Origin of the sequence: Chthonomonas sp., from assembly GCA_016788425.1 — a bacterium.
In the GTDB taxonomy this organism is placed as follows: domain Bacteria; phylum Armatimonadota; class Fimbriimonadia; order Fimbriimonadales; family Fimbriimonadaceae; genus JAEURQ01.
The window spans coordinates 1-54,057 of record JAEURQ010000004.1 but is presented as its reverse complement, the minus strand read 5'-3'; the positions used below and the strand labels follow the sequence as shown (position 1 = coordinate 54,057).

At 58.5% G+C, this 54,057-nt stretch carries 64 protein-coding genes, 2 tRNA genes and 2 riboswitches (1 of these 68 only partly in view); of the genes, 18 read left to right on the top strand and 48 right to left on the bottom strand.

Features of this window, described 5'->3' with window-relative positions:
- Both JNJ45_10080 and JNJ45_10075 read right to left on the bottom strand, forming a co-directional pair.
- A protein-coding gene (locus JNJ45_10080; protein ID MBL8049015.1) for a hypothetical protein crosses the window boundary here: on the bottom strand, positions 1–70 show its 5' portion. Its footprint begins 611 nt before the window's first position; only the first 70 of its 681 coding nucleotides appear in the window; the start codon lies at positions 68–70; its stop codon lies beyond the left edge, outside the window.
- A gap of 447 nt (positions 71–517) precedes the next feature.
- Entirely contained in the window at positions 518–778 is a 261-nt protein-coding gene (locus JNJ45_10075; protein ID MBL8049014.1) for a hypothetical protein, read from the bottom strand.
- Positions 779–1,432: 654 nt separating this feature from the next.
- Here JNJ45_10075 and JNJ45_10070 point away from each other — a divergent pair.
- Positions 1,433–2,050, top strand: coding sequence for a DUF1287 domain-containing protein (locus JNJ45_10070; protein MBL8049013.1), 618 nt, complete (start codon positions 1,433–1,435; stop codon positions 2,048–2,050).
- Here JNJ45_10070 and JNJ45_10065 read toward each other — a convergent pair.
- The 24 genes from JNJ45_10065 to JNJ45_09950 form a co-directional block, all read right to left on the bottom strand.
- The gene (locus tag JNJ45_10065; GenBank protein ID MBL8049012.1) at positions 2,047–2,562 is read right to left on the bottom strand and encodes a DinB family protein; all 516 of its coding nucleotides are present in this window, start codon (positions 2,560–2,562) and stop codon (positions 2,047–2,049) included. The genes JNJ45_10070 and JNJ45_10065 overlap by 4 nt on opposite strands.
- A 7-nt stretch (positions 2,563–2,569) precedes the next feature.
- On the bottom strand, positions 2,570–3,292 hold the full coding sequence (locus JNJ45_10060) for a hypothetical protein (protein MBL8049011.1): 723 nt from the start codon (positions 3,290–3,292) through the stop codon (positions 2,570–2,572).
- Positions 3,289–3,474, bottom strand: a complete 186-nt coding sequence (locus JNJ45_10055) for a ubiquitin-like protein UBact (GenBank protein MBL8049010.1) — start codon at positions 3,472–3,474, stop codon at positions 3,289–3,291. Before JNJ45_10055 ends, JNJ45_10060 begins: the two co-directional genes overlap by 4 nt.
- Positions 3,458–4,855 carry a proteasome accessory factor PafA2 family protein gene (locus JNJ45_10050; protein ID MBL8049009.1) on the bottom strand — a complete coding sequence of 466 codons (1,398 nt, stop codon included), beginning with the start codon at positions 4,853–4,855 and terminating at the stop codon, positions 3,458–3,460. The genes JNJ45_10055 and JNJ45_10050 overlap by 17 nt, the downstream gene beginning before the upstream one ends.
- A gap of 73 nt (positions 4,856–4,928) precedes the next feature.
- Complete coding sequence (gene rpsI, locus JNJ45_10045) at positions 4,929–5,321, bottom strand: 30S ribosomal protein S9 (GenBank protein ID MBL8049008.1); 393 nt, start codon at positions 5,319–5,321, stop codon at positions 4,929–4,931.
- Positions 5,321–5,755, bottom strand: coding sequence for a 50S ribosomal protein L13 (gene rplM, locus JNJ45_10040; protein MBL8049007.1), 435 nt, complete (start codon positions 5,753–5,755; stop codon positions 5,321–5,323). The genes rpsI and rplM overlap by 1 nt, the downstream gene beginning before the upstream one ends.
- The gene (truA, locus tag JNJ45_10035) at positions 5,748–6,575 is read right to left on the bottom strand and encodes a tRNA pseudouridine(38-40) synthase TruA (GenBank protein ID MBL8049006.1); all 828 of its coding nucleotides are present in this window, start codon (positions 6,573–6,575) and stop codon (positions 5,748–5,750) included. Before truA ends, rplM begins: the two co-directional genes overlap by 8 nt.
- Positions 6,559–7,008, bottom strand: a complete 450-nt coding sequence (rplQ, locus tag JNJ45_10030; protein MBL8049005.1) for a 50S ribosomal protein L17 — start codon at positions 7,006–7,008, stop codon at positions 6,559–6,561. Before rplQ ends, truA begins: the two co-directional genes overlap by 17 nt.
- A 22-nt stretch (positions 7,009–7,030) precedes the next feature.
- A complete protein-coding gene (locus tag JNJ45_10025) occupies positions 7,031–8,023 on the bottom strand; it encodes a DNA-directed RNA polymerase subunit alpha (protein MBL8049004.1) in 993 nt (330 codons plus the stop codon).
- Between the two features lie 66 nt (positions 8,024–8,089).
- On the bottom strand, positions 8,090–8,485 hold the full coding sequence (gene rpsK / locus JNJ45_10020; protein ID MBL8049003.1) for a 30S ribosomal protein S11: 396 nt from the start codon (positions 8,483–8,485) through the stop codon (positions 8,090–8,092).
- 9 nt (positions 8,486–8,494) lie between these two features.
- Positions 8,495–8,872: a 30S ribosomal protein S13 gene (gene rpsM, locus JNJ45_10015; GenBank protein ID MBL8049002.1), complete on the bottom strand. Its 378-nt coding sequence runs from the start codon at positions 8,870–8,872 to the stop codon at positions 8,495–8,497.
- Between the two features lie 27 nt (positions 8,873–8,899).
- Positions 8,900–9,013: a 50S ribosomal protein L36 gene (gene rpmJ, locus JNJ45_10010; protein MBL8049001.1), complete on the bottom strand. Its 114-nt coding sequence runs from the start codon at positions 9,011–9,013 to the stop codon at positions 8,900–8,902.
- A gap of 128 nt (positions 9,014–9,141) precedes the next feature.
- Positions 9,142–9,411 carry a translation initiation factor IF-1 gene (gene infA, locus JNJ45_10005; protein MBL8049000.1) on the bottom strand — a complete coding sequence of 90 codons (270 nt, stop codon included), beginning with the start codon at positions 9,409–9,411 and terminating at the stop codon, positions 9,142–9,144.
- A gap of 42 nt (positions 9,412–9,453) precedes the next feature.
- Positions 9,454–10,200, bottom strand: a complete 747-nt coding sequence (gene map, locus JNJ45_10000) for a type I methionyl aminopeptidase (GenBank protein MBL8048999.1) — start codon at positions 10,198–10,200, stop codon at positions 9,454–9,456.
- A complete protein-coding gene (locus tag JNJ45_09995; GenBank protein MBL8048998.1) occupies positions 10,197–10,850 on the bottom strand; it encodes an adenylate kinase in 654 nt (217 codons plus the stop codon). The genes map and JNJ45_09995 overlap by 4 nt, the downstream gene beginning before the upstream one ends.
- 69 nt (positions 10,851–10,919) lie before the next feature.
- Entirely contained in the window at positions 10,920–12,266 is a 1,347-nt protein-coding gene (secY, locus tag JNJ45_09990) for a preprotein translocase subunit SecY (GenBank protein ID MBL8048997.1), read from the bottom strand.
- A gap of 39 nt (positions 12,267–12,305) precedes the next feature.
- Entirely contained in the window at positions 12,306–12,905 is a 600-nt protein-coding gene (gene rplO, locus JNJ45_09985) for a 50S ribosomal protein L15 (GenBank protein ID MBL8048996.1), read from the bottom strand.
- 3 nt (positions 12,906–12,908) lie between these two features.
- Entirely contained in the window at positions 12,909–13,133 is a 225-nt protein-coding gene (gene rpmD, locus JNJ45_09980; GenBank protein MBL8048995.1) for a 50S ribosomal protein L30, read from the bottom strand.
- The gene (gene rpsE / locus JNJ45_09975; protein ID MBL8048994.1) at positions 13,120–13,692 is read right to left on the bottom strand and encodes a 30S ribosomal protein S5; all 573 of its coding nucleotides are present in this window, start codon (positions 13,690–13,692) and stop codon (positions 13,120–13,122) included. Before rpsE ends, rpmD begins: the two co-directional genes overlap by 14 nt.
- A gap of 5 nt (positions 13,693–13,697) precedes the next feature.
- A complete protein-coding gene (rplR, locus tag JNJ45_09970; protein ID MBL8048993.1) occupies positions 13,698–14,051 on the bottom strand; it encodes a 50S ribosomal protein L18 in 354 nt (117 codons plus the stop codon).
- A 9-nt stretch (positions 14,052–14,060) separates the two neighbouring features.
- On the bottom strand, positions 14,061–14,624 hold the full coding sequence (gene rplF, locus JNJ45_09965; GenBank protein MBL8048992.1) for a 50S ribosomal protein L6: 564 nt from the start codon (positions 14,622–14,624) through the stop codon (positions 14,061–14,063).
- An 11-nt stretch (positions 14,625–14,635) separates the two neighbouring features.
- The gene (rpsH, locus tag JNJ45_09960) at positions 14,636–15,031 is read right to left on the bottom strand and encodes a 30S ribosomal protein S8 (GenBank protein MBL8048991.1); all 396 of its coding nucleotides are present in this window, start codon (positions 15,029–15,031) and stop codon (positions 14,636–14,638) included.
- A gap of 27 nt (positions 15,032–15,058) precedes the next feature.
- Positions 15,059–15,352 (bottom strand): 30S ribosomal protein S14, encoded by a 294-nt coding sequence (rpsN, locus tag JNJ45_09955; protein MBL8048990.1) that lies wholly within the window; start codon positions 15,350–15,352, stop codon positions 15,059–15,061.
- Between the two features lie 123 nt (positions 15,353–15,475).
- Entirely contained in the window at positions 15,476–15,901 is a 426-nt protein-coding gene (locus JNJ45_09950) for an antibiotic biosynthesis monooxygenase (GenBank protein ID MBL8048989.1), read from the bottom strand.
- An 85-nt stretch (positions 15,902–15,986) separates the two neighbouring features.
- Here JNJ45_09950 and JNJ45_09945 point away from each other — a divergent pair, with 85 nt between their 5' ends.
- Genes JNJ45_09945 through JNJ45_09920 form a run of 6 tightly spaced genes read left to right on the top strand, consistent with a single transcriptional unit; the run spans position 15,987 to position 22,112 of the window.
- Positions 15,987–16,991: a thiamine pyrophosphate-dependent dehydrogenase E1 component subunit alpha gene (locus tag JNJ45_09945; GenBank protein ID MBL8048988.1), complete on the top strand. Its 1,005-nt coding sequence runs from the start codon at positions 15,987–15,989 to the stop codon at positions 16,989–16,991.
- Positions 16,988–18,007, top strand: a complete 1,020-nt coding sequence (locus tag JNJ45_09940; GenBank protein ID MBL8048987.1) for an alpha-ketoacid dehydrogenase subunit beta — start codon at positions 16,988–16,990, stop codon at positions 18,005–18,007. Before JNJ45_09945 ends, JNJ45_09940 begins: the two co-directional genes overlap by 4 nt.
- 15 nt (positions 18,008–18,022) lie before the next feature.
- A complete protein-coding gene (locus tag JNJ45_09935) occupies positions 18,023–19,765 on the top strand; it encodes an ABC transporter ATP-binding protein (GenBank protein ID MBL8048986.1) in 1,743 nt (580 codons plus the stop codon).
- Positions 19,765–20,475 carry an ABC transporter ATP-binding protein gene (locus tag JNJ45_09930; GenBank protein ID MBL8048985.1) on the top strand — a complete coding sequence of 237 codons (711 nt, stop codon included), beginning with the start codon at positions 19,765–19,767 and terminating at the stop codon, positions 20,473–20,475. The genes JNJ45_09935 and JNJ45_09930 overlap by 1 nt, the downstream gene beginning before the upstream one ends.
- Before the next feature lie 10 nt (positions 20,476–20,485).
- On the top strand, positions 20,486–21,607 hold the full coding sequence (locus JNJ45_09925) for an aminopeptidase (protein MBL8048984.1): 1,122 nt from the start codon (positions 20,486–20,488) through the stop codon (positions 21,605–21,607).
- 40 nt (positions 21,608–21,647) lie between these two features.
- Entirely contained in the window at positions 21,648–22,112 is a 465-nt protein-coding gene (locus JNJ45_09920) for a DUF1003 domain-containing protein (protein MBL8048983.1), read from the top strand.
- 52 nt (positions 22,113–22,164) lie between these two features.
- Here the strand turns inward: JNJ45_09920 and JNJ45_09915 are convergent, their stop codons facing one another.
- The 4 genes from JNJ45_09915 to JNJ45_09900 all read right to left on the bottom strand — a co-directional run bounded on the left by JNJ45_09915 (position 22,165) and on the right by JNJ45_09900 (position 26,489).
- Positions 22,165–23,976: an S-layer homology domain-containing protein gene (locus JNJ45_09915; GenBank protein ID MBL8048982.1), complete on the bottom strand. Its 1,812-nt coding sequence runs from the start codon at positions 23,974–23,976 to the stop codon at positions 22,165–22,167.
- A 248-nt stretch (positions 23,977–24,224) separates the two neighbouring features.
- Positions 24,225–24,899 (bottom strand): prepilin-type N-terminal cleavage/methylation domain-containing protein, encoded by a 675-nt coding sequence (locus tag JNJ45_09910; GenBank protein MBL8048981.1) that lies wholly within the window; start codon positions 24,897–24,899, stop codon positions 24,225–24,227.
- 9 nt (positions 24,900–24,908) lie between these two features.
- Positions 24,909–25,023, bottom strand: a riboswitch (cobalamin riboswitch).
- Complete coding sequence (gene purE, locus JNJ45_09905) at positions 25,012–25,503, bottom strand: 5-(carboxyamino)imidazole ribonucleotide mutase (GenBank protein MBL8048980.1); 492 nt, start codon at positions 25,501–25,503, stop codon at positions 25,012–25,014. (Overlaps the previous riboswitch by 12 nt.)
- Positions 25,500–26,489 (bottom strand): KpsF/GutQ family sugar-phosphate isomerase, encoded by a 990-nt coding sequence (locus JNJ45_09900; protein MBL8048979.1) that lies wholly within the window; start codon positions 26,487–26,489, stop codon positions 25,500–25,502. Before JNJ45_09900 ends, purE begins: the two co-directional genes overlap by 4 nt.
- Positions 26,490–26,583: 94 nt before the next feature.
- Here JNJ45_09900 and JNJ45_09895 point away from each other — a divergent pair, with 94 nt between their 5' ends.
- From JNJ45_09895 to JNJ45_09885, 3 genes are all read left to right on the top strand, one after another.
- Entirely contained in the window at positions 26,584–27,153 is a 570-nt protein-coding gene (locus tag JNJ45_09895; GenBank protein ID MBL8048978.1) for a sigma-70 family RNA polymerase sigma factor, read from the top strand.
- Complete coding sequence (locus JNJ45_09890; protein MBL8048977.1) at positions 27,150–27,881, top strand: hypothetical protein; 732 nt, start codon at positions 27,150–27,152, stop codon at positions 27,879–27,881. Before JNJ45_09895 ends, JNJ45_09890 begins: the two co-directional genes overlap by 4 nt.
- Before the next feature lie 36 nt (positions 27,882–27,917).
- Positions 27,918–27,992 (top strand) — tRNA-Val (locus JNJ45_09885).
- Between the two features lie 13 nt (positions 27,993–28,005).
- Here JNJ45_09885 and JNJ45_09880 read toward each other — a convergent pair.
- The 6 genes from JNJ45_09880 to JNJ45_09855 are packed head-to-tail and all read right to left on the bottom strand — an operon-like array spanning position 28,006 to position 33,087.
- On the bottom strand, positions 28,006–28,323 hold the full coding sequence (locus tag JNJ45_09880; protein MBL8048976.1) for a DNA-binding transcriptional regulator: 318 nt from the start codon (positions 28,321–28,323) through the stop codon (positions 28,006–28,008).
- Between the two features lie 30 nt (positions 28,324–28,353).
- Positions 28,354–29,520 carry a DUF1343 domain-containing protein gene (locus tag JNJ45_09875; protein MBL8048975.1) on the bottom strand — a complete coding sequence of 389 codons (1,167 nt, stop codon included), beginning with the start codon at positions 29,518–29,520 and terminating at the stop codon, positions 28,354–28,356.
- Entirely contained in the window at positions 29,517–30,284 is a 768-nt protein-coding gene (locus tag JNJ45_09870) for an ABC transporter permease subunit (protein MBL8048974.1), read from the bottom strand. The genes JNJ45_09875 and JNJ45_09870 overlap by 4 nt, the downstream gene beginning before the upstream one ends.
- Positions 30,281–31,192 (bottom strand): ABC transporter ATP-binding protein, encoded by a 912-nt coding sequence (locus JNJ45_09865; GenBank protein MBL8048973.1) that lies wholly within the window; start codon positions 31,190–31,192, stop codon positions 30,281–30,283. Before JNJ45_09865 ends, JNJ45_09870 begins: the two co-directional genes overlap by 4 nt.
- Positions 31,193–32,173 carry an ABC transporter permease subunit gene (locus JNJ45_09860; GenBank protein MBL8048972.1) on the bottom strand — a complete coding sequence of 327 codons (981 nt, stop codon included), beginning with the start codon at positions 32,171–32,173 and terminating at the stop codon, positions 31,193–31,195.
- Complete coding sequence (locus tag JNJ45_09855; protein MBL8048971.1) at positions 32,173–33,087, bottom strand: ABC transporter ATP-binding protein; 915 nt, start codon at positions 33,085–33,087, stop codon at positions 32,173–32,175. Before JNJ45_09855 ends, JNJ45_09860 begins: the two co-directional genes overlap by 1 nt.
- 74 nt (positions 33,088–33,161) lie before the next feature.
- On the opposite strand from JNJ45_09855, the gene JNJ45_09850 reads away from it, so the two are divergent.
- Both JNJ45_09850 and JNJ45_09845 read left to right on the top strand, forming a co-directional pair.
- A complete protein-coding gene (locus JNJ45_09850; GenBank protein ID MBL8048970.1) occupies positions 33,162–34,151 on the top strand; it encodes a Gfo/Idh/MocA family oxidoreductase in 990 nt (329 codons plus the stop codon).
- Positions 34,148–34,999 (top strand): sugar phosphate isomerase/epimerase, encoded by an 852-nt coding sequence (locus tag JNJ45_09845; protein MBL8048969.1) that lies wholly within the window; start codon positions 34,148–34,150, stop codon positions 34,997–34,999. Before JNJ45_09850 ends, JNJ45_09845 begins: the two co-directional genes overlap by 4 nt.
- Here the strand turns inward: JNJ45_09845 and JNJ45_09840 are convergent.
- The 5 genes from JNJ45_09840 to JNJ45_09820 all read right to left on the bottom strand — a co-directional run bounded on the left by JNJ45_09840 (position 34,996) and on the right by JNJ45_09820 (position 41,006).
- Positions 34,996–35,424, bottom strand: coding sequence for a hypothetical protein (locus tag JNJ45_09840; protein MBL8048968.1), 429 nt, complete (start codon positions 35,422–35,424; stop codon positions 34,996–34,998). The genes JNJ45_09845 and JNJ45_09840 overlap by 4 nt on opposite strands.
- Positions 35,425–35,521: 97 nt before the next feature.
- Entirely contained in the window at positions 35,522–36,463 is a 942-nt protein-coding gene (locus JNJ45_09835; protein ID MBL8048967.1) for a prepilin-type N-terminal cleavage/methylation domain-containing protein, read from the bottom strand.
- Between the two features lie 58 nt (positions 36,464–36,521).
- Positions 36,522–38,006 (bottom strand): hypothetical protein, encoded by a 1,485-nt coding sequence (locus tag JNJ45_09830; GenBank protein ID MBL8048966.1) that lies wholly within the window; start codon positions 38,004–38,006, stop codon positions 36,522–36,524.
- Positions 38,007–38,233: 227 nt separating this feature from the next.
- Positions 38,234–40,024: a hypothetical protein gene (locus JNJ45_09825; GenBank protein ID MBL8048965.1), complete on the bottom strand. Its 1,791-nt coding sequence runs from the start codon at positions 40,022–40,024 to the stop codon at positions 38,234–38,236.
- 736 nt (positions 40,025–40,760) lie between these two features.
- Positions 40,761–41,006: a flagellar biosynthesis anti-sigma factor FlgM gene (locus JNJ45_09820; protein MBL8048964.1), complete on the bottom strand. Its 246-nt coding sequence runs from the start codon at positions 41,004–41,006 to the stop codon at positions 40,761–40,763.
- Between the two features lie 41 nt (positions 41,007–41,047).
- Positions 41,048–41,129, bottom strand: a riboswitch (cyclic di-GMP riboswitch).
- A 70-nt stretch (positions 41,130–41,199) separates the two neighbouring features.
- Here JNJ45_09820 and JNJ45_09815 point away from each other — a divergent pair.
- Complete coding sequence (locus tag JNJ45_09815) at positions 41,200–41,610, top strand: VOC family protein (GenBank protein MBL8048963.1); 411 nt, start codon at positions 41,200–41,202, stop codon at positions 41,608–41,610.
- Here the strand turns inward: JNJ45_09815 and JNJ45_09810 are convergent.
- Together JNJ45_09810 and JNJ45_09805 are read right to left on the bottom strand one after the other, a co-directional pair.
- Positions 41,584–42,285 carry a hypothetical protein gene (locus JNJ45_09810; GenBank protein MBL8048962.1) on the bottom strand — a complete coding sequence of 234 codons (702 nt, stop codon included), beginning with the start codon at positions 42,283–42,285 and terminating at the stop codon, positions 41,584–41,586. The genes JNJ45_09815 and JNJ45_09810 overlap by 27 nt on opposite strands.
- Positions 42,273–42,788, bottom strand: coding sequence for a hypothetical protein (locus JNJ45_09805; protein ID MBL8048961.1), 516 nt, complete (start codon positions 42,786–42,788; stop codon positions 42,273–42,275). Before JNJ45_09805 ends, JNJ45_09810 begins: the two co-directional genes overlap by 13 nt.
- A gap of 114 nt (positions 42,789–42,902) precedes the next feature.
- Here JNJ45_09805 and JNJ45_09800 point away from each other — a divergent pair, with 114 nt between their 5' ends.
- Both JNJ45_09800 and JNJ45_09795 read left to right on the top strand, forming a co-directional pair.
- A complete protein-coding gene (locus JNJ45_09800; GenBank protein ID MBL8048960.1) occupies positions 42,903–43,454 on the top strand; it encodes a hypothetical protein in 552 nt (183 codons plus the stop codon).
- Positions 43,447–44,259, top strand: a complete 813-nt coding sequence (locus JNJ45_09795; GenBank protein MBL8048959.1) for a hypothetical protein — start codon at positions 43,447–43,449, stop codon at positions 44,257–44,259. The genes JNJ45_09800 and JNJ45_09795 overlap by 8 nt, the downstream gene beginning before the upstream one ends.
- Here JNJ45_09795 and JNJ45_09790 read toward each other — a convergent pair.
- A complete protein-coding gene (locus tag JNJ45_09790) occupies positions 44,256–45,050 on the bottom strand; it encodes a carbohydrate-binding family 9-like protein (GenBank protein MBL8048958.1) in 795 nt (264 codons plus the stop codon). The genes JNJ45_09795 and JNJ45_09790 overlap by 4 nt on opposite strands.
- A 31-nt stretch (positions 45,051–45,081) precedes the next feature.
- Between JNJ45_09790 and JNJ45_09785 the strand changes: the two genes are divergently transcribed.
- Positions 45,082–45,157 (top strand) — tRNA-Lys (locus JNJ45_09785).
- A gap of 116 nt (positions 45,158–45,273) precedes the next feature.
- Here JNJ45_09785 and JNJ45_09780 read toward each other — a convergent pair.
- The gene (locus JNJ45_09780) at positions 45,274–47,526 is read right to left on the bottom strand and encodes a bifunctional DNA primase/polymerase (GenBank protein ID MBL8048957.1); all 2,253 of its coding nucleotides are present in this window, start codon (positions 47,524–47,526) and stop codon (positions 45,274–45,276) included.
- Between the two features lie 26 nt (positions 47,527–47,552).
- Positions 47,553–47,759, bottom strand: coding sequence for a helix-turn-helix domain-containing protein (locus JNJ45_09775; GenBank protein MBL8048956.1), 207 nt, complete (start codon positions 47,757–47,759; stop codon positions 47,553–47,555).
- Between the two features lie 74 nt (positions 47,760–47,833).
- Between JNJ45_09775 and JNJ45_09770 the strand changes: the two genes are divergently transcribed.
- Both JNJ45_09770 and JNJ45_09765 read left to right on the top strand, forming a co-directional pair.
- Positions 47,834–48,808 (top strand): hypothetical protein, encoded by a 975-nt coding sequence (locus tag JNJ45_09770; GenBank protein MBL8048955.1) that lies wholly within the window; start codon positions 47,834–47,836, stop codon positions 48,806–48,808.
- A complete protein-coding gene (locus tag JNJ45_09765; protein ID MBL8048954.1) occupies positions 48,808–49,947 on the top strand; it encodes a site-specific integrase in 1,140 nt (379 codons plus the stop codon). The genes JNJ45_09770 and JNJ45_09765 overlap by 1 nt, the downstream gene beginning before the upstream one ends.
- Here the strand turns inward: JNJ45_09765 and JNJ45_09760 are convergent.
- The gene (locus JNJ45_09760; protein MBL8048953.1) at positions 49,931–53,323 is read right to left on the bottom strand and encodes a DEAD/DEAH box helicase family protein; all 3,393 of its coding nucleotides are present in this window, start codon (positions 53,321–53,323) and stop codon (positions 49,931–49,933) included. The genes JNJ45_09765 and JNJ45_09760 overlap by 17 nt on opposite strands.
- A partial coding sequence (locus JNJ45_09755) for a hypothetical protein (GenBank protein MBL8048952.1) occupies positions 53,320–54,057 on the bottom strand: 738 nt, incomplete at its 5' end. The genes JNJ45_09760 and JNJ45_09755, both read right to left, overlap by 4 nt.

Here is a 54,057-nt window from a genome sequence, read left to right as displayed (position 1 = left end):
GCTGTTCGGGCGTTTTCGCCAAAGCGAACGACGCACAACTGCAAGCAACAAGCAGGGCAAACCTTCTCATGTTTAACTACCTCCGTCCGGACCAGGCTGTTGAGCGCGCAATGTCAACACCTCCAATTTCGTTCTGCAACGCGCTCCACAAATGTCAGTATAGCAACTGAGTTGTGGCGAAACAACTTTCTGGAGGACTTTTTGTGCGCCGCCCCCGTCTGCCCACTTGCCACGCCCGCGCGACCACGCTTCGCTCGTCGCTTTGCCCAGACGGGGGCTGAGGCTGCGGCGCTTGGAGAGCGCACCCTACTCGTTACTCGCTTTGCCTCGGTACTAGCTCGGGCTTTCGCGAGTGAAGTGTTCGTATCATGCCCAATCGATCAGCGCTCCGAATGCATTCGCCAAGAGAGTGGCGACACAAACCGCCCGGTCCTCGTAGGTGCAGCAGCGAGGATCGCGGATGGGCCAGTACTGTACGACACACGAATCTGAGGAAACGGTTGTACTTCAACAATCCCTAGACCTTGCTCTGCTTGGACGATTTCTTAAACCAGTTGGTCGTTTTCGAGATGTACGTGTAAGCCAGTATGGTTCCTAAGTAGAGGAGCAAGATATTTGGCAGGAGGAACGACGGGTCTTGAGGGACAAACGGCTGAAGCCAACTAAAGAAGATGAACACCGCGAGCAGCCATTCGGACCAGCGAGTGCCTTTCTTGCGCAGAGCCTTCCACGTCACCAGAATCAATGGCAGTATAGATGCACTGAGGAGAATAATCACTAGGTACATCATCCCTGGCCCTAAGACAAAGCATAGGATAAAGGCGCTGTAGAGCAGCACCTCGTAGTTCGGCAAAATTCCACTTAACCACCACATGTAATTGCTAGTCGTTCAGGCAATCTGGCACTTGCCAAACCTTGTCCCCATGAATAATCGCAAGGTCGATATGTTGTAGGCTTGGAAAGCTAGCGTAGAGTTCAGTCACGGTAACGTCAGCATCCTCAATATCTTCAGTCGTAGGTGCGTATCGGAACACAAGCACCAGCTGAAGTCCGTTCTTGCCATCCTCAATTTCAACTGATGATACCAATTCCGCAAGCTCGCTGTGACCAATGATGGCCCTATAGTAGAGGAGAAGTTGGTCCCGTTCAGGCTGTGGAGAGCACACTTTCAAAACCTCAGGTTTCGCACTGCGACGTGCTCCACCTATAGCCAGTATAGCAATAGAGTTGTGACGGAGCAAGTTCCTGAGCGACTTTTTACAACTCTCTTATCTTATCTGGCCCGCCCCCGTCTGCCCACTTGCCACGCCCGCGCGACTACGCTCACGCTAGTCGCTTTGCCCAGACGGGGGCTCGGGCTGCCGCAAGGAAGCAAGGAAGGTATGGCCAATGCGCGTTTGGCAACCTCAAGTATCCTATCATCAGGACCCTCATGAAACTCGGAACCCTTTGCCTCGGAGCGGCGGCACTCGTCCTCGTTGCCTGCCAGCAAACGAAGACGACGACGACGCGCCAAACCCCGATGACCGAGCGCGAGTCGGCGGTGATGATCAGTGCGAAGGAGCAGGCGCGGCTGACCAAGTTCTACGACCCGGCTTACGTGCAGCTCAAGTACCCCGGCGGCGATGTGCCGATGGAGCGCGGGGTGTGCGCGGATGTGATTGTGCGCGCGCTGCGCGCGGCCAATATCGATCTGCAAAAGGAACTCCATGAGGACATGGCGAAACACTTTAACAAGTATCCGCAAAACTGGGGTTTGCGCAAGCCCGATCGCAACATCGATCATCGCCGCGTGCTTAACCTCGAAGTGTGGTTTTCGCGCAAAGGCTATAGCCTTCCACTATCCAACAAGCCGAGCGATTTTCGCGCGGGAGATATCGTGACTTGGCGGCTGAAGGATGGCCGCGCTCACACCGGAATGGTCACCAACCAGTTTGCGAACGATGGCGTGACGCCGCTGATGGTACACAACATCGGGCGTGGCACGCAGTTTGAGGACGTGCTATTCGCTTGGCGCATGATCGGCCATTATCGCGTTGTTAAAGCCTAACCGCGCTTTTTCCACATTTCGTGGAGCATCACGCACTGCCCACCGTGATACGAATCGTGTTGCACAAGGCGTGCCACAATCCAGCGAAACGTAAACGAGTTTCCGCTTGGGCGGACATGCACCGAGTCCGGATCGTTGTGCTCCGTGATGAGAGCAATCGTCTTCTCGCGTTGCGCGGAAAGAATGTCAAAGTACCACTCCGGACTTTCGGCGGGCGGAGTCGGCCACACGTGGTTATCTTGGTCCAGCGCTGCATCATAAGCGATCGCCGGATTCGACGCGTCGAGTTCCTCGCCGCGCACCACCGCCTGAAGCCACCAGGCCTCGCAACCCGCCATGTGCAAGATGCAGCCGCCGATGCTCGGCCCGTCCGGATAGGGCTGCCAGGTCAGTTCTTCGGGCGACATGGACTCGAATTCGCCGCGCCATTCGCGCGTTCCGTCTTGCAGGGTCGCGATCTTGGCCGCGAGCTGAACATCTACGTCCCCAATCGGCACGAGGTCAAAGTGCATAACCGCCCTATCTCCGCGCCGCGTCCGCGGCTTTTCGCAGAACCGCATCTTCCACCTTTGCCGCGCCCTCGCGGGTGAGCACATAAGCCGAAGGGAGCACCTTGTTCCAGCCGCCGGTCGCCGAATCCAAATCCGCGGCGATGTCCAGCATGGTCAGGCCATCGCCCAACACATCGGCCAAAGGCCGCTTTTCCCAAGCCGGTTTGGTGCGCGTGATATAGTCAAACATCCCGCGAATCCGCTCCGAGCCGCTCCCCGCCGCGGCGTAGTGAGGGTGCGGAAACCGCGCCCCGGCGCCATCGAAGAAGTAGATCAAAAACTCGTCTTTTGGCTTGTCGTAGGTGGCCACAATGGGGATGTAGATGCCCACGCCCTCCATGCTGGCGGCCATATTGGCAGCCACACTGCGGCCAATTTCCTGCAGCTTGCCCTCCACCGACATCTCGACCATCTGCGCGCGGCGATAATACTTAAAGCTGTGCTTCAGCATACGAATCGCCTCGATGGCGCGGGCAAACGACCCGCTGATGGCGAGCAAGGTGGAGTTGTCAATCGCGCCGATTTTCTCGGCCTGATCGTACATGATGAGGTTGCCCATGGTGGCGCGGCGGTCGGCCAAAATCACCACACCCTCGGCATAGCGCAAGGCGATAACCGTGGTGCCATGCGTATCCGGAACCTCCGGCGAGAGCGGCGAGGGCCGCCACTTGACGAGCTGTTGAAACGTCATTCGCCCGATCGCTGGCGGTACTTCTTCGCCTGGTCGGGGTCAACATTCTTCATGCGGCGCAGCAGTTCGTTGGGCAGCGCCGGCTTTTTCAGGTCGGGTTTGCTCGGGCCACTCTCGTCGCCCAGCTTGCGCTCGGGCTCCGGCATTCCCGGCATTGTTCGTCGATCAGCTTGAATTCCCATGGGCTTGTTCCGTTAAGGATATACACGATTCTACGTCAGATGTCGCCAAGATGGACGCGGGGTAATCGGTTTCGATCCGCAATTCAATCGTGCGGCCGCCGCGCAACCGTATCGCCGACCACGTGACCGCCTCCACGGCCTCCGCAAACTGGCTGACGAAGTGTCCGCGAACCTGGCCGCGGGTGATGACCTTTGGCTCATTGGGCAAGGCGGGGTTGGCAACCCAGCCGCTCCCCTCCAGACCCGCGTACAGGCTGGTTTCCGGGTCCAGCGAGTGATACGCCAGGTCGAGCGAGCGCTGCTCGGCCAACGAATCCGTGCCTGCGTGCTCAATAAGGAAGCGCTTCGCCGCCCAATCAATCTCGGGCGCGGCCAGACGCCAATCTTCGGCGAGCAAGTCCAGCAGTCGGCGACAATGGTGCGCGATCGGGGCCTCGCCCGCGGCGTCCAAGTATCGCCACAGCAGCCCATCGGCGGTTTCGAAGCTTCCATCCGCGAGCCGGAAACATTCCTCGCGGCTGACCTGCTGAAACGCGGCCACCGGATTCTCCAGGCGTGGCGGCTTCCACCCTTGCGCGGCCAGATCCAGCGCGAGCTGCGCCAACGCGACCTTGCGGGCGGTGCAACCGGGCATCATGTTGGCGTCGCCGGTAATCACGTGCACCCGAATCCAGTCGTTCTCCGGCGCGTGCGGCTCGTCGCGCGTGTTCATCAAGGGTCGCTTGAAGAGCGTGTCCACGCTCGCGGTCTCGGAGAAAAAGTCGGCCCGCGCACTGAGCTGGAAGTCGCATTCCGGGCCCGCCTCGCGCCCAACCTTTCCCGCGCCGCAGAGCACAGTGCGCGCGATGAGCATGGGGATGAGCACCGGCGCGAGGCCATCGAATCCGAGGTGGCGCGGCGCCAAGTAGTTCTCGTGGGTGCCGTAGCTTGCGCCGTGAAAGTCGGTGTTGTTCTTGTAGACCTCAACTCGTCGCCCGCTCTGTTGCGCGTAGAGCGCGCACACCTGCCGCACGAATTCCTCTCCGGCGCGGTCTTGGGCCACGAGTTCGGCGAGGGTCGCGCATTCGCGCGTGGCGAACTCCGGGTGGCCGTGATCGTTGTAGAACCGGGCCCCGCTCGACAGCACGCGGTCGGCGCGAGTATCGGCGCTGCTTTGGCGGGCGCGGGAGCCTTCCTCAAACTTCCAGTCGGTGGGATCCACCTGCAGCGCCTCGACCGAGAACCCGCGCAGATCGCGGCGCGGATGCTCGCGCGAGTAATCCCAGCGGTCGGCAAAGCCGGGGGCGAGGCGCACGGCGTCGCGCGCCAGCTCCACTTGGTCGGCGGCGCCATGGCCCTCCACCAAAAAGCCGTATTCCGTTTCGATTCCGTAGCGACGCACTCCTTAAGTTACGCACAAAAAAGAGCCCTGTTGCTGGGCAACGGGGCTCTGGGTCGTGAGTTCGAAAAAACGCTTAGCGTTTGACGAACTGGAAGCCGCGGCGGGCTTTCTTGCGACCGTACTTTTTGCGTTCCTTGATGCGAGCATCGCGGGTGACAAAACCGGCGCGCTTGAGCGACGGGCGGAGGTTGGCATCCATCTCCATCAGCGCACGGCTAATGCCGAGTCGAATGGCCCCGGCTTGACCGGAGATGCCGCCACCCTTGACCAAGCAAGTGATGTCGTAGCGACCGTCGATGTCGAGAAGAGCGATTGGGCTCTTCACGAGGATTTCCAGAACCGGGCGACCGAGGTACTCGGCGCAATCGCGACCGTTGATGAGGATCTTGCCTTCGCCGGCCTTCACCCAAACACGGGCGACGGCGCACTTGCGGCGGCCGGTGCCATAAAATCGATCTGCTGCCATTACTTAGTCACCTTCAGGGGGGTCGGTTGTTGGGCTTCGTGCGGGTGTTCGCTGCCGGTGTAAACCTTGAGCTTCTTGAACATCGCGCGACCCAGCTTGGTCTTGGGCATCATGCCCCAAACGGCCTTGGCGACCAACTGGTCGGCCTTTTCGTCGAGCATCTTACCGCGGCTAACGCTGCGGAGTCCGCCCGGCCACATGGTGTGCCAGTAGATCAGTTCATCGCGCTTACTGCCCGTAAGGACGGCACGATCGGCATTGATAATGACGACAAAGTCCCCACAATCTTGGTTGTAAGTAAAGGTTGGCTTGTGTTTGCCTCGCAGGACTTGAGCGACTTGGGCGGCAATGCGACCAACGGGAAGTCCCGTTGCGTCTACGATATGCCACTTGCGGTCGATCTCCGCCGGCTTAGCTGAGAATGTTCTATTCATCGCTTTCCTGTATCGAGTTTTTTTGTTTCCCAAGTCCTCCGTCTTCACGGAGATCTCGAAATTGTCGGTGGTAACTGACCCGTAGGAGGGTCAGTCCGCGCGCGGGCAGCACAACCGGGGGCATGTGCGATTCGCGTTCGCGCGGGTGGAGCATCTCGGCCAAATCGCGGGCGGGGCGTCGGTTCAGTCCGACTTCCAGTAGCCCTCCGGCGATCCTCCTCATCATGCCGCGGACAAACGCGTTGCCTCGGATCTCGATCCAAGTTTGGTCAGCGTGGCGCGTCACATGGAGGTAGGCAAGTTTGCGCACGGTGTTCTCCACGTCCTGGCACTGCTCGCTATACCAGCGAAAGTCATGTTCGCCGACAAGGTGAGCGGCGGCCTGTTGCATCCTCGCCAAGTTCAGTTCGCGGGGTTCCCAGTGGGCCGTTCGTAGGGCCAGCGGGTCTTTGTCGCGGGCGATACGGTAACGGTAGGTGCGCCAGCGAGCGCTGAATCGAGCGTGGAAGTGCTCCGGAACCTCGCGCGCTCGAACCACCGCGATATCGGGCGGCAGTTGGCGGTTGAGAACGCGGGCCCATCGCTCGGTGGGCAAGTTGACCTTACAGTCGAAATGGCAACTTTGTCCCCGGGCGTGAGCTCCGCTATCGGTGCGGCTTGCTCCAATGATCTCGCAATCTTCGCCCGAGATCTGGCGCACGGCTTCTATTAATGTGCATTGGACCGTCCGTTGGTCCGGTTGTGCGGCCCAGCCGCAAAAGTCAGTGCCGTCGTAAGCGACGACGAGTTGTATGCGGCGTGGCTTAGTCGACGAGTTCAAGAACCGCAGTGATGGCCGCGTCGCCGCGTCGCATCCCGGTCTTGGTCAATCGGGTGTAGCCGCCCTTGCGATCCTTAAAGCGCGGAGCCACGTGATCGAAGAGGTGCTTGACCAGGTCTTCGCCATTGATGAGGCTCCGTTGCTTGAGGATTTCGAGCTTCTCGATATCGCTTTTCCCGGCCAGCAGGCGAGCGGGCTTCGGCGTGCTCGCCGAGTGACCGACGAGAATCTTGCGCGCCGCTCGGCGCGAAGCCAGCGTATCGGCCTTGGCCAGCGTAATCAGCTTTTCGGCCATGCGTTGCAGTTCCTTGGCGCGACCAAACGTGGTGTGCACGTAGCCCACGCGCACGAATTGGCGGCACAGGTTGTGGAGGAGCGCCATCCGCTGATCGTGCGGAAGACCCAACTTACGGTGATCAATCTTGTGATACATAGTCTTTGTCCTTAGTTAAATCTCAGTCGAAGTCTTCTTCTTCGTCGTCGTCAAAATCAATCGGTCGGTAGCCGCCCTTGGGAGGCTTAATGGCCAGACCGTGCTCTTCGAGCTTATCGCGGACCTCGTTGAGCGACTTCTTGCCGAAACCGCGAATGCCGATGAGGTCGCTTTCGGTGACCGTGGCGAGGTGGCGAAGAGTGAGGAGCCCGGCGCGGCGCAAGCAGTTGAACGTGCGCTGACTGAAGTCCATTTCTTCAATCTTGATTTCCGGAACGTTGCTGAGTTCCGGTTCTTCCGCTTCGGCTTCGTCGAAGCCCATGTCGATGCTGGCCTTGCCGAGGTCGAAGAACATCTTGAAGTACTTGTCAAGAATCTGCGCGCTCTGCGTCACCGAGTCGTTCGGCGGCACGCTGCCGTTGGTGGTGACTTCGAGCACCAGGCGCTCGTAGTCGGTGCGGTTGCCCACGCGTGTTTGTTCGACAATGTAGTTGACCTTGCGGACCGGGGTGAATTGCGTGCCCATGGCGAGCGTGCCAATGAGGCCCTTCCAGCGCTCGTGGCGATCCGGAAGCACGTAGCCCGAACCCCATTCGGCGAGCAGTTCGCAGTTGAAGGTGACCTTCGCGTCGCTCACGTAGCAAAGATAAACTTCAGGATTGGCGATCGAATAGCCTTCGGGGCAGACGACGTCGGCGCCGGTGACCTTGCCCGGACCCTTAACGCTGATGGTGAAGCTGACCGGTTCGGTCGGCGGGAACTCCATGTCGCTGGTGATGGCGAGGTTGGCGACGTTCAGAATGAACATGGTCGCATCTTCCTTCACGCCGGGGATCTGAGCGAACTCATGGAAAACCTTATCAATACGAATGCCGGTGACGGCCATCCCATTGATCGAGCTGAGCAACACACGGCGAAGTGCGTTACCAATCGTTTGCCCGTAACCGCGCTCTAGCGGCTCGAGGACAAACTTCCCGTAAGTGGAGTTGAGTTCAAGTGTCTGAATGTACGGCATGTGATGGTTGTTCAGGTCAGAGCCGGAGCATTGCTACTCCGGCCTTGAAAAATTCAATGCGAGCGATTAGACGCGGCGCTTCTTGGGCGGGCGGCAACCGTTGTGGGGAATCGTGGTGATGTCCTTAATGGCGATTACTTCAAGGCCGGCGGCAGCCAGCGATCGGATCGCGGTTTCGCGTCCCGCACCAGGGCCGCTCACGTTCACTTCCACCTTCTTAAGGCCGTGACCTTCGATCGCGTTCTTGGCGGCTCGTTCGGCGGCGACTTGAGCGGCGAACGGCGTACCCTTGCGGCTACCCTTAAAGTTCACTGCCCCAGCGCTGGACCAAACCAGAACCGCGCCTTGCGGATCGGTGATCGAAATGATCGTGTTGTTGAAGGAGCTGTGAATGTAAGCACACCCACTGGCCACCTGACGCTTTTCCTTTTGCTTTCCTCGCGTAGTTGTCTTTCGTGCCATATCCGTTCCTTACTTGCGGGCCTTCTTCTTGCCGGCGACGGTCTTTGCCTTACCCTTGCGAGTTCGAGCGTTAGTGCGCGTGCGTTGACCACGAGTCGGCAGACCACGGCGATGGCGCAGGCCGCGGAAGCAGCCAATTTCCATCAGGCGACGAATGTTCTGGTGCACTTCGCGACGCAGATCGCCTTCGACTTGGTAGTCCGAATCAATCGCTTCGCGGAGCTTCGAAATCTCAGCGTCCGTCAGGTCCTTCACCTTCTTGCGCGGGTCCAAGCCCGTCTTCTCAAGCAGGTCGGCCGTCGTCTTTGGGCCAAGCCCATAAATCAACGGCAGGGCGTAAAGAACCGCCTTTTCTCGTGGTAAGTCAATCCCGGCAATACGAGCCATAAGTTTGTTTCTTCAGTTCTCCTCAGATCAACCTTGACGTTGCTTGTGTTTAGGATTCACGCAGATGACTCGCACGACTCCCTCGCGCTTAATCACCTTGCACTTGTCGCAAATTTTCTTTACACTGGCCCTAACTTTCATGGCTTTGTTACGTCTGGTCTTATGATGGCGCCCCGAAACCGGAGCAAACGCGCCGACAAAGATTCGTCAACGCAATGGGGGAGTATACCCACGCCTGATTGACGATGGGTACTCCATTCGCGGGTTTTTTAGACACGCATACGGTAAGTGATCCGACCTTTAGTGGGATCGTACGGCGAAACTTCAACTTTCACCTTGTCCCCCGGCAAAATCTTGATCCAGTTCATGCGCATTTTTCCGCTGACGTGGGCCAAAATTTCGGTTTGAAGGTCAGGAATCTCCACGCGAAAGCGCGCGTTGGGCAAGTTTTCCAGCACAACGCCTTCTAACTCAATCCCCTCCTCCTTGTGATCGTCGGGGTGTTTGTCCTTCTTAGGGTGAAATTTTCTTTTCGCCATTCAATGCGGAGTGTACCAGCCACCCCTTGCCTCAGGGCAACTTTACTCCTGCGTGAGGATGAGCGGGCCGTCTTTGGTCACCGCAATCGTGTGCTCAAAGTGCACACTCGCCTTGCGGTCGGCGGTCACGATGGTCCAGTTGTCGGGCAGCGTCTTCACCTTGTGCGTGCCGAGATTGATCATCGGCTCAATGCAAATGGTCGTGCCGTGCTTGAGCACCGGCCCTTTACCGGCGATGCCGTAGTTCGGCACGCTCGGCTCCTCGTGGAGGCTCCGTCCGATGCCGTGACCGACAAGCTCGCGCACGTTGCCGTAGCCCGCCTTGGTGATCATCTTCTCGATAACGCTGGAGATATCGCCCACCTTGTTGCCCACCTTCGCCTGCGCGATGCCGGCGTAGAGACTCGCCTCGGTGACCTCCATGAGCTTGACGTGGGCCGGGCTGATCTTCCCGACCGCGAACGTCCACGCCGCGTCGGTATGAAATCCGTTGATATACACGCCGAGATCGAGCCCGATGAGGTCGCCTTCGACCAGGGGCACGTCGGTCGGAATCCCGTGCACCACCACCTCGTTCACCGAGATGCAGGCGCTGTTGGGAAAGCCGTTGTAGCCCAAAAACGAGGGCTGGCCACCGGCTTCGGTGATCATGCGGTGGATCTCGCCGTCGATTTGCAGCGGAGTGACGCCGGGGGCGACCATTTCACCCGCGGTGCGCAGCACCCGGGCGAGGATGCGGCCGCTCTCGCGCATGATGTCGAGCTCTTCCGGCGACTTCAGGTGGATCATGCCGGAGCCTTAAACTTCTCGATGATCTCTGCGTACACATCTTCCGGCTCACGGCTCGCGTCCACCCGGGTGAGCATGCCTTTGCCCTCGTAGTAGGCAATCACGGGCATCGTGGATTCGTGGAAAATGCGGAGTCGCTCGGAGATCGCGTCCGGCTTGTCGTCCGCGCGGATGAACAGCGGCGAATTGCAGTTGTCGCAAATGTCCGGGCGCTTGGGTGGCTTGTTGGTTAAGTGGTAAATCGCCCCACACTTGGTGCAGCCCTGGCGACCGCTCAGGCGACCCACGATCACATCGTCGGGCACTTCGAGCGAGACCGCGCCATCAATGTCAATGTCGTTTTCTTCGCCGATTTCGGTGAGGGCCACGGCTTGATCAATGGTCCGCGGGAAGCCGTCCAGAATAAATCCCTTGTGGCGCACGTCGGAGTTGCGAAGACGTTTCGCGATCATCTCAATGGTGACGCCGTTGGGAACCAGGCGACCCTGGTCAATGTAGCGCTTGGCGAGACGACCGAGATCGGTTTGCGCCTCGATTTCCTGACGGAAGATAACGCCAGTGGAGAGCGGCAACAGCCCAAGACGCTGTTGCAACAGTTCCGATTGCGTGCCCTTACCCACGCCGGGCGGTCCAATGAGGATGATGTTCATGTTTTTCGAGTGCGCACGCCGTTGTGCGCACAGGTTTCAGATGGAGGGGAGACCCCTCCGATCCAAATCTTAGTTGCCGTACTGCTTCATGATCAAGTTCGCCTCGATCTGCCGCATGGTTTCCAGCGCGACGCTCACCATAATGAGCAGCGACGTCCCGAAAATCTGGCTCAGGCCACGAACCGGCACCACGAGCGGCACCAGGAACTGCGACAACGAAACGATCGAGAGGAACAACGCTCCAATGACGGTGATCCGGGAGATGATCGTGTCCAGGAAGTCGCGCGTTTGCTTACCCGGACGGACGCCCGGAATGAACGATCCGTGGCGTTTGAGGTTGTCCGAGATGTCGTCGACACTAAATTGAATGGCCGTGTAGAAGTAGGTGAAGAAGAAGATCAGCACCATGTACACGAAGGCGCCCACATACCCTTGCCACCTTGAAAAGTCCGGGTAGGTGAAGAGCTGCACTGACTGAAAGAAGTCATACGTCGGTGTTCCCGCCTTGAAGGCACCCGCCAACTGCGATGGTAACGCGAGCAGTGCCGAGGCAAAGATGATGGGAATGACGCCGACCATGTTCACGCTGAACGGCAGGTAGTTGGTTCCGCCGCCCATGGCCTTGGTGCCCATCTGACGCCGCATATGCTGAATCGGAATTCGGCGCTGTGCGACGGTGAAGTGAACAACAAACCAGGTGCTCGCAAAGAACATCGCGATGAGCACGATCGGCTGCCAAAACGCGAGGTTGCCGGTGCGGATACCGCTGATGATCACCTCAATCTGCGAGGGGAACGCAATGACAATCCCGGCGAAGATCAGCAGGCTAGTGCCGTTTCCGATGCCCTTTTCGCTAAGCTGTTCGCCCAGCCAGAGGAGGAAGTAGGAACCCGCCGTCCAAAAGATGATGACCGAGGTCATGACGAACGGCGAGAATGTGCCGCCGCCAGCGCTCGAGATCATCCGCAAAAAGGTGATGCCTTGGAACACACACAGCAAGAGCGTGAGTGCCTTGGTGCGCTTGTTCTGTTGCTGCCGAGCGTACTGTCCGCCTTCCGCCATTTCCTTCTTCCAAGCCGGATTGGCCGAGGTCAGGATCTGCATGATGATGCTGGACGTGATGTACGGGCCAAGGCCCAGAGCGAAAATTGAAATCTTCTTCAGACCGCCACCACCGAGGGTGTTGATCAGGTCGAAGAAGGTGGAAGAGCCCACCGCGCGGGCGAAACTTTCCATGTTGACCCCGGGGATCGGAACCCGAATGTGGATACCGGCCACGTAGATCGCGAACACTTTCAGGATGAACATGATCCGCGTACGGAGGTCCTCATCGGCCCAGGCAAGGCGAATGGTATCCGCAAGATTCATCTTGAGGTTCTTGTCACCGCTGCCTTGGCCGTATGCGTCCATATTCATCCTGTTGTTGTTCCTTTGTTGTGCTGGGGGTTGGGGTCGTTACTCAGCCGATTTCTTGGCTTTCGTCGTCTTCGGAGCAGTCTTGGTGGCGGCGGCCTTCTTGGCTGGCGCCTTGGCTTCCGCCTTCGCGGCCTTTTCGGCCTTCGGCGCGGCTTCGCCCTTCTTGTCCTTCTTCACCGGATTGCTCTTGGCCTTGCTTTCCAGCACGGTCACCGAACCACCCGCCTTTTCGATTGCTTCCTGAGCAGCCTTACTGAACTTGTGCGCCGAAACGCTCAACTTCTTCTTGAGGTCGCCGAAGGCCAGAATCTTGAGGCCGTCCTTAATCCCGCTGATGATGCCGGTTGCCTTGAGGGTTTCCGGGCTCACCGTGTCGCCCGCCTTAAACAGTCGCTCAAGGTCGTCCAGGTTTACAATCGCGAACTCCTTATGGTTCACGTTGCGGAAACCCTTCTTGACCGGCAAGCGGCGTTGAAGCGGCGTTTGTCCACCTTCAAAGTTCGGGTGGACTTGTCGTCGAGCCTTTTGACCCTTCATGCCGCGGCCAGCGGTTTTGCCGAGGCCGGAGCCGATCCCACGAGCGAGTCGTCGCGGGCGCTTGGTCGAGCCCTTGGAGGGGCGGAGATTGTGCAAACTCATGTCTTAGCTTTCCTTCTTAGCCGTCTTCTTTTCGGCCTTCTTCGGGGCTTCGTCAGCGATCTCGGTCACCGTCACCATGTGCTGGATGCGGTGGAGTTGACCACGGACTTGCGGAGTGTCCTTTTGGATCACGAAGCTATTGATTTTGCCGAGGCCCAGGGCCTTGACGTTGTTCTTCGTGACCGGCTTTTGGCCGATCAGGCTCTTCACTAGTTCAATGCGTAGCATTATCCTCTTCCTCCTTACGGGCCTTGGCAAGCCAAGGAATCAGCTCAGACGAGTCGAGCCCACGTCGGGACGCGGCTTGCTCGGGGACTTGAAGTTCCTTAAACGCTTCGATGGTGGCATACGCCATGTTCACCGGATTGCGCGAGCCAAGCGACTTAGCGAGCACGTCGTGGACCCCGGCGCATTCGAGGCATGCTCGGATGGCCGAACCGGCCTTGACGCCGGTACCGGGCGAAGCCGGCTTGAGCATCACGCTGGCCGTTCCGCATCGCGATTCCACGGCGTGGGGGATGGTGGTGCCGATCATCGGAACCTTCATCATGTCCTTGCGCGCCGCTTCTTCACCCTTGCGGATGGCGTCGGGGACACCGCGAGCCTTGCCGAGACCAACCCCGACCTTGCCCTTGTTGTCGCCGACCACGACGAGAACCGACCACGACATGGTCTTACCGCCCTTGTGCGTCTTCGAAACCTTGTTCAACCGGATGACGCGCACGTCGAGCTGAGGTCCATCTTGTTGCTGGTTGCTCGGGCGGCGTTGTCCGCTGCGTTGTTGCATTCTCATTAGAATTCAAGTCCTCCCTTGCGGGCGCCTTCGGCCAAAGCCGACACACGTCCGTGGTAGCGGAACCCACCGCGGTCGAAGACCACGGCCTTGATGCCAGCTTCCGCGGCGCGCTTGGCGATGGCTTGACCGACGAGGGTCGCGCCTTCCACGTTGCCGGTGGCCTTGAGATCCTTTTCCATGGAGCTGGCGGCGACCAGAGTGCGGCCGGTGCTGTCATCAATGACCTGGCACGAGATGTGCTTCAGGCTGCGGAAGACGGCCAGTCGAGGGCGCTCGGCGGCACCCGAAACGGTCTTTCGCACACGAGTGTGGCGAATGACACGAAGTTGAGATCGAGTTTTAGTTGCCATATGAGTTCCTTACTTCTTCGCCCCGGCTCGCTTACCAGCCTTGAGCTTGATGACTTCTCCGGTGTACCGAATCCCCTTCCCCTTGTACGGTTCGGGCTTGCGGACCTTGCGGATGTCGGCGGCGAGTTGACCCACCAGGGCCTTGTCGATGCCGTTTACGACGATATGTTGGGTACGAGCCTTGTCGTCTACCTTGACGTCAAAGTCGATTCCTTCGGTGGCGGGAATGCGCACCGGGTGCGAGTAGCCCATGTTCAGCAACAGGCCCTTGCCTTCGGCGGCCACACGGTAACCAACCCCAATAATTTGGAGCGACTTCGAGTGTCCTTGCGTCACGCCCACAATCATGTTGTTGATCAGGGTGCGAGCGAGGCCGTGCTGAGCGCGGTTTCGCGATTGGTTGTTGGGACGCGCAAGGGTCAATACACCGTCGCTTTGGTCCAGGGTCAGTTCGCGGGCGACCATTTGCTTGAGTTCACCCTTCGGTCCCTTGACCGTGACGAGGTTATCGCCGTCGATGGTGACGGTTACGTTGGCCGGCACCTTGATCGGAAGCTTTCCAATTCTTGACATCGTTGCGCTCCTTAGTAGACTTCGCAGAGGATCTCGCCGCCAATTTTGCGCTTGCGAGCCTCGCGATCGGTCATGACACCCTGGCTCGTGCTCAGGATGCGGGTCGTCAGACCACTGCGAAGCGGCCTCAAATCGTCGCAACTTTTGTAAACGCGAAGACCCGGCCGGCTCACGCGGGTGAGCTTGTGGATCAGCGGCTTGCGCTTGTTGTCGTACGAGAGGTGAACTCGAAGGGTCGGGAATTTGGTTTCGGTCGAAATCTCGTGCGACTTCACGAAGCCTTCGGCCTCGAGAATCTTGACGATATCCACCTTAATCTTGCTGTTCGGCACATCCACGCTCATATGTCGAGCGCTCGCGCCGTTTCGAATACGCGTGAGCAAGTCCGCGATAGGATCACTATGCATACTGGTTCCTCAGAAAAACAGTCGCGCTTACCAGCTCGACTTGGTCACGCCCGGAAGCATGCCCTTGTGAGCAAGTTCGCGGAACGATTGGCGGCAAATCCCGAAGTAGCCGACATAGCCATGGGCGCGGCCCGTGAGCATGCATCGGTTGTACTTGCGAGTCTTGAACTGGCGGTTCTTCACGCGGCGTGCCGTGAGGGCAGCCAGCGCTTCGTCCCGCTTTTCCTTGGGCAGTTGCATGATCTCGCGCTCTTCGGCAGCGAGACGCGCAAACGTTTCCGCTTGACGCTTATGCTTTTCGATTAAACATTTTTTAGCCATAAATAACACCGTTCTCGAGCGGTTTGCCCCCTCTAGCGAGGCGACACTACGCACGCGGTTGCGCCAGGGTCTGACGCGAAAAGAGAGGATACCACAAGGCACCCTCTCCTGACAATCCCGGTCTTAGACGGTGAGGACCGTGTACGTGTGGAACGAAGATTTCATCGGCGGCTCCTCGCCGCGCTCCTTATAAGCCTTGAGGTCGGCGAAGGCGCGCTTGTGGCCCTCGTGGAACTCGGGCGAGCCGGTCCACGCCTCAAATGCCTCGCCATTGACCCAGTGGCTGATGACCAGATACGGGCCGCCTTCCTCGTGCGGAGCCAGAACGTACATCCCCAGAAATCCGGGCATGCGGTCAATGGCTTGGGCGCGGGTCTCAAAGAGGTCGGTAAAGCGGCTGACGTACTCCGGGGCGCAGTGAATCGTGTTCACGGCGACAAATCCGGGGCGACACAGTTGAAGCAACCCGCAACAGCCCGGCGCAATGCGGGTCGGAGAAACAGCGGGAATGGTGGCAGCAGAGGGCGATGCATCCATGACGTTAATCATGACATTTTTGTGAAGATTGCTGCCGCCCGGTTGTCCGCCGAAACTTTCGAGGAGCGGGGTCGTCCCAGGTAAACTAACTGTTCGCATGTCTGATTTGCTCGAAAGGGGTCGCTCGCACGGCGCGGCCACACTCTCCCGACTTCACCGCCAACTGGTCCGCATCCGACTCTTCGAAGAGCGCGCGGCCGAACTGTTGCGCTCGAAAGAAATCCGCACCGCCTGCCACCTCTACATCGGGCAGGAAGCAGTCGCCGCTGGCATTTGCCAGGCGCTCCGCAACGACGACCTGGTACACGGCAACCACCGTTCGCACGGCCACTACCTCGCCAAGGGCGGCGACATGCGATCGCTGATGGCCGAGTTGCTCTGCAAGGAAACCGGTTGCTCAAAGGGGCGCGGCGGCTCGATGCACCTCTTTAACAAAGAAATCGGCATGCTGGGCACGGTGCCCATGGTCGCCGCGACGATTCCGATCGGCGTCGGCGGCGCATTAGCCGCCAAGCTGCAACGCCGCGACTACGTGAGCGTGGCCTTTTTCGGCGACGGCGCGACTGAGGAAGGCATCTTCTTTGAGTCGGTCAACTTTGCCGCTCTGCATCAACTGCCGATGATTTTCGTCTGCGAAAACAACTACATGTCGAGCCACCTTCCGTTGCTCGATCGCCGCACGCAAGAAGCGATTCACGCCTTCGTTAAAATGGAAGGACTCGCTTCGATCCGCGCCGACGGCATGAACGTGCTCGAGATGCACGACATCGGTTTGGAAGCCGTGCGCCGCGCCCGGGCGGGCGAAGGGCCGACCTTTATTGAAGCGGAATGCTATCGCTACCTGGGCCACGTCGGCCCGAGCGACGACCTTGACGTCGGCATCCGCGACCCCGAAGTCTTGCAAAGCTGGAAGGATCGCGACCCGATAACGCAGCTCGAACAAACCATGATTGAACTTGGATTCTCCTCCTCTGCCGAGCTCCAACTCGTGCGCGTTGAGGTCACCGCCGAAGTGGACGACGCGACAGAATTCGCCCGCGCCAGCGAACAACCCGCCAGCAGCGGCGTGCTTGAGCACGTGTTCACCGGGGTGCAAGCATGAGAAAGCTGAGCTACGGCCTCGCGATTAACGAAGGCTTCCACCAATCCATGGAGCGCGACGAGCGCGTGTTTGTCCTCGGCCAAGGCGTGCTCAACCCGTGGTACGTCGGCGAAACCGCCCGCGGCCTCGACACCAAGTACGCCCCCAGCGGACGCGTGATCGATCCGCCGGTCAGCGAAAACGGCATGAACGGCGTCGTGATTGGCGCGGCTCTCGCCGGGATGCGACCGATCACCATTCACCCACGCCTGGACTTCCTGCTCATGGGTTTTGAGCAAGTGGTGAACGAGGCGAGCAACTGGAGCTACGTTTTTGGCGGGCAACAAGCCTGCCCCGTCGTCATCCGCGGCATCATCAATCGCGGCGGCGAACAAGGCGCGCAGCACAGCCAGGCCATCCACGCGATGTTTAACCACGTCCCGGGCCTCAAGGTTGTGATGCCGGCTACTCCCTACGATGCAAAGGGCCTGCTTTGCGCGGCGGTGGAAGACGACAACCCCGTGATCTACATTGACGATCGCTGGCTGTACTCGGAAGAGGGCAACGTCCCGACTGAGTACTACAAGACTCCGCTCGGCAAGGCCAACACCCTCAAAACCGGCACCGACGTGACCATTGTGGCGGTGAGCTACATGGTGAAGCTCGCGCAAGAAGCCTCGATGGTGCTCGCTCAACAGGGCATCAACGTCGAGATTGTTGACCCGCGAACGATTTCTCCGCTGGATGAAGACCACATTTTTAGCTCGGTTCGCAAGACCGGCCACGTCGTGGTTTGCGATAGCGGCTGGTACACCGGCGGCGTCGCCGGCGACATTGCCGCGCGCATCGTCGAAAAGGCGTTCCACGCTTTGAAGGCGCCGATTCTACGTGTTACGCTCCCCGATTGCCCGGCGCCTAGCGCCACCAGCGAGGAGAAGGCGTACTACCCCACCGCTCAGCACATTGTGGACAAGGTCATGCAGGTGCTCGGTCGCCAACGCGTGCCGCAACACGCGGTCACGTCGGTCGGCCAGTAGAGGCCGCGTTCGGTCATGCGTCGCCTGTTCGCCCAGTTCGATCCTCGAATTGAGAACGAGCTGTACGAACAGCGCGGCCCGATCTACAAGGGTCTGCTCTGCTCGGCGGGGGCCGCGGCGCTCATTTCGCTGACCGGGCTGCTGGTCAAGTATCTGCTCGTCGCGATCAGCGAGCGCAGCTACTCGCTGCTGACCTACATGAGTCTCGGCGTCATCGTGCTGTTCGGCATCAAGTACTTCCTCACGCGGGGTCAGTCGTACTTTCTCTCCGAAGCGGCCACGCGGATGACGCAAAACATTCGGCAGGCACTCTTCGCGCGGCTCCTCCGGTTGCCCGTGACCTACTTTAACGAGAAGCGCGCAGGGGCGATTCAGAGCGTGCTCGCCAACGACGTGATGGTCTACCAGAACGCCGTGGTCGCGCTGAAAGATTCGATTGACGGGCCGATCAAAGTCGCCATCGGGTTCGTTGTCATCGTTCTGATTCAGTGGAAGCTGACTCTGGCGGCGATGCTCGTGCTGCCATTCATGGTGTTGTTCATTCAACGCAACGCCCGCAAGATGAAGGTTGCGCAAGCCGAAGTCCAGGAGAATCTCGGGCACGTGACCGCGTTCATGAACGAGTCGTTGCAAGGCACGCGAATTGTCAAGGCGTTTGGCGCGGAAGAAGTCACCGATCGCAAGTTCGCGCAGCATTCAGACGCGCTGCTCGCCGCACAATTAAAGGCCGCCCGGCGCGTGGCCACCCTCAAGCCGATGGTCGAGTTCATCGGGGCGGTGGCGCTCGGCATCGTGGTCTATCTCTGCGGGGTGTTGGCTTCGCGCGGAGAGCTTGGCGCGGCCGATCTGGGCGGGTTCGTCATCACGCTGGACGCGATCAACCGCGGGATCCAATCCATTGGTTCGCTCAAGCAGACCAAGGCTCAGGTGCAAGCCGCCAGCGACCGCATCTACACCGAGGTCATGAGCGTGACCGCCGAAGACACGGCGACGGCCGGTCGGCTGGTGCCGAGCACCTCGCGCGGCGAAATCGAGTTCCGCGACGTGAGTTTTACGTATCCGGACGGCACCGAAGCCTTGCGGTCGGTGAGCTTCGTGATTCGGCCCGGCGAAAGCCTCGCGCTTGTCGGGAATTCCGGCGCGGGAAAGTCCACCATCGCCGACCTCCTCATGCGGTTTTACGACCCGACGTCGGGCGTGATTCTCTACGACGGCACCGATGTTCGCGAGTTAGACACCGATTGGTATCGCCGGCAGATTGGCGTGGTGCCGCAAACCAACTTTTTGTTCGCCGGCTCGATTTCGGAGAACATCCAGATGGCCGCGCCCGAGGCCTCGGCGGCGGACATTCGCGAGGCGACCGTTGCCGCTCACGCGAGTGGATTTATTGACGAAATGCCGAACGGCATTGAGACGCAACTCGGCGAGCGTGGTGTGCGGCTGAGCGGCGGCCAAGCTCAGCGCATCGCGATCGCGCGGGCACTCATCCGCAAGCCGAAGATTCTGCTGCTGGACGAAGCTACCAGCAACCTCGACGCCGTGAGCGAGAAGGCCGTGACCGAGGCACTGGACGAGATCATGCCGGGCCGCACGACGCTGCTGATTGCCCACCGCTTAACGACCGCGGCCCGCGCCACCCGAATCGTGGTGCTGCGCAAGGGCGAGATCATTGAGCAAGGCCCGTTCCGCGCTCTGCTGGATGCCCAAGGCCCGTTCGCGCACATGTACGAGTCGTTCCTCGCGGGCTCCGAAAGCTGATGAACATCACGGCGCGCGACCTGCGCGTGACCAAGGGCGGGTTTCATCTCACGGTCTCTTCACTGGAGGTTGTCACCGGCGGAATTCTGGCGCTCATCGGCCCCAACGGGAGCGGAAAATCCACCTTGCTGCGAGCAATGGCCGGCCTGGAACCCTGTCAGGGCGAGGTGCAAATGGGCGGCGACGCGTTGCACGGCCTGCCGGACCTCGAGCGCGCGCGTCGCATCGCGTGGGTGCCCCAGGCGGAAAGCCACGCGTTTGATTTCACCGTCGGCGAGCTCGTGGCGACGGCCGCCTACTTCGGTCGAGACGCCGATGTCGCGGCGGCGATCACGCGCTTTGACCTGGGACAACTCGCCGGGCAGTCGGTGCGCAGCATCAGCGGCGGCGAACTGCAGCGAGCGCTCATCGCGCGGGCTTGGGCCACCGGCGCGCCGATCCTGCTGCTCGACGAACCCACCGCCCACCTCGATGTCGCCCACCTCGGGGCGCTGGCGGCCACAATCCGGGGTTCGGGTCGCACGGTGGTGCTGGCCTCGCACGACCTGAACTGGGCGGCCAGCGTGGCCAGCCAGGTGTTGCTGCTCAAGGCGGGGCAAGTGGTCAGCCGCGAGCTCACCCCCGAAAGCCTGGCGCAAGCCTTCGATGCGCGGCTGGTCCAGGCCACTACTCCCGATGGTCGCACCATCTGGGCCGCGCCATCCTGGTAGGCTTTCGCCTATGCTAGATCCCCGCGTCACGCAGTTGGCCGAGCTCTTCTGCGGCCACTCGACCAAGCTCAATAGCTCCGATAAGCTCTTGATCCACGCCTTCGACATCCCCGCCGAGGCGATCGCCGAGTTCGTCCGCATTGCCCAATCCAAAGGCGCACAGGTCGCCGTTCGGCTGGAGCAAGCCCACGTCAAGCGTCAACTGATGCTGGGCATGACCACCGAGAACGCGCGGACGATCGCCCACATCGAGCTGGAAGAAATGAAGCAGATGACGGCGTACATCGCATTGCGCGGCGGGGCCAACTATGCCGAAATGGCCGATGTGCCGGGCGACATCATGAGCATGTGGCAGCGTGAGTACGGTCAACCGGTCGTCTTCGGGCAGCGCGTTCCGCACACCAAGTGGGCCGTCACCCGCTGGCCGAGCCCGGGGATGGCCCAACAGGCGAGCATGAGCACGAGCGCTTTTGAGGACTTCTACTTCAAGGTGTGTTGCGTGGACTACGGCAAGATGGCCGAGGCTTGCAAGCCGCTGGAAGACCTGATGAACCGCACCGACATGGTGCACATCAAGGGGCCTGGCACCGACCTCACGTTCTCCATCAAGGACATCGGCGCCGTCGCCTGCTGCGGCGAGGCAAACATCCCCGACGGCGAGTGTTTCAGCTGCCCGGTGAAGGACTCGATGAACGGCGAAATCACCTATAACACGGTGTCGCTGTACCAAGGCACCGAGTTCAACAACATTCACTACAAGGTGAAAAACGGCCGGATCGAGGTCGCCGAATCGGGCGCGACCACGGCCAAGCTCAACGAGATTTTGGATACCGACGAAGGCGCGCGCTACTTTGGCGAGTGGGCCATCGGTTTCAACCCGCACGTGCTGCACCCGATGAAGGACACGCTGTTCGACGAGAAGATCGCCGGTAGCTTCCACCTGACGCCCGGCAACGCCTATCCGCCGCCCGGCGGCAACGGCAACAAGTCGGCGATCCACTGGGACACCGTTCTGATTCAGCGGCCCGACTACGGCGGAGGAGAAATCTGGATGGACGGAGTGCTCGTCCGCAAGGACGGCCTCTTTGTGTTGCCGGAACTCGCCGGTCTGAATCCCGAAAATCTCGCGTAGACGCGGCTCGGCCGAGCGTTGAACGGGGTTATGCTAAGGTGTGGACCCGTTCAGCTCTAGTCCGCTTTATCAGGCGAATCCGCGCCCGGCCGCCCGCAACGTCAACGACCAGCACGACGAGGCGCAGACGGCCGGCCAACGCCTGGCCGACGGCATCAGCTCACTGGTCGGCAGTTGGTGGTTTATCGGCGGCCAGAGCCTCATTCTCACCGCGTGGATCGTGTTCAACGTCCGCGCCGGCAAGCCGTTTGACCCCTTCCCCTTTATCCTTTTGAACCTGATTCTGAGCTTTCAGGCGGCGTACACCGGCCCGGTGGTGATGATGAGTCAGAATCGGCAAGCCGAGAAGGATCGCCTGGTGGCGCATAACGACTACGAGGTGAATGTGACCGCGGGCCAGGAAATCTGCATGATCATGGAGCACCTGAAGGTGCAGGACAAGGTGATGCTCGAACTGCTCACCGAGATTCAGGAGCTGCGCGCGCAGGTCCGCCCGCAAGCATAAAGAAAACGGGCCGCGATTTCTCGCGGCCCGTCTTCACTCTGCTTCTCGTTCCTTAGAACTTGATGCGGAGTTGGCTCGAAAGGAAGCCACCCTTGTAGGTGCCGGTGGCACCCGTGCCCCAAGTTACCGGGTTGCGAGCTTCGCCAAATTCGTAAGCGAAGTCAAGCATGGCATTGGTGCCGAGGTTGTAGCCGAAGCCGAGCGAAGCCCACTTTTGCGAGAGCGACGTCGGTGCGAAGTCAACCTTCACGTCTTCGTAACCGAGCATAACCTTCCAGTTATCGCCGAGCTTGTAGTTCAGCTTTGCAACGTGGCTAACGATGTCGGTCGTCGGGCCGTTGTAGTTGAGGTCGCCGAATTCGCCCATGTAGCTGAGGCTCATGGTGTCGTTCAGCTTGACATCAAGCATACCGGTCCAAGTTTCGATGTTGGTCGGGTTCCAGAAGGTACCGATTCGGCGCCAGTCACCAGCGGCGACGTAGTTCGGGTTCACGCGGCGGTATTCCACGCCGATGCCGACCTTGTCGTTCACGCTGTAGCTGGTGTTTGCGTAAGCAGCCTTACCGCGAGCGCCAACGTTGTTGGTGTTGGTGCTGAATTGCGATTCGCTGTAGCCGCCGTTGATGCCGAAGCCACCGATCTTGATCGTACCGTCAACGCCGTAGACGTTGAGTCGGTTCGGAGCACCGGGGGTTTCCGTATCGTGGAACAGGTAGGCAGCCTTACCGCTGAGCATGTCGTTGACCTTGATGTCAGCAACGATGGCCAGGGTTCCGTCAACCTTGCCTGCGCCAAACGGGATGGCGTTCAGGTCAGCGCCGTTGGTGGTGTTGCGGTTGCTGTTCTTACCAGCGACGACCATCAGCTTGGTGTTTTCACCGAAGCCGAAGCCAACCTTAGCACCGTCCAAGCGGTACATGCCGTCGTTGTAGTACGACACGTTGCTGTACGGAAGGGTGTTGCCCTTCTTGAACATATAGGGCGAGACCATGAAGCCAACGCGACCAACTTCGGCGCTGAAGCCGAGGCCCAGCAGCGATTCGTTGAAGCTCACCGACAGATCTTGAACATGAACGTCGCCGCTCACGTTGTCACTGAAGGTACCGCCGTTGCGGAGGCTTTGGCTACCGACGCCCGAGAGCAGGTTGCCAAACACGAGCGTTGCATTCCACTTCGGACCTTCGCTGTTGGTGCCACCGAGGCTCACTGCGACGTCGTGGTAGATGTTGGTGTCCTTGGTCAGACCGACCGAGGCGCCGCCCGTAGCAGCTTGACCGACGATGTGTCCATCCTTGGTCATGTGCTTCAGACCGTCGCGGCTGTTACCAGCGTAAACGATCACGTTGGCTTCGCCACTGATGCTGATCGGCATGCCCATCATGGGGGTCGAGCGACCGCCCTTCATGGCTTCCAGGTCCTTCTTCATGGCTTCGACGTCAACGCCGAGCGATGCGAGTTCCTTTTCGAAGGTGCCAGCCATCTTCTTCATGGCGGCGATATCGTCGCCCCAGCTCTTCATTGCAGCAAGCTGCTTTTGAAGGTCGCTGAGTTGAGCCTTCAGATCGCCATCGCTACCGGTGCCGACCATCTTCTTCATTTCTTCGATTTGATCAGCCAGACCGCTGTTCATCGACATCAGCTTCTTGTACGCAGCGTTGAGAGCAACGGCGAACTCGTAGCGAGTCATGAAGCGGCTGCCGCGAACGCGGCCATCCGGGTAACCAACGAGAATGCCTTCTCGCTTCAGGTTTTCAACGGCTTCAAAAGCCCAGTGATTTTCCGGAACATCCGGGAAGTTGTCTTGAGCCAGGGCCGGAACGACGGTCATCGCGCCAACCACAGCAAGAAGAGCAACCTTGAACATGTTCTTCATTGTGTTTTTTTCTCCAATGGGATCCGGGATCTTGGGATCGCGGGGTGAACATGTCCGATTGCTTGTCCTCACAACTTCCTTAAGTTTCCTATGAGGTCTCCCAATCATCGTGTTCGGGCGCGTTCCTTCGCTCCTAGATCGAAACCGGCATGGAGTCCGGTTCCATCTACAATTATACGGAACGAACCCGGCACTTTCAAGGGGCCCAGCAATTTTCTTAGGAAATTTTAATCAAACCCTTAGTTTTCGCCGCCATATTGCCGATCATTGGGGCCCAACGCGCCCAAGGTGGGCTCAGATTGTTCGGCCAGGTACCGCACCTTCACAAACACCGCGCGCCCACTCGCCTCCAAGGTTGCCGCCTTGCCCGCGTGACGAAAGTCGCCTTTGCCGCCGGCAAAGAACGGGTCGCTCGGCGCGCGCAGGAAGTTAGAGCCCTTCACCGGCGATCCGAATCCGCAGTCGGCGAACACGATCGTCGCCGGATCGAGGTTCGAGAGGATTGCAGGCGGCTTGCCGGCGAACTCCTCGCCGCCAACATACGACGTGTTGTAGCCGTAGCCGGTCGTCGGGCGACCCCACGATTCGCCGCGAAACCGCGGGCACGCGTGGATGCGCTGATCCTTGTGATAGGGGTGCAGGAGCCCGCCTTTCACCTCGCCGGTCGCGTAGTCGGTGTCGAAATCCCACGCGATCTCCCGCGAGCCGTTGTAGATGTACGAGAGGCACGCCGTGTCGTCGGAGTCGTTGGCGTACAGTTGCCAGGCGAGGCCGAGTTGACGGATGTTGCTGAGGCAACTCGTATCAATGGCGGCGGACTTGGCGCGGGCGAACACCGGGAACAAGATCGCGGCGAGGATGGCGATGATCGCGATGACGACCAGAAGCTCAATAAGAGTAAATGCGTGTTTCATGCTCGTGATGTGACAACGAGCGACGCGGGATCGGACTTGAGCGATGGCTCACACCGTTGCGGCACAGCACTGGATTCTCACCAGTTTCACCACGAGGCTCGGAACCAGCAGGTTACCCTTGCGGGCGAACGCGAGCGGACTGCTCTTCCACCAGCCGACGCTGGTCAGCGCGGAAGGTGTCGAGCTTTGCGGCTAAATCCGCATCGGCGACGGCCAAAATTTGGCACGCGAGCAACCCCGCGTTGCGGGCGTTGCCAATGGCCACGGTTGCCACCGGAATTCCCGCCGGCATCTGCACGATGCTGTAGAGCGAATCCATCCCGCTCATGGCCTTGCTTTGCACCGGCACGCCAATCACCGGGAGCGTGGTGAGCGCGGCGACCATGCCCGGCAAATGGGCGGCGCCGCCGGCGCCCGCAATGATGACCTTGAGGCCGCGGTCGCGAGCACTTTCGGCGTAATCCACCATCTTGCGGGGGGTGCGGTGCGCACTCACGACATCAATTTCGTACGGCACGCCGAACTCGGCCAGCGCATCGGCCGCGGCTTGCATGGTGGGCAAGTCGCTTTCGCTGCCCATGATAATGCCGACGATCGGCTTCAAAAGATTCCGCTCCGCAGGAGGTCTTTGAGCGAGAGCATGCCGACGACGCGGCCTCGCTCCACCACCGGCATGTCGCCGATTTTGCGCGGGTGATTCTGGAAGGTTTCCAGCGCATCGGCAGCCAAAAGCTCGGGGTCAATCACGCTCACATCGCCGTTCATGATCAGGCTGGCCTCGCGATGAAGATTCTCAGCGTCCGCAAGAATCGCGCGTCGCAGGTCGCCATCGGAGATAAAGCCGAGCATCTCGCCCGCCTCGCCCACCACAATCGCGCCGCCTGAGCCAGCCCGCGTGATGAGCTCCATGACATCGTGCAGCGGCGTCGCCGGGACGACCAGCGCCAAGTCTTCGCCTTGCCGCATCACGTCGCGCACGGTCAGCAGCAAACGCTTGCCGAGCGCGCCTGCGGGGTGGAATCGAGCGAAATCTTCCCGGCTGAATCCGCGCTGTTCCATGACCGCCACGGCCAGCGCATCGCTGAGCGCCATCATCACCGTCGTGCTCGTGGTCGGAGCCAAGTTGTTGGAGCACGCTTCTTCGGTCACCCCGGTATCGAGCACCAAGTCGGCGAGGCGGCCCGCGCTGGAATCCGGGCGGCCCGTAATCAAAATGGTGCGCGCCCCGATCATGCTGAGCGAGGCGAACAGCTTGACCAGCTCATCGGTTTCGCCGCTGTGCGTGTAGAGCAGCACGATGTCCTGCGAGGTGACCATGCCCAGATCGCCATGCACCGCCTCGGCGGCGTGCAAAAACATGCTCGGCGTGCCCGTGCTGGCGAGGGTTCCGGCGGTTTTGCGCGCCACATGCCCGCTCTTACCGATGCCGCAACAGATCACCCGCCCCGTGCCGGCGAGCATCCAATCCACGGCGGTTTCAAACGCGGTCGAAAGGCGATCGGCCAAGTGGGCGATGGCGTTGGCTTCTTGCCGCAAAACGCGTTGCAGCGTGGAGATGGATTCGCTCGACATGCGGGTTTGAACTTCCATGACCGTTCGCCGATAGTGTACCGAACGGCCCGCCCGAACAAACGTGGAACTTTGGCCGTTCATCTGGCATTCATGAGGTGTGCAGGGAATCGTCATGAATCAAGCTGGTACATTCGAACCAACTGCCGTTCGCCTCGTGATTCCCTCCTTCCTTGCCAAACGCTCGCGCCACCGCTTTGAACAGGCCCTGGTCGAGCAGCTCCCGACGCTGTATCGGGTTGCGCGTCGCCTGACTCCCAGCGCCGACGACGCTGAGGATTTGGTGAGCGGCGCGATCCAAAAGGCGCTATTGAACTTTGAATCGTTCGATGGTCGCCACTTACGCAGTTGGCTGATTGCGATTTTGCGCAACGAACTGCTCACCGATATCCGCTACAAGCGACGCCACCCGACCGAGGAGTTTCCCGAAGAATGGGAGCCGCCCGTGGGCGATGGCTGGTCCGAGATTTCGGGTCGCCTCGAAGCCACATCCGTGCTCGAAGCGCTCGAATGCATCCCGGAATCCTATCGCCTGGTGGTGCACATGTTTGATGTTGAAGAAATGACTTATCAAGAGATTGCCGAAGCCCTGGATATTCCCATTGGCACCGTGCGCTCGCGCCTTTCCCGCGGACGCCAAATGATCCGCACCAAGCTCACCGGGCGCATCGAGGTGAATTCATGAAACCAACCTGCTGGCTCAGCTATTTGGACGGGACGATGCCCGCCGCCGACCGCGCCCGCATCGACGAGCAACTGGCGAACGATCCGGCGCTACGAGACGAACTCGCGGGATATCAGCAGTGCTGCCAAGCCATCGGCTCGTGTTGCCAAGGCGATTCGGTGCCGCTAGACCGACTCCGCGCCCAATGCCAATTTAAGAATCAACCCATGCCTGCGCGCAAGCGCTGGGGCTTGGGCCTGGTGCTCGCCGGAGCCGCCACATGCGTGGTTGCCGGCGTGTTGATCGCGCCGAGCATGTTCGGGCGCAGCGACCAACCGGGAGCGGGCGATCCGAACCTGTTTGCGCAGGGTCCGGTGGTCGGGCAGCTGGTGGTTTCCAACCCCAACGCCGCCGCCGATTACGCGCGTCAGCAAACCAATTTCGACGTTCCCGTGATGACCGTGGGGCAGATTCAGAAGGTCGAATGCGGCAAAGAATGGGCGTGCATGGACCTACTTGTCGAAGGCGAAAAGGTGCGCGTATACATGCGCCCCGGCCTGGACTGCGACTTCACCGCCGGCAAGAGCATGAAGCTGCCGTGCGGCACCGTGGTGTACTGCTGTCAGGGCACCGGTTGGCAGACCAAGGGCTACAGCTTCTACGCGGTCGGCGGCAGCGAATCCACGCGCATGGAACTGGCCAGTTTGACGCGCAGTTCGCTGGCGAATTGGACCCCGCGACTGCAGTAACACGGCGAAAGTCCGGGTGGTATAATCCCCTCACCGGGTCGGTTAGCTCAGTGGTAGAGCACTACATTGACATTGTAGGGGTCACAGGTTCAAATCCCGTACCGACCACCATTCCACCTTCGTTCTAGGCGATGGCTTCAAGGCCCTTCTCTCGCACGACCGTGAGTAGCTTGAGCGCGGTGCCCGACGGGTGCTTTTCTCCACGCTCCCACTTGCTGACCACGCCAACCGAAACATTGAGATACATGGCAAAAACCGCTTGGCTGACTTGAGCCTTAAGCCGGATGTCGCGAATCTCCTCAGCGCTCAGAACACCGATCGTTGTGAGACAGGCGTCATCAAATTCTCGCATCGTCTGCTTGCTGATCAGGCCGATCTCGGCCAGGTCGTCGGCGGTTTGATGCGCCGACACCATTGCACTTGACCGATAAGTCTTCGCCATCCGCTAACTATAGCACTAAGAGCTATAGTGCTAGCCGTACAACAAGTGCGGCTGCCGCTCCGCGCGCCAGGCCGACGCGTCCGCGTCCAGCCGATCTTCCAATTCCTCCCGCGGACCACCTTCCTCGATCCACGCCGTGAGCGCTGGGTCGCCGGTGAGCAGATCGAGCGGGCGACGATCCCACACATACTCGTAGGGCGGGTCTTGGTGGATCGCTACATCCGGCCAGTGCCGCCACAGCAACTGCAGCATTACGAACGTCACCTCCACCGATTCGAGCGCGAACGGGTCGGTGACGTGCCAATGCACGCCGCCACAAATCTGCCGCGCGTGCTTTTGGAACGTGGGCTCAAACGAGTACGGACGGAACACCACGCCCGGGAATTGCTCGGCGTTGAGGAGCGCGGCGAGTCGCGCGCCGTCCACGCCGGGCGCGCCAAGAATCTCAAACGGGCGCGTCGTGCCGCGACCCTCACTCATTTTCGTGCCCTCAAAAAGGCACATGCCGGAGTAGACGAGCGCGGTTTCGTAGGTCGGCATGTTGGGGCTGGGCATGGCCCACGGACGACCGGTTTGCGGCCAATGCATGTTGCGAGTCCAGCCCTCCATCTCGACCACCGAGAGCTCGCACTTCGGAAACTGGGTCGCCTGGAGCCAGCGCGCGATCTCGCCGATCGTCATGCCGTGGCGGGCGACAATCGGAAACAGCCCGACGAAACTTTCCATTTCGGGCCGCATGCGCGGACCCTCGACCACCTCGCCGCCAATCGGATTCGGGCGATCGAGCACCACCACCGGCAACCCCACGCGGCTACAGGCCCGCATGCACAGGGCCAGCGTCCAAATGAACGTGTAGTAGCGCGCGCCGACATCCGGAAGATCCACCACCAACACATCGAGCCCGGCCAGCATCGCATCGGTCGGCTCGCGGTGCTCCCCGTACAGCGAAAGAATGCGGAATCCCGAACCGGTTTCGCCCTCGCCCTCCCACTCGATCATGTTGTCTTGGGTGTGCCCCCAAAGGCCGTGCTGCGGGCCGAAAACCGTGCGTAGGTCCACCTTGGCGGCGAGCATCGCATCCAGCGTCGAGGTGAAGTCCGAAAGCATGCTGGCTTGGTTCATCACCAAGCCAACTCGCTTGCCGCGAAGAGCGGCGAAACCATCGGCCGCCCAAATCTCGGCCCCAATCCGCGTCACTCGGCGTCCTCGCGCGGCAGAAACTCGAACACGTAGAACCAGTACGCGGCGATGCTGAGCCCGGCCGCGCCAACAATCAGCAGCACCGGAATCGCTACGCCGGGCAAGATCGGGTTGTTGTTCGACTGGCCGCTCAGGCCGCTGAGCACGCCGCCACTGCTGAGCGAGGGATGCTGCGCGATGCCGTTCATGTGCGCGAAAATCGAGCCGTACTGCAGCGAGCCCGGCGTAACGCCGGTGAAGGTTTCGAACCCGAACGCGTAGAGCAAGCAAATCGTGGTCGCCTTGTTGGCGAGCAGCGAAATGAACACAAACAGCCCGGCGTAGGCAAACGCGCCGAGGTTCACGGCGAGCAGCTCCGCGCCCACACCCGACCACAATTGCGGCGAATTGCGCATCACAAGCAGGCGGAACACGATGACCGCGAGCGAGGACAGCGCGCCGACCGTGGCCGCACTCGCCAGCGCGCGCCCGATCAGCATCGTCCGCCGATCCACGGGCCGGGTCAGCAAATACACAATCGTCTTTTGCTCGACTTCTTGCGCCACCACCGCGACGCTGAACACGCTGCTCATGAGCGCGACAAGCCGAAAAATGAACAGCGAGGAGATCGAGCCATACGCATCCCGGATGGGCGTGCCGCGCATTTGCGTGGCGGTGAACGCGCCGATCATGGCAATCAGGACGATCGCCAAAATCCACGGCGCTACGCGCCGAGGCCGCATCAACTCGCGGAAACTACTGCTAAAGATGTAGCCGATCATGTCGTCACCAGGTAGCGGAACACGGATTCCAAGTTGTTGTCGGGGCTGCTAAAGCCGACGATCGGCAATTGATGATCAAGCGCGACCTGCGGAATGAACTCATAGAACTGGTCGGGTTGGCGAGTCTCGACTTCCACGCCGTCGCGCGTTTTGCGCACGGAGATCGTGAAAGCCTGCTGCGCCAGCAAACTGGCGACTTGGTCGGGCGCCGGAGTGTGGATCGAAATCCGGTGCGGAAACCGGTCGATCAAATCGCGGATCACGCGGATATTGCCATTCGCCAGCAACCTTCCGCGATGCAAGAGCACGATGTTCGAGGTCATCTGCTCGACCTCAAACAGAATGTGGCTACTCACCAAAATCGTGCGGCCCTCTTGCGCAAAGCTGTGGAGCAAGTCCATAAATTCGCGTCGGCCCACGGGGTCGAGGCCGTTGAGCGGCTCGTCGAGCAGAATCGCCCTGGGGTCGTGCACCATGGCCTGCGCGAGTTTGATGCGCTGCCGCATGCCCTTGCTGTAGCCCTTGATCTTGCGGTCGGCGCGCTCGGCCATGCCCACGCGTTCGATCATCATCGCCGCTCGACGACGAGCCTCCGCCGCGTCGTAACCGGCCAGCCGCGCGAGGTGCGTGACAAACTGCGTGCCAGTCATGGTTTCGTAGAAGTTGTCAATCTCGGGGCAATAACCTAGCAGGCGGTAGACATCGGGGTTGGCAAACGGCTCCATACCTTCGACGAGCACGCGACCAGTGGTTGGCCGAAGTTGCCCGGTGATCAGCCGCAGCATCGTAGTTTTGCCCGCGCCATTCATGCCGAGCAACGCCGTGACTCCGCTCGGGATCGTGCAGGTGACATCGTTCATGCCGATAACCTGCCCGTACCAGCGACTCGCCGACTCGAAGGTAATCATTTAGACCACCTCCACGGCTTGCACCTTCTTCCAGGCGATGCCGATGCCAATGAGGCAGATAACGAGCCACGCCGCCACCATGAGGAATGTGCTCGGTATCGGGATATTCGGTAAGCGACTATTGATCCCAAACGCCGGGGAGCCATCCGTGCCCAGCAGGATTTTCGCAAGGCCGATTTGAATTCCATCCAGCGAGCAGTAGTACATGGTGAATAGCCCCGGTTTGACGTTGGCCAAGCGGGAACCGCCGTCTCGCAGCTGACTCAAGATCGTCATCACCACAAACTGCGTAAAGAAGTTGGTGATGAGATAGACCCCGGCAAAGGTCGAGCCCGCTACCCGGCCTTGGTTGAACAGGCTCGAAATGCCAATGACGACGCTCGCCAGGAGCGCCGCGCTCATCAGGTGAACGGGGATCATCTGCAGGATCACCACACCCGCCTGCGACATGAACCCATACGAGTTGAAGCTCAGCCCGCCGTAGAGCCAAAAGAAGATGGTCGCCAACATCTGCAGGCCAAAGAGCGGCATAAACACGCCCATCCACTTGCCGAATACGTAGTCGAACTTGCTGCACGGCTTGCTCAGATACACGAGCAGCGCGTTAGAGCGGTTGTCGTTGGCAATCGCGCCCGCGCCGAGCATCCACGCCAAGATGAAGTAGATGAGTTGGCTGTAGCTGAAGCCAAGAAGAAACTGGTCCCGCCAATTGATGCGCGCGAGAAACTCCTTGAACTGCCGCTGACCGGCTTCCCCTCCCTGACCAACAACTTGCTCAAGGAAAAAGAAGATGATCATCATCATGAAGTAGTACCAACCCGAGCCGACCGCCATGACCCACAGGAAGCGGTTCTTGATGCTGCGTTTGAGTTGATACAGGGCGATGGCCAGCCAACGCGCCTTGACCGAGCCGAGCGGCCCATCGTAGTTGCGATAGGTGAGGTCGGCGACCGGGGACAGATAGTGTTCTTCGCTCGCCATTATCGAATGACCTCCAAAAATGCTTCTTCCAAACTGCGTGTGGCGACCTGGTAGCCGCGAACCTGCACACCGGCTTTCCGGGCGATTTCCAGCACGCGGCGACCGGTCTCCTCGGGGCGGCCTTCGCCGCGCACTCGAACCGTGCTGCCGAGCGCGTGGATGAATTGAAGCCCCGCTTCTTGCAGGGCGTGCACGTAGCCGGGGCTGGCCTCCTTGAGCTCGATGTCCAGCGGCGCGCCTTCCAGGCGGGTCAGGTCGGAAATCAATCCCTCCGCGCGGAGTTCGCCCTTGGCGACCACGACCACTTGGTCGCAGGTGCGCTCGATGTCGGGCAGCAAGTGCGAGCTCACAATCACGTTGACATCCTTGCCGTGCGAAATCGAGCGCACAAGTTCCAGCATGTCTTCGCGACCACGCGGGTCGAGGCCGTTCGTCGGCTCATCCAAAAACAAGAGTTTCGGCCCGTGAATCAGAGCTTGCGCCAGCTTGATGCGCTGCTTCATCCCGGTGGAGTAGGTCTCCACCAGCCGGTAGCGCGCCTCGCCGAGGCCGCAGTATTCCAGCACCTCGTGGGCGCGGCGCAGCGCCTGGTCGGCGGGCATGCCCGAGAGCTCTCCGGCATAGGCGACAAAGCCCACCGCGCTGATGCCCGGAATGTGGCAATCCTGCTCGGGCATAAACCCGACGGCTTGCCGAATTTTGCGACTCTCGGTCGCCGAGTCCAATCCGAGGACGGTCACCGAACCGACCGCGGGGCGAATGAACCCCATCATGGTCTTGATGAACGTCGTTTTGCCCGCCCCGTTTGGCCCCAGCAGACCCGTACAACCGGGACCAATGCTCGCGCTAAAGTTTTGGAGGGCCGTGAACGCTCGGTATTGGACCGTGAGGTTGCGAGCTTCGACCAAAGACATACCTTCGCATTCTACACGTTGCCCCCTCCGCAGGGCGGGACCAAAGTCAGGGCAATTCTTAGTAAACTCGCGCCATGCTTCGAGTCGCTTTGGTCGGATGCGGGTTTATGGGCCGCATGCACAGTTCGGTCTATTCAAGCCTGCCCGACGTGCAGGTGGTGGCGACCCACGCCAGCCGCATGGAAGGTGCCGAGAAACTCGCCGCCGATCACGGCGCGACCGTGGTGCACGACCTCAAAGAGATTCTCGAATCCAACGATGTTGACGTCGTGGATATCTGCCTGCCGACCGACGTACACGCCGAAACCGCGATCGCCGCGCTGGACCACGGCAAGCACGTGTTCTGCGAAAAGCCGATGGCGCGCGATTCGTTTCAGGCCACGGCAATGATCGCCGCCGCCGAACGCAATAACCGGCAGTTGATGATCGGGCACTGCATTCGCTTTTGGAACGAGTACGCCGAGTTGGAGCGGCTCAAAAAGTCCGGCGAGTTGGGTGAGTTGCTCTCGCTGAACCTTATTCGCTACGGCGAGTTCCCGAGTTGGAGCATTGACGGCTGGATCGGCGACGAAGCCCGGAGTGGTGGCGCCGCGCTGGACATGCACATCCACGACACCGACTTTGCGCTGCATCTGCTGGGGCAACCCGACGAGGTGTTCTCGCGCGGCACAATTGACGATCGCGGCCCGAGCCAAATTTTCACCACCATGCGGTTCGGCAAGACCGTGGTGCACGCCGAGGGCGGCTGGAACCTGCCCCCCAAGACGCCGTTCAAGCACGCCTTCCGAGCGATTTTTGAGCGCGGCGCGGCGATTTTCGATGGCGGTCCGCTCACGGTGTTCCAAGCCGACGGGACCAACTTTGTGCCCGTGTTCGCGAGCATGAGCGCTGGCGATATCGGCGGCAACCTCAACGACCTCGGCGGCTACTACCACGAGTTGAAATACTTTTACGACTGCCTGACCACGGGCCGCCCGATGGACCGATGCACGCCGACTTCGGCGCTGCGTTCGCTGGAAGTCACGCTCGACGAAATCCGCCAGGTGAAGGAGGCCGCGCAGTGATCAAGGCGATCAACTATTGGTCGTTCCCGGGCGGTCTGGAAGGCACGCTCCCGGCTCGCGAGGCAATTGACCTGGCGCGCGACAACGGTTTCCCCGCTCTCGAACTGGCCATTAACTGCGACACCGAGCTCTGCCTCTCCACAACCGAGGCGGAATGCCGCGAGATTGTGGCCTATGCCGAGTCGCAAGGAGTTGGCTTGCACACGGTCGCCAGCGGCATGTATTGGGGTCGCTCGGTGGGCGACACTGATCCGGCGCTGAGGGCAACCGCGATCGAAGACTTGCGGGCGATGATCCGCATCACCAGTTGGCTCGGAGCGACGGTACTGCTGACGATTCCCGGCGCGGTGGACGTGTTCTTTCTGCCCGATCGTGCTCCGCAGCCGTATGGCGAGGTCATGCGCAACGCCGCCGCCGGACTTCGCGAAGTGTTGCCGCTGGCAGCCGAGCACAAGGTGCGACTGGGCATCGAGAACGTCTGGAACAAGATCCTCATGTCGCCGGGCGAAATGGAAATGTTTCTCGCCCAGTTTGATAGCGAGTGGATCGGCGCGTATCTCGACGTCGGCAACATCCTGCCGTTTGGCTACCCCGAAGACTGGATTCTGCACCTCGGTGACAAAATCGCCGCCATCCACATGAAGGACTTCCGACGATCGGTGGGCACCGCGGCCGGATTTGTCGACTTGCTCGAAGGCGATGTGGACTTCCCGGCCGTGATGAAGGCCCTCCGCGCCATTGGGTACGAAGGGCCACTCACGGCGGAGATGATTCCGCTTTACGCCCGCTCGCCGATGGTTCGCATTGCGAACACCAGCCGGGCGCTAGACGAGATTCTGCAAAGTTAGAGCTTCAGATCGACGATGCCGCTGACGCCGACGCCGTCCACGGTGTCGATGCCCTTACTCACGTCCATGTCCTCCACCGGGATCAGCGCGCGAATGCGAATTTCCTTGCCGAAGAGCTCGGTTTCGGGCGCGGCCACGGCGTTCACCCGCTTCACCAGGCTGGGCGGACCCATGACTTGGGCGGCGCCGATGGCGTTTGATTTGCCGATGCCGACGGTGAGAATCGGGACGACCTTGGTCATCTTGGTGGCCGTGTCGCTGCGGTTGGCGAGCTTGTTAAACGCCTTGTTAATGTCCTTGTTGAACTGCTTGACGGCGGCGCCCACGCCAATCACCTTGATAATCTGCTTGATCTGCGGAACCGCGATCGGGGTCATCAGCAGGGTCACGGCGGCGATGGCGATAATTTTCGTTTTCTTGGTCATAGTCACTCCTCAACCGGGCCAACGAGCGACCCTTCACTCAATAATACGTGGGAAAGGCCCTCCGGGGGACGAAGTTTTTCGCCCCCCGGCTTGCTAACTATTCGAGCGCGAGGCCCGTGGCGGGGTCGATCACCGTCAGGAATCCGACGCTGTACCCCTTGCGGCCCCACGCGAATCGCTGCGCCCTGAACGTGGCCGCGGTGTTCCAGTACTTCGCGCTGGTGTCGGCCATCACGTAGTTGTTCCCCGCGTCGAATCGACCGCTGTGCGTAAATCGCAACGTGTGATCCGGACCCACGACGTTTTGTTCGCAGTTCCAAATGCGAGTCGCGGTGGCCCAGGTGAGAGCTTCGAGCGGTTGTTCGCCGAGCGAGGGCTGAGCCGAGCCGCTGAGCGCGCGCTGACCCTTGCTGGCGATGCCAAACGCCGGCCGGTACGTGCGGAACTCGCCGCCGTTGCCGCCCGGAACCCAATCGGCGTTCATGCACCGCGGGGCTTCGGTGGCCGGAGCAATGATAATCGTTCCGCTCACGTCGTTGACTTCAAACTGCGGCACCACGTTGCTGGTGTCGGTGCTTTGGCGCTTGCGACCGATGAGGTTTTGATTGGCGACATAGCTAATGCGGGCCACCTGTCGGGTTCCCGGGTTGGTGCTGCGGCCCAGGCTTTGCTGGAACGACGGCACGCCGAAGCCGCGGTTGTTATTCAGTACGTTCCAGGTCGTCGGGGCCCATCCGCCCACCTTGTCGGCGGGGGAGATGAAAATCTGCTCGTTCTTCATGTACGGCAGAATCATCCAGCTCCAATGGACTTCCTTGTCGGGATCGTCGTTTTCGCGGTGATTGCTCGGCGGGTACACGTCGTCGCTTTCGTTGAGATAAAGCTGCAGAGCGATGCCGATTTGCTTCGAGTTGCTCAGGTCGGCGGTCTTCTTGGCGGCCATCTTAGCCTTGGTGAAAACCGGGAACAGAATCGCGGCGAGGATCGCAATAATCGCGATCACGACGAGAAGCTCGATGAGTGTGAATGCTTTCTTCATGGGGGTTGTGGAGGTGGAAAAGCGAGGGCGGACAATCTCCGCCCTCGCAGGGTTGGTCTTAGAGGTCGCCGAGGTCGAAGCTGGCGGCCAGCGTCGAGTAGTCCGCGATATCCACGATGCCGTCCTTGTTGAGGTCAGCACCGGCGAGGTAGTTGGCGTCGCCAAAGTTCGAGTCGAACGCGGCGGCGAGGGCCGAGTAGTCAGCGATGTCCACGATGCCGTCCTTCACGACGTCGCCGTTCGGAAGCACGAAGTTAGCGTTCGTCGCGCCGATCGTCGTCGAGACCGGGCGAACCAGCCAAGTGGCGGCACCGGCGCGCAGGGTGACGGCACCCGAAACGCTCGCGGTAACCGGCAGCGAGTACGAAGCAATGCCGGCGCTCGGCGCGACGTTGACCGTCGAGGTTTGCACCAAGTTGCTGCTGGAATCGAACAGTTGGAACGTGACGGCCACCGTCGCGCTACCCGACACGCTACCTACGTAGCTGCCAAGGTTGATCGAACCGCTGATCGTCGCGCCGCTCGTCGGAGCGAAACTCACGCCGCGGAAGCGGGTGTTGGCCGGAGCCGTCGCGATGCTCGTGGTCGCCGAGAAGCCGGTGCCCATGTCCGTGATCTTGAAGAGATCAGCGCCCGCCGAACCCGTGATGTAGATCACGTTTTGCGGACCGCTGGTGTCCACCGCAATGCTGTTGAAGCCGGTGCCAGCCAGGCGATACGCCTCGCTCCACACGCCGCCCGTGCGAACCATCTTGACCAAACCGACAGTGCCCGAAGACGTGGCGTAGTACATGGTGTTGGCATCCACGAATTCGAAGTCGCGGCCGCTGCCGGGCGTGCCACCATTCGTGTTCGGGGTAGCGAAGAGGCCCGGCTTTGCAAACGAATCGGCCGGGTTGGTCGACCAGGTGGTCAGACCGTTGACGCCACTGCCGGATTCCGACGCATAGTAAGCGTTGGAGCCGCTGAAGTAGAAGTTGCCGCCAAAGTACTTGGCCATGCGCGTGGAGAGCGCCGGATTGAACACTTGCGTGCCGGTCGGGTTGCCAAAGGTGCCCTTGTAAAGACCAGCATCGCCGCCCGTGACAATAAAGTCGCTACCGGTTTGCGAGGCCACTGCGCGAGCCCCGTCGCCCAGTTGCAGATTTTGATCGTACAGGCTAAACGGACTCGAGAACTCGACTTGACCAGCCGGGTTGATGCGAGCCACGGCGCGGGCCGAGTCGAACTTGTTCCACAGCGCGCTGAGCGGGGCTTCGTCGTAACCGGCGATCATCAGATACTGACCGTTGGCCGAGAGTTCGAGCGCGCCTTCCGAGGTTTCGCCCCAGTCGGTGGTGATGTTGCGGCTGCCGAGGTTGTTGAGGCTCAGCGGCGAACCGACGGCCGAACCGGACTTGGTGTATTGCAGCAGTTGAACCGGCTGGTTCAGGTTGTCCGCACCCGCGTCACCGATCGTGGCCACCACAAGGTTGCCCGCCGTGAAATTGGCGAAGGCATTTGTCGCAACAGCGGCAAGAAATAGAATGGATCCCGTTTTCATGGTCGTCTCCGGGTTGCCGTTTCGGCCCCCGAGGACGAGTGTTTCGCGGGAAGTTTAAGGGTTTGTTGTGCGCGGTTTCATTTAACATCCGCTTAAGCGAACGTTAACGTTGGGCGCTGTTTCTCGGTCGGATCGCTGACGTTCCGCTTTCGACTTGAGTCCTGATTCGAGCGGCACCAACAAGTGGAAGGGGATAACCCCCGACAGAGCCTTCACTCTTGGTCAACTTAACTGGTGTCCCCACCTTCCCCAGGCTCTTGGCCAGCCCAGCTTAGCTTTCCGATCGCATCAACGCTTGCCGGCAATCCGAGCCTACGAAGAAGTTCAAAGTACTGGCGGGCAAAGTAGAAGCTGGCCTGCAGCATGTCCGCATGCGCATACCGTGGCAGGTTAAGCAGTTCATTAAACGAAACTTGTGGGTTGTCTGCAACTAAGCTATGGTAACGAAAAATCGTGCTAGGATCTGACGCGCATTCCACATACTGGGAACTTTCTACAGTCTTCGTCCGAGCAAGCACAAAAAAGGTTGGTCGAAGCCCATAGCACGCGTCGAGGCCGAAGCCAGTGCACTGGATGTCGTAGTCGACTGAGGGCACGGCAGAACTTCTCAGCATCCGCTGGCTGCAAGCATGCACAGCTGAAACAAGTTCGGACTTACTGTTGAAATCCTCGGGAATCATGTATCCACTGATGGTTGGCAACCATGTTTTTGCACTCGAGTGCCCGCAGGACCTCGGCAAGCTAAAGATCACTTGGGAATCGTTTGTAACAAGGAGCACCATGACAAGAAGAGGCTTGATCGTATGATTTGACCTCAAAAGGAGCCAAGTACCATCTTCTTCCACCATACCAAGACCGTCAAACGTTCTGGCGCCGTCCTCACTGTAAGCATCGAGCGCGACAGATCTGGTCGACAGAGTTGCAGCAAAGTACGTTGTTTTGTAAACCGGAATGTTGGCATTGAGAGCGGTTGGAGCAACATCGGCGCAACAAATCTCTTTATCGTGAAGGAGGACCTGCTCGTCAGATAATGCACGAATCAGACTAGGCAATAAGCCCTTAATGCGGTGAGACACTTTTTGGGGTGCCGCTGCTGAATCGAAACAACATTGCCGGGAATAGAGCGTATGGAGAGGACGAGAAAATCGCCGTACATTCTCCCACTGGCTGGTTGATGTCGCGGGCGCAAGCCGCTGAGCGGCGGTATCGTGCTGATGATCTATGAGTATCGCGTGCTCCCCGCGAAACGACGACTTCGGCTCGGAACGGTCTCGCCCCGCAGTTGACGATCCGGCCAAAATCTGGTCCAGAAACCTCCACGAGTCTCGATATGGGGCAGGGAACTTCAAATTCGCTAGGCGCGAGCGGCATGAGACTAGCCACTTGGAAGTCCGTTCATTTTCCTGATGTTGGCGAACCAACTCCGTGATATCCCGTTTAGAATGAGATGTGGCGCCGTAAAGATGTCCCCCTAGCACTGCATCCAATATGCCTTGCTCACGCTGTGCTGCCTGTGCCGGGTTGAGCATCGAAATCGAGTCGCGCAGTTTTGCCTGAAACTCCCTCAGTTCTGAGAAATCTTCTGGTGCCTTCAATTCGCATAGCTTCACGAATGCAAGACCGGGATCTTTCTTGACGATCAAACCGCGGACAGATGTCGTGCGGCCGGACGCAGCAGGCAGAGCGCCCAGAGTCACGCCCTCGGCAACAACCTCAGCCGCCGCAACCAGCCTTTTTGTTTCTTCGTAGGCAGCCAATACGCTCTCGCTAGGCTCATCCACCAACGCCCTCAGTGAATCTGCGACGATCAGGTACCTCGCAAGGCGCTTTTCTCTCCCTTTGGTGATCGACTCGTATGGCGTGCGACCATTCCCCCCCTCTCGCTTCGCAAACACTGGATACAAGTCAAGAAGCTTTCTGCCCAACTGGTCCGAGACTGCGGTGGTTAGTGTTTTCACTGCCCGTCCGATAGACGGAAAAGATGTTGAATGCTCGTAATTCTGCTTGGCAAGGCTCATTTCATTTTTTCTCCATTAATCTTCAGACGACAATAGATGCAATTTTGATCCAATGCATCAAGAATTGCTCGTGAATCCGTATTCCTGAAACAACCTTCTCTATCGCCGCAAATTGGCGGCTCGCGACTGATGAGCAAGCGCGTGCAATCTAGCGTCTTTTAATACACTTGATAGACAATTTAATGCAATATTTGCCAATATCTCGGTCATGAAATCCATCTGGAATCTTTATGTGCATTTTGCACAAAATTATTGAACCAAGTTCGCGCAGGGCGAGTCTCCAAGTTAGTGGGGATGACTATGAAACAATCCACATCAGAACATGCCTTGTCACTACGACTTGCATTAGTCAGCGCGGCCTTCAGTTGTGGAGGCTCCACCGCAGTCACTTGCGGTTATGCCAGGCTTTACGCTGGTCACATCTACACCTGTCTTTCAATCGCCTTTAGCCTGTCAGCGGCTGCAATCCTACTCATTCTGAGCGAGAATTAAGTAGTCGCCTCGGGCTCAGCTGAATTGGGTGGGGTGCAGTCATTGTAGCCCACCCACCTTATTGAGCGGTGACCGGAAGACAAAACACTTGAGAGCCGGTGCGGCTCTTAGGTCCGTGGAGAGTTGCCTTCAAGCGCACTTTCGCCACCGTCAGCGGAAGCGAACACGGACTGCACCTGACTCAGTAAGCACCACCGCCGCGCAGGAGACCTCCACACTATGACGTCATCCAACTCGAACCGGGTTACCGAATACGGTCGGCGATCGATCGCCGAATCATCGTGTCGGCAATGTCCGAACCAGCGGGATTGTATTCGCCGCGAGCAATGCGCTCTTTCAGGTCGGCGATCATCTCTTCGCGGTCGGGCATCGCAATGACCTTCGCGGTGAGTTCTCGAATCATTTCCATGTCGCTCTCTCGAGGGGAGGGCTCAAAGCCGTGATCGGCTTCGACCATCGCGTAGCCTTGGGTCTCAACGACCTTCTTCAATTCAATGTCTGAAATTCTCATTGTTTCCTCCGAAATCTCAAACAGGCGTCCCGGCTGTCTCGCGTCGGCGAGATCCTAGGCTTTGCGTCCAAGGGGTCGCCCCCAGGGTTGCCTTTTTCTGCTTGGCCCAAGGGGCCTCAATTGGATAACGGTTCGCCGCGCCGAAATCTTTAGGGCCCGCCATAATTTTCTTATGCAATCTTTAGGCGTCGCTCACCACATTGGACTCACCGTGCCCGATTTGGAGGCGGCCATCACTTGGTATTGCGACCGATTGGGCTTTGGCGACGTGCGACGGGTGGCGGTCGGCACGCTCGAAATTGTGCTGATTTCGCATCCGGGAGGCGCGATCATCGAGCTGTTCGGCACGCCCGATGCGCGCCGCACCGAACCCGAGCACTGCGACGTCGGCGCAAGTTTGCCCTACGAAGGTTGGCGGCACTTTGCCCTGGAGACCGCCGACATTGAGGCGGCCGTCGCCGAAGCCCGGGCCAACGGCATTGAGGTCATCAGCGAGATTACGCCGGTGCCCCCGTTCGGCTATCGGTACGTGTTTTTCCGCGACCCCTTTGGCAACTTAATTGAGCTCGTTCAGAAGGGCTAGCTGCTCGCGTCCGCCGGGCATGCCTTCGACCGAGCGGCGGTAGCGGGCGGCGTACTCAGCAAACGACATCAGGCGCAGTTCATCGCTTCGCCATATTCCGCGGGCACCAATGCGCTCCAACGCGGGGCCGGTTTGCTCGGCAAACCGAATCATGCGCAGAATCTTGGCGAGCTTCGGATCGGCCTTGGCGGGGGTGGGTTCGTCCGTTATAAACGAGGTGATCATGCTGGTGATCAGTTCCGGCGCGACCGGCTTGCGGTCCACCCGTGTTACAAATGTGCCCCAGGCAGTTTCGCCGCCACGATGCAACTTGAGCGGCACCACGACCGATGCCACTCCCAACTCCGGGTTTGGGCTCTCGCTATCGGTGGCTTCGGCAAAAACCTTTTGGTTGCCACCATCGTATTTGGCGCGGGTTCGGCGGAGTTGGAGCATGTCCCGCACCACCTTCTTCGCCTGCGCCGGCGTCAGGTCATACTGCGCCAGTTCTTCCGGCGTGGCGAAGGACATGATGCACTCAACATCCTCCTTCGCCAGGCATGTGCCGAGCCTGCGGGCGGCACCTCGGACGCTGTCTGGCCCCTGATAAACCCAGTAGATGATGCCGAAGCTCGCCACAATCGACAACACCGCCAACACCCGCAGGACTTTTATGGGCGTTTTCAATCCTTCCACCACGCCAATCTACTGTCGTTGCCAGTGCGCGTGCGCCGGATCAAGCCGAGGTCCAACTGCACCGCCAGACCGAGCTTTCGCTCGTAAACGCTGAGCCGGTTGATGCCTGGGTCGGTACAGTCCGTAGTGGAAATGAGCGGCGATTGCTCGCCCGTTTGCGCGACGACCCACTCCCACGGCTCGGGGTCTTCTTCGGGGCGGGAAAAGTCCAGCGCCCAATAAATGTAGTCCGATGACTTGCGATAGCTACAGGGGAGCGGGCGCATGAATCGGTCGCCGAACTGGAAAGCGAACGTCTTCAGAGGCGGCAGTCCCATTTGCGTCGGCTTACCAAGTTTGCCGTCGCCATCGTTTTCACTGCGATAGAGACTCAGCGCCATCGCGGATTGCCTCAGGTGGTTGACGGTCACCGTTTGCTCAGCGCGCTGTCGCGCCGAGGCCAGATGCGGCGCCGCGATGGCGGCCAAAATCGCGATGATCGCCATGACGGTGATCACCTCCATTAAGGTAAATGCTCGGCGCAACTTCACTTACCCGCATTATACAAAAGATGCACTCCATGTCACCCAGCAAAACTACTAGCTTGAGAACCGCAAGCGGTTTGCCATACTTGCCACATGGATTGGCGGAGCGCACTGATTGGCCTGCTGGCGGGGTTCCTTTTGGAATGGCTGGTGGACGTCGCGATTTTGCGGCGCAGGCTTCGCCAGCAGCCCGAACCCGTCCCGGCGCCCGTGTCCACTCCCGCCGAACCGACGCCCACCATATATGAAGGCGAAAACGAGGACGTGATGAAGCTGCGCGACGAGAACGTGCGACTGACCCACACCCTGAGCCAACTGAAGCAGGAAAACGACGAGCTACGCCTCGGCGTGCGGTCGAACCAATGGCGATTGGACCAGGCGATTAAGGAGATTCACGAGACCCGATCGACCAAAGTAGTGGCGATTGTCAAGGACATTTTCGAGCGCATTGAGGGCATCGGCCCGGTGTATCAGCAGCGGCTTTGGGAATCGGGGATTCTCAAGTACAGCGATCTTGCGGCGACCAGCGAAGAGCGCCTGCGCGACATCATTCACCCGCAGGAATGGCAAAACCTGGACTTTTTGAGTTGGCGACGAGCGGCCGCGATTTACGCCGCCGAAGCCATGGAGCAGCCGCATGAGTAGCTACGGCTGGATCGATACGGCCAAAGCGCTGATCGCGGCGGGAATGTTGGTCGGCATTGTTTCGCTACCCGCCCAAGACCTTCCGGAGGAGCTGAAAACCGCCGACGGCAAACCGCTGGTATTTGACGCGACGGAACCCACCCGCGGATTGCCAACCACCGGCGTGAGCCTAAACGGCATCGCCCCCGCCGACGCCAAGGTGGTGATTCGGCTGGGCGACCAAACCCTGGCCGTGACCCACGCGACCGCCGACCGGCGATGGATGGCGCACTTGCCGCCGCAACCGCCCGGCGAGCACACCCTGAGCGTGCAAAGCGGCGACTTTAAGACCTCGCTGGAACTGATGGTCTATGACCCGAACCGGCCCACAATTTTGAACCCGGCGCCGCTTGGAAAGTTTGGCAAAGAGGTGACCCTAAACGGCCTGGCCGAGCCGGGGACCTCGCTGCGATTGTTGCTCAACGGGCGCGACGTGGCCCGCACCGAGGTGAACGAAATGGGCGCTTGGTCGTTTTCGACCAAGACCATCGTGGGCACAAACGTGTTGACCGCGCGCGGCCTGGGCGGCCACGCCAGCGTGAGCGGATTCCGCGATAAGCGGACCGCGATTCGACCGGTGCTGATTAAGGTGCAGCCGATGGGCGGCACGCTTTTGGTGCGCGGAATTGCCTCGCCGTTTGCCCGCGTGACCGTGCGCAACAAGGGTCGGCTGGCCGGCACCGTGCAGGCCAACGCCAACGGCCAATGGACGCTCTCGTATCGCGGGCAAATGCTCGGCGCGCAGTTTGAAGTGATGCCGCGCTAGACGAACTGCAGCCGCCCCCAGCGATCGGGCAGGTGCATATCCACCTCGCCCATGGGCGACCACACCCAATTGTGCTCGGGCCGATCCGGGACTTTTTGCCAGCGGCCCTCGACGATTTCGGCATCCCAATGCACCCGGCTGAAGTTGATGCGCCATTCGTCGCCGGGCTGCGGCGGGAAGTTTTGCTTGCCGGCGAGTTCCTTAAGGCTGCGGTACGGGATTTGCATGTGCGCCCACCAGCCGAGGTTCGCCGGGTTGGCGAGGTTGAGTTCGCCATCAATCCGGACCGCGGTTTGCAAGCCCTTCACGTCGAACGAATCCAGCGGCGGCCCGCCATTGCGATAGGACCGCACGAGCACCAAATCCCAAACCGTGTTGAGGGCGTTCATTTCGAGCTCGAGATACAGCTCGCCATCGCCATCGGGATCGAGGAACAGCTCGATGTCGTTGTCGTGGAAAATGACGCTGTCGCGCTCGGTGAGCGTCGCCCAGATCTCCGGCCCTTGCATGTGGGCAAGGATCATGAGACCGTGCTCGCCGTAGGCGATTTTGACCTGGGTTTGGTGGCGCGGCGGCTTGCTCGGGTCCCCTTCGATGTCGACAAACGGCTCCGACCAGGGGATGTCAATCCAATCGTCGGGCCGGATTTGGAGGTCTTGTGCTTGCCACAGCTGGTCAGCGCGGGGGCATCGGTAAACGCGCGGCGTCATGCCGGAGAGTTTGCCCTGTTCCTTGCCGGGCTCGCGCCGCCCCTGCTCGCCGATTGCGAGTCGCTCGGGTTGCTCACGCATTTTGGGCGTGGTATAATGGTGGCTGTCCGATGGATCGTTAGCTCAGTTGGTAGAGCAGCTGACTCTTAATCAGCGGGTCGTAGGTTCGAGCCCTACACGGTCCACCAAGTTTTAGGTTCAAAATCCCGCCTCGGAGCGGGATTTTCTGCATTTAGTGGCTCCCTGTTTTAGTTTGGACTACATTGAGACTACAGTAACGTCCAGAAACGTCCTTGAACACTTCTCAAGACTCAGGATTCTTCTTCGAGATTCGAAATGACTTCTTGGGTTCTTCAACCGAGTCCAGAAGGGGTTCCAGAATGATCAATCTCTCTTCATTCGTGCGCTTCGTATCGTACGAGACCCCTTTCTTGAACAGATCACCTCGGAGACGGTCAAGCTCACGCTTGACCTTACGCGACGTAAGGCCCATGCCTGGTTTTGTCATATCTCGTTGACTCATTTCCTCAAAAAAATCAGTTGAGGTTCCTTTCCAACCGGTGCGCCCTAGAATCAGAGCAACTCTTCCAACCGGAGAATTGTCCAGTGCGACTTCCGATTGTACGGAACTTGTCTCCTCGATCATTTCCAGTAACGTTGTTTGAGGGCACTCGAAACTCTCTTCGCAAGCCAACGCGAGAAGCATAGAATCCGCATTTCGAGGTAACTCAGGTTTGAAACCAGATTGAATTCGCCGTAGGCCAACAGAGATCGCGCCATAGATCGCCCCTAAAAGCTCTGACCTGTAGCTCTGGAGACGAGTATTTAAGTCGGCTAGCAGTTTCCGCTTCTCTGGCGAGACGGGATCAAGTATGCAGAGAACTGATCTGTCAAGGAGGTCTGGAGCAGTTGCGAACTCTGTTATTCCGTTGAGAATGAGAGGTCTGCTCGCCTGGTAGTGAAGCTCTTCGTCATCAGTGTATAGCCGCCTATTGATCACCTCGCCACCCGAAGCGAGTCGGCAAAGTCCGTCGCTCATTTCCGCTGACACTGTACTTTGGTTGTCGATCATCAGGACGTGCCTTCTTTTGGCGAGTTGGAAGAGCCGTTCTTGACTAAGGTTGCCGCTTCCAATAGAAGAGCTTGATTCAGGATCAACTAGGCTCTTCAGGGCGGCACAAAGAGTTGACTTTCCGGAGCCCTGAGGCCCGTTCACAAGAAGAACCGGAAACGGGCCTTGGCCCGCCGTGGCGGAGATTAACCATGAGCAAACTGCGAGCCAAGAGTAGTTCCTTGAGATTCCTATTAGCTCGCGGACTATGCTTAGTTTTTGTCCATTCTTCGGGTCCGGAAGCTCCTCCATCGCGGGCGACCATAAGAACCAAACTGGAGATTCCGAAACTACCTCCCAGCCGTTAGAGTCGATTCTCACAAACCTTGACGGCCCCAACTGAACCCAAATGATATCGCCTTCTCTGGAGCATCTAACCTTCGGCTGAACCGTCGGGGTTTCTGCGTCCGTTCTCGTGAGACTGAGTACATAGTGAATGGAGTCTTGGATCAGTTGCTTGCTTGGTGCTTTGAACCTTGTGAAGGCTATCGAAGAAATCCAATCATTGAAGTCACGCGATTCGATTGATACGACGTTGTGTCCTTGCCGTGTTGGAATCCGAACATACACGATGCCAGTTCTATCCTTGACGCGACTCAATTTGAGGCATTCGTCTACGATGCTTCTTTTGAGTGAATCGGTCTCATTTTTCGCTCTCTTACTCGGTGAAGTAGAATCTCCCTCAATTAACCTCACGAATTCGCCGAAGCATTTTGGGTTAGAAAACAGTTCCGATAAGTCTTCGTCAGTCGTGACTGCTTCACCATTCTCAATCTTCGATTCCGTTGTATCGACTGCCTTCAATCTATCGCTCACTTCTTGGTCACCAATCACGCGGCAAACGGACCGAAAGATTCGTTTGACTCGTTCCGAAGTCCAACCTCGGCGAAGCATCACTGAAGCCGTACGAAGATAAACTTCATGCCTGGAGCCACTTTTCGCGACTCTTGCTATCGCTGTTCCAATCGTCACCTCGACACACGCTCTGATGAGGTCTTCGCCACTCACCTCAGCAGGCTCCCCTAGTGTGTGCCAAGCGTATTGCTCTCCTTCTGGATGAAAGCTAGGTTCCACTGGCATAGCAACCCCTTCACTCGCCCCCATAGCAGAGCGAATTTCGACGATCATGTCCCGCCCGGTCCCCATGCTCAGCTTGAAAGACCGCTTTACGGGTCGTCCAATCACCCTAAAAACAAGGTGCATTTGGGGACTTGATTGCCTTCCGCTGATTGCTCCAGTTGTAGGCAATAGTTCCTGACCGAGAAGCTCAGCCTCCTTGCAGTCGAAGTCAACCTGAGTCAAGCCGTCCTTCAAGTGGAGCGCAACTCCTGATGCGCTTCGAAATGATGCTTCGAGGTCCGACGTGAAGTCCTTCGAGGGCCATCCCCTCAACGCGCAATGCTTCTTTCCCTTGGCTAACGGGATTGGAGAAAACCCCAAGTCCACGTACTTTCTTGACCATTGAAGGCAAGTCATTGAGTTACCTCCTTGTGAACGTGGTTTGCCCGGTCGTTCTCGGCCCGAATGAACTCTTCGAGTGACGCTCGGGGAATCCTCCGGTTGCGGCCGTTGATCAGGATACTGGCGAGGCGTCCCTGCCAGATCAACTTGTAGATTCCTGTTCGGGAAATGCCGATCACTTCGGCGGCTTCACTTGTCTTGAAAAACTGTTTCTCCATGATTGTCCTCTTTGTTCACAGGGCACTCTTGACACCCATGAACAAATGAATCATAATCAAGAACGATAATCAGAATGAAACGATATAAAATGATGCCAGAGGATAGCAGAGCTAATCTAGAAGAAGCTTCCGGACGCCAACTCTCCGACGCTGACTTCAGAAGGCTCCGTGATAGCATTCAAGTAACGAATGCTTACAACAACTTCGTTGCGAGCCAAAGTTCGGCGGACCTGGCTGAACTTCGGGAAGAGATTGAGGACGTACTTGGGTCTGTGCGTTCTCGCGTCAAGAATGATCTCGGGAGCAAAAACAGTGTCACGAGCGTCACTGATTTCGAGTCCGACGCGGCCCTTCTAGATACCGATGAAGGAGAAGAGTGGCTCACTTCGCTTGCACTAAAAGCGGAAGTAGAGAAACTGTTTCGTGAAGAACTTGCCGCCATAAAAAAGCAACTGCCTTGGACAAATGCTGAAGAACTCATCAGTCGGTTGCGGGCAAAAGCCGCGTCAGTCAAAGTTCAAGAGCAAGATGAACCGAAGCTTCTGTCGGTTCGGGTCGGCTCGAATTCAGCGGTTATCGTTTACTCACCGAGAAATCAACCGTTGGTTGATCTCGGATTCCTAGTTGCCCGCATTTCGGGAATTGTGCCTTGGGTTAGATCGGAGATCGTAGGAATGATCCTCCTGGGAGAAGTCCCGCATTTCCGTGTTCCGTCTATTGAAGTCTCGGGAAACGACAAGTTTCCCATTGCTTCTCTGATCACTCTCCGCGTTCCGGTTTGGATGAGCGTCAAGGACGTCGGATATCTATACAACGAAGTGCGTTCGCACATGTTCAAAACAAAGAGTTTGACTCGAACGAGAAAGGCTCTTGCCCTCGTCTCCATCGAACTCGGAAGTTCGGAACCAGATTTGGCAGAAGTCAGACGAGTTATGCGAGTTCGGTTCCCAGACCTCTCAATCTCTCAAAGTGATGCGAACCTCAGGCGCGATATAAGGGCGGCAAGGGCGGGTCTGCTTCTTAAGGGCAAGCTAGGAGGTGACTTTTAATGAAACGTACAACAAACCGTCGAGCGAAAGGTTCAGGTTCTATCACGAAGAAAGGAGACATTTGGTTTTGTCGCATAGAGGTCAAGGACGCCGAGGGCAAAACTCGTCACAAGACCTTCAACGCAAAAACAAAGGTTGAAGGCAATAAGTGGCTCGAAGAAATGAACCGCCAACGAGGACGCGGCAAGGACCTTTCCAAACAGGAACCAACGGTAAGCGAGTACCTCACGCAGTGGCTGAACGAACGTCAATCCGAAGTGCGGCCTTCAACGTATCGGAGCTACCAACTCATGGTCGAAAGCTACATTCGTCCGTACCTAGGGAGTCTGAAGCTGAGTGCCATCACGCGTGAATCAGTCGTGAACCTGTTTCGGCTCCACGAAAAGCAAGGCAAGTCAGCGAATACAATTCGAATCATTCGGATTGTTCTCAACAACATGCTCGAACAGGCGTTTAGAGACGACCTCCTCACGCAAAACGTTGTTCGAAAGACGAAATCGCCAAGAGTGGAGCACAAGACCGCTTCAGCACTGCGAGACGAAGTCGCTGTCAAGTTGATTGCCGCCTGCAATGATCATCCCCAAGGATTGCTAATACAGACCATTCTTACCCTTGGCTTGAGGAAAGGGGAAGCACTCGGGTTGAAGTGGGAAGCAGTCAATTTTGAAGAAGGAACAGTCCAAGTGTTGGGCCAACTTCAATACGAAAATGGGGTTCTATTGCTAACCCAACTGAAGACCCAAAAGTCAAAGCGGACAATGAGGCTCCCGGATATCCTCGTGCAACGACTCCGGGCACAGCGAGAGCGTCAGTTGCAGCTTAAGGAAGAGTGGTCTGAATGGGTTGACAGCGGACACGTCTTTACTTCTTCAATCGGTACACCGCTCGATCCGAGGAAGGTCGGACGAATTCTCGATGAACTCATGGACCGTATCGAAGAGCCAAGAATCCGAGTTCATGATCTGCGGCATTCTGCGGCAACATTGATGCTTCAATCTGGAGTGAGCATCAAGACTGTTTCTGATGTCCTCGGGCACTCGCAAATCAGTTTGACCGCCGACACTTACGTTCACCTTGTTCCGGCACTGGAATCCGATGCCGTGAATGGGCTAGAACGCCTTCTTAATGGGAAGTCCTAGAATTCACTTCGGAATGTAGCTCGATGATGCACTGTATCCAGCTCCTCAGATTGTCTTCGGCTAGAGCCGGATCAGTCAGAGGAGTATCTCCATGAGCTATGTAGGTGTTTCGAAAAGCGTTGCAGGAGTCAATCTGATCATAGAGTTCATCGAAGGATGAATCGCCAAAAGCTTCTCGAACTGCGTCCCAGATAGGGACCCCATGAACCTGGCTGAACTTAGTTTGCCTAGAGAATCCAAGCATGAACAAGAAGTTGCCCAAGAGATTTGATCGACCTCGGTCAACAACGTTGCGCCGAAGCTTCTTTGCCTGATCACGAAGCAATGGAGATAGGTTTTCGACCCCACTCGGTAAGTAGGGATCAAAGAATGTTCGATGCTCGTTCGGTGACTGGGGAATGATCGGTGAGGCGAGGGAAATCAGGAGTGTGCCACAGAGATTTTCAAGTGCTTCAAAGAGCGTTTGGAAGCAGGCTCCGTAACGAGGACTTTGCATTCGTTTGTCGTAGTCCAACTGAAGAATGCTCTGCTTGACGAGTTGAAGAATAGATTCAGGTAGAGAGGAAACATCAATGTCGCTCAAGAATTCGGCTGACTTTTGATCTCGGGTTTCGGTCGAAGTGGAGTCGAGCGGCAAAACCAATTGAGAGGTCTTGAGTGACTCAACTAGGGCTTTCTTCTTTGGTTCACACGCTCGAAGCAATCCTTCCAACGACGGCTCAGTGTTCTGGTCGAATAGATACTGAGGGACAAAGGCATATTCCCACTTTTGCTTCTCGCTCGAAGCGGCCTTGCACCACTCGATAGCGGCCTTTGCTTTCAGTGCTACGGAAGAATCTTCTTGGCCCTTTGTCTCAACAAGGTAGTTCGTCCCCGAGTTTGATCGGACAAAGAAATCGGGCCAATAGAGAGCGGGCCGACCACTGGCAGAGAGGTAGTCAATGGCGAGCTTTTGCGGTCCGGCATTCTTCGCAAAAGACGAAACGTCTAGACAATCGTCGCAGAAGGCCGCAAACTCAGCTTCGAAATGGTTAGCGCAAGCGACGAGGTTGAAGAGTGTCTTCGCGGCTTCTTCGCAGGGTCGCTTTGGACTCTGGGTTGCTTGAAAGGCTCTCCAAGAGGAAAGCGCAAGACCGGAACTCTGCTTTTTGCGTTTGGTTTCCTTGTTGGTCTGGCTCTTGATGAGAGGGGCAAAGGTTGCTTCGATATGCTCTCGCACGTCTAGGGCCGCAAGCCGATGATCGACCTCTCCCGAAAACAAGCTGATGGGCCGCTCGAAAAGAACTTCCTCGATGAACCGTTGCACGAGCGGGGCAAGAGTCGAATGGGCACTCTGTAGCCGACAGGCCTTTTCAAGCACCTTCACAAACACGGAAACAGCGGTATAGCCTTGGGCCAACAAACCACGATCAATTTCGTAGGTCTTGACGACCTCGTCTGTAAAAAGCGTCCGTTCTTCAAACTTGATCGCCCCCGACTTTGCTTTTCCAATTGGCAATTTGCCGTTCGAAACCTTCCGAAACTGAGCTTCTATCTCCTCAAATTGAAGCTCGTTTAGCGTGACCGTCGTCTCGATTGAATCTGAAACCTGGGGAATGAGAATATCAAGTGCCTCAGTGTCCTTCTTGGGGTCAACAAAGATCGGCACCGTTTGAGGCTTCGGGCCGTTGAGTTCGATTGAGCCGAGTTCGAGTCCTTCCTGCTCAAGTTCTTCGTTGTAAAGTGCGAGCATCGAAGGATGCTCGACGACCGTCACGCGCTCGAAGGGTGCGTCCGGGCCGGGCCGCTCCATTCTTCGGAGACCTCGACCCAAGGTTTGCTCCGCAAGAATGTTCGATTTCGCTGAGTACGGTCGAAGCGGAACAATGGTCGTCACGTTCCGAACGTCCCAACCTTCCCGAAGCATCAAAACCGAAACGACGCATCGGTAAGGAGAATCGGCTTTGTCAAGGTCAGCCGACCACCTTCGAATCTCCTTGAGGTCATCGTCTTTGAGTTTGGTTTCCGAGTAGACGAATTCCTTCCACTCCTGCTTTCCAGATTTGCGCGTGACGATCTTTCCTTCGAGTCGGGTGTGAAGGTTTAGGACTTTCCCCTTGAGCAACGGAAACCGCTCATCGTCGTTGAGCTTCGCCGCGATTTCGTTCGCGGCTTGCGCGGTCTCGCACATGACAAAAAGAATCGGCTTTCGAACCTGATTCCACTCGTCCCACATGTATTGATACTGTTGATAGCCCAAGAGCAGGTGAGTTCGGTACTTCTCGAAAGCGTCTCCCGCGGCGTCATTGGCCTTGATTTCCTCCGACCGTCCAATCACCGGAACCTTCACGATTCCTGCGTCAACCGCTTCACCCAAAGGGAAGTCACTGATGATATGCCGGAAGAGGTCTCCGTTGTTGTGTTTTGGAGTCGCCGTAAAGTCAGCTTGAAGGACTACTCCTCGGTTGCCCTTGGTGATGCTTTGGCGGTGAATCGCGTCAATCGCTTCATTCCAGGCCGATTCGGGGTCGTGCAAGTGGTGCGCTTCGTCGTTGAGCACCATCACCGAAGGATGCTCAGAAATCCGATTGCGGAGAAGCTCTCCAATCTTGAAAACTTGGTTCTTGTTGACGGTCGGTCCGAGGATGCTTGAACTTCCGGCAACGTTTTCGTTATCGGATTTTTTGGGGAACAGGCGGTGAACGTTGGTAAGGTAGATCGTTCCCCGGTAACTTCCTCCTCCCGAGTCGTCCTGCATGACGACTTGCATATTGAAATCTTCTTGGAACTCGGGCGGCAAGATCGGGTCGGAGTAGTAAATCTTCGCCGACTCGAAGTCATCCTTCAGTCGGTCGAAGACGATCAGGTTTGGCGCGACGACCACAAAATGCCGAGGGAAGGGAGAGTCGGTTTCATAGAGGCTATGGAAGTAGCTCCACGCCATGACCAAGCTCATGCACTTTGTTTTGCCCGCTCCGGTTGCGAGCTTCGAGCAATATCGTCCCCAGTGGTCATCATCCGGCTTGACGTTCGTGAAGGCGGTGTAGTGCGGGTGATCTTCGGAGAGAATCGAACTGAAGAGGTCTGAGGGGATCAGGTACCGCTTGACTTCGGCAAGCCAAATGATTGTCTCAACGGCCTCTCGCTGGCAGAAGTGGTACCTAAAGTCGTCCTCATGGGCGGTTTCGAACCAGTGGTTGAGAAGCGTTTTCGTGGTTTCGCTCGCCCCTTCGTAACCCGAGTGTCGCCAATCCGAAACTTGGCTCCGAATGTAGGGAACTAGGGTTGCCCGAGAAGTGCGACGACCGGGAACGATTCCCACGTCTTTGACGCGGTGCTTGTTCGGCTCCTCCCAAGGTGCGTAAAGTGGCTCCAAAGCGGAAAAGTCTTGACTCACACTTTCACCTCGATCACCTTGGTTGTATCAATCCCAAAAACGTCGATCACCTTCACGCAGATTCGCTTCAAGCCTTTCGTCTCATACTCCCAACCCAAATCAGAAGTCGTTTTGAGCGACCGATCTTTGCGGGTTCGGTAATCCTGCCAGTGGTGCTCGAACGGCTTGTCTTCTCGGTACTCAAAATCAATCGCCCAAAAGTCGATGAAGTCAAAGGGTGATTTCACCGCCCGTTCCTTCAGAGCTTCGAGTTCCTTATCGGGGACTTCGGTGAGGGCCGGGTAGAAGTTCGTGAGCTTCACGTCAATTTGCTTCTTTCCGTCCTTTTCTTTGATCACGGCTTCTGCATCCAGAGCCGCCGCGTCGAAGAACTGAACCGTGTCTCGGTTTGGCTCCATGATTTCGCGGGGAATGTACTTCAGCGTGATTTCGACTCCGGTTTCGGCTTCCACGCCCTCAACCCTTCGGCGAAGGTCCATCTCGAATTCCCAAGCAAGGACGATGAGTTTGGGTTTGTTTCGGCTTGCAAGTACGTTGCCGTGGTTTTGCCAGTCCTCAATCCCTTCGACCGAAGCAATGGATTTCGCGACTTCTCGAAGCTCATTGATCGTGAAAATGCTGTCGATATTGTCCACGTGAACATAGGCACCGCCCTTGGTTCCGTGAATGAGTCCGCTGGGTGGATTTTGAATCGTGCTGGCCCGGAAGAACTTGAGGACGGTTGCGCGGTGCTC

Excerpts from the sequence above, each read along its gene's own strand:
- JNJ45_10070 (MBL8049013.1), top strand. The coding sequence starts at position 1,433 with ATGAAACTCGGAACCCTTTGCCTCGGAGCGGCGGCACTCGTCCTCGTT.
- JNJ45_10065 (MBL8049012.1), bottom strand. The coding sequence starts at position 2,562 with ATGCACTTTGACCTCGTGCCGATTGGGGACGTAGATGTTCAGCTCGCG.
- JNJ45_10060 (MBL8049011.1), bottom strand. The coding sequence starts at position 3,292 with ATGACGTTTCAACAGCTCGTCAAGTGGCGGCCCTCGCCGCTCTCGCCG.
- JNJ45_10055 (MBL8049010.1), bottom strand. The coding sequence starts at position 3,474 with ATGGGAATTCAAGCTGATCGACGAACAATGCCGGGAATGCCGGAGCCC.
- rpsI (MBL8049008.1), bottom strand. The coding sequence starts at position 5,321 with ATGGCAGCAGATCGATTTTATGGCACCGGCCGCCGCAAGTGCGCCGTC.
- rplM (MBL8049007.1), bottom strand. The coding sequence starts at position 5,755 with ATGAATAGAACATTCTCAGCTAAGCCGGCGGAGATCGACCGCAAGTGG.
- rplQ (MBL8049005.1), bottom strand. The coding sequence starts at position 7,008 with ATGTATCACAAGATTGATCACCGTAAGTTGGGTCTTCCGCACGATCAG.
- JNJ45_10025 (MBL8049004.1), bottom strand. The coding sequence starts at position 8,023 with ATGCCGTACATTCAGACACTTGAACTCAACTCCACTTACGGGAAGTTT.
- rpsK (MBL8049003.1), bottom strand. The coding sequence starts at position 8,485 with ATGGCACGAAAGACAACTACGCGAGGAAAGCAAAAGGAAAAGCGTCAG.
- rpsM (MBL8049002.1), bottom strand. The coding sequence starts at position 8,872 with ATGGCTCGTATTGCCGGGATTGACTTACCACGAGAAAAGGCGGTTCTT.
- rpmJ (MBL8049001.1), bottom strand. The coding sequence starts at position 9,013 with ATGAAAGTTAGGGCCAGTGTAAAGAAAATTTGCGACAAGTGCAAGGTG.
- infA (MBL8049000.1), bottom strand. The coding sequence starts at position 9,411 with ATGGCGAAAAGAAAATTTCACCCTAAGAAGGACAAACACCCCGACGAT.
- map (MBL8048999.1), bottom strand. The coding sequence starts at position 10,200 with ATGATCCACCTGAAGTCGCCGGAAGAGCTCGACATCATGCGCGAGAGC.
- JNJ45_09995 (MBL8048998.1), bottom strand. The coding sequence starts at position 10,850 with ATGAACATCATCCTCATTGGACCGCCCGGCGTGGGTAAGGGCACGCAA.
- secY (MBL8048997.1), bottom strand. The coding sequence starts at position 12,266 with ATGAATATGGACGCATACGGCCAAGGCAGCGGTGACAAGAACCTCAAG.
- rplO (MBL8048996.1), bottom strand. The coding sequence starts at position 12,905 with ATGAGTTTGCACAATCTCCGCCCCTCCAAGGGCTCGACCAAGCGCCCG.
- rpmD (MBL8048995.1), bottom strand. The coding sequence starts at position 13,133 with ATGCTACGCATTGAACTAGTGAAGAGCCTGATCGGCCAAAAGCCGGTC.
- rpsE (MBL8048994.1), bottom strand. The coding sequence starts at position 13,692 with ATGCAACAACGCAGCGGACAACGCCGCCCGAGCAACCAGCAACAAGAT.
- rplR (MBL8048993.1), bottom strand. The coding sequence starts at position 14,051 with ATGGCAACTAAAACTCGATCTCAACTTCGTGTCATTCGCCACACTCGT.
- rplF (MBL8048992.1), bottom strand. The coding sequence starts at position 14,624 with ATGTCAAGAATTGGAAAGCTTCCGATCAAGGTGCCGGCCAACGTAACC.
- rpsH (MBL8048991.1), bottom strand. The coding sequence starts at position 15,031 with ATGCATAGTGATCCTATCGCGGACTTGCTCACGCGTATTCGAAACGGC.
- rpsN (MBL8048990.1), bottom strand. The coding sequence starts at position 15,352 with ATGGCTAAAAAATGTTTAATCGAAAAGCATAAGCGTCAAGCGGAAACG.
- JNJ45_09950 (MBL8048989.1), bottom strand. The coding sequence starts at position 15,901 with ATGATTAACGTCATGGATGCATCGCCCTCTGCTGCCACCATTCCCGCT.
- JNJ45_09945 (MBL8048988.1), top strand. The coding sequence starts at position 15,987 with ATGTCTGATTTGCTCGAAAGGGGTCGCTCGCACGGCGCGGCCACACTC.
- JNJ45_09940 (MBL8048987.1), top strand. The coding sequence starts at position 16,988 with ATGAGAAAGCTGAGCTACGGCCTCGCGATTAACGAAGGCTTCCACCAA.
- JNJ45_09935 (MBL8048986.1), top strand. The coding sequence starts at position 18,023 with ATGCGTCGCCTGTTCGCCCAGTTCGATCCTCGAATTGAGAACGAGCTG.
- JNJ45_09930 (MBL8048985.1), top strand. The coding sequence starts at position 19,765 with ATGAACATCACGGCGCGCGACCTGCGCGTGACCAAGGGCGGGTTTCAT.
- JNJ45_09925 (MBL8048984.1), top strand. The coding sequence starts at position 20,486 with ATGCTAGATCCCCGCGTCACGCAGTTGGCCGAGCTCTTCTGCGGCCAC.
- JNJ45_09915 (MBL8048982.1), bottom strand. The coding sequence starts at position 23,976 with ATGTTCAAGGTTGCTCTTCTTGCTGTGGTTGGCGCGATGACCGTCGTT.
- JNJ45_09910 (MBL8048981.1), bottom strand. The coding sequence starts at position 24,899 with ATGAAACACGCATTTACTCTTATTGAGCTTCTGGTCGTCATCGCGATC.
- JNJ45_09900 (MBL8048979.1), bottom strand. The coding sequence starts at position 26,489 with ATGGAAGTTCAAACCCGCATGTCGAGCGAATCCATCTCCACGCTGCAA.
- JNJ45_09895 (MBL8048978.1), top strand. The coding sequence starts at position 26,584 with ATGAATCAAGCTGGTACATTCGAACCAACTGCCGTTCGCCTCGTGATT.
- JNJ45_09890 (MBL8048977.1), top strand. The coding sequence starts at position 27,150 with ATGAAACCAACCTGCTGGCTCAGCTATTTGGACGGGACGATGCCCGCC.
- JNJ45_09880 (MBL8048976.1), bottom strand. The coding sequence starts at position 28,323 with ATGGCGAAGACTTATCGGTCAAGTGCAATGGTGTCGGCGCATCAAACC.
- JNJ45_09870 (MBL8048974.1), bottom strand. The coding sequence starts at position 30,284 with ATGATCGGCTACATCTTTAGCAGTAGTTTCCGCGAGTTGATGCGGCCT.
- JNJ45_09865 (MBL8048973.1), bottom strand. The coding sequence starts at position 31,192 with ATGATTACCTTCGAGTCGGCGAGTCGCTGGTACGGGCAGGTTATCGGC.
- JNJ45_09860 (MBL8048972.1), bottom strand. The coding sequence starts at position 32,173 with ATGGCGAGCGAAGAACACTATCTGTCCCCGGTCGCCGACCTCACCTAT.
- JNJ45_09855 (MBL8048971.1), bottom strand. The coding sequence starts at position 33,087 with ATGTCTTTGGTCGAAGCTCGCAACCTCACGGTCCAATACCGAGCGTTC.
- JNJ45_09850 (MBL8048970.1), top strand. The coding sequence starts at position 33,162 with ATGCTTCGAGTCGCTTTGGTCGGATGCGGGTTTATGGGCCGCATGCAC.
- JNJ45_09840 (MBL8048968.1), bottom strand. The coding sequence starts at position 35,424 with ATGACCAAGAAAACGAAAATTATCGCCATCGCCGCCGTGACCCTGCTG.
- JNJ45_09835 (MBL8048967.1), bottom strand. The coding sequence starts at position 36,463 with ATGAAGAAAGCATTCACACTCATCGAGCTTCTCGTCGTGATCGCGATT.
- JNJ45_09830 (MBL8048966.1), bottom strand. The coding sequence starts at position 38,006 with ATGAAAACGGGATCCATTCTATTTCTTGCCGCTGTTGCGACAAATGCC.
- JNJ45_09825 (MBL8048965.1), bottom strand. The coding sequence starts at position 40,024 with ATGAGCCTTGCCAAGCAGAATTACGAGCATTCAACATCTTTTCCGTCT.
- JNJ45_09815 (MBL8048963.1), top strand. The coding sequence starts at position 41,200 with ATGCAATCTTTAGGCGTCGCTCACCACATTGGACTCACCGTGCCCGAT.
- JNJ45_09805 (MBL8048961.1), bottom strand. The coding sequence starts at position 42,788 with ATGGAGGTGATCACCGTCATGGCGATCATCGCGATTTTGGCCGCCATC.
- JNJ45_09800 (MBL8048960.1), top strand. The coding sequence starts at position 42,903 with ATGGATTGGCGGAGCGCACTGATTGGCCTGCTGGCGGGGTTCCTTTTG.
- JNJ45_09795 (MBL8048959.1), top strand. The coding sequence starts at position 43,447 with ATGAGTAGCTACGGCTGGATCGATACGGCCAAAGCGCTGATCGCGGCG.
- JNJ45_09790 (MBL8048958.1), bottom strand. The coding sequence starts at position 45,050 with ATGCGTGAGCAACCCGAGCGACTCGCAATCGGCGAGCAGGGGCGGCGC.
- JNJ45_09775 (MBL8048956.1), bottom strand. The coding sequence starts at position 47,759 with ATGGAGAAACAGTTTTTCAAGACAAGTGAAGCCGCCGAAGTGATCGGC.
- JNJ45_09770 (MBL8048955.1), top strand. The coding sequence starts at position 47,834 with ATGAAACGATATAAAATGATGCCAGAGGATAGCAGAGCTAATCTAGAA.
- JNJ45_09765 (MBL8048954.1), top strand. The coding sequence starts at position 48,808 with ATGAAACGTACAACAAACCGTCGAGCGAAAGGTTCAGGTTCTATCACG.